This is a genomic window from Microbacterium sp. H83, assembly GCF_001650405.1.
Classification (GTDB): Bacteria; Actinomycetota; Actinomycetes; order Actinomycetales; family Microbacteriaceae; genus Microbacterium.
The window spans coordinates 1-54,577 of sequence record NZ_LWCU01000020.1 but is presented as its reverse complement, the minus strand read 5'-3'; the positions used below and the strand labels follow the sequence as shown (position 1 = coordinate 54,577).

49 protein-coding genes, 1 tRNA gene and 1 pseudogene are annotated in these 54,577 nt (G+C 70.8%); 16 read left to right on the top strand and 35 right to left on the bottom strand.

Translation table 11 applies throughout. The features are described 5' to 3' along the window. The 6 genes from A4X16_RS09745 to A4X16_RS09720 all read right to left on the bottom strand — a co-directional run. The coding region (locus A4X16_RS09745; protein ID WP_157560093.1) for an RNA polymerase sigma factor at positions 1-1,102 on the bottom strand (1,102 nt) is incomplete at its 3' end. Beyond that, positions 1,099-1,497: a cupin domain-containing protein gene (locus A4X16_RS09740; protein WP_197491814.1), complete on the bottom strand. Its 399-nt coding sequence runs from the start codon at positions 1,495-1,497 to the stop codon at positions 1,099-1,101. The genes A4X16_RS09740 and A4X16_RS09745, both read right to left, overlap by 4 nt. Further along, a complete protein-coding gene (locus A4X16_RS09735; RefSeq protein ID WP_067119971.1) occupies positions 1,494-2,696 on the bottom strand; it encodes an alpha-hydroxy acid oxidase in 1,203 nt (400 codons plus the stop codon). The genes A4X16_RS09740 and A4X16_RS09735 overlap by 4 nt, the downstream gene beginning before the upstream one ends. Beyond that, entirely contained in the window at positions 2,693-3,460 is a 768-nt protein-coding gene (locus A4X16_RS09730) for an amino acid ABC transporter ATP-binding protein (protein WP_269454902.1), read from the bottom strand. The genes A4X16_RS09735 and A4X16_RS09730 overlap by 4 nt, the downstream gene beginning before the upstream one ends. Next, positions 3,457-4,398: an amino acid ABC transporter permease gene (locus tag A4X16_RS09725; RefSeq protein WP_082914395.1), complete on the bottom strand. Its 942-nt coding sequence runs from the start codon at positions 4,396-4,398 to the stop codon at positions 3,457-3,459. Before A4X16_RS09725 ends, A4X16_RS09730 begins: the two co-directional genes overlap by 4 nt. A gap of 5 nt (positions 4,399-4,403) precedes the next feature. Continuing rightward, on the bottom strand, positions 4,404-5,312 hold the full coding sequence (locus tag A4X16_RS09720) for a transporter substrate-binding domain-containing protein (RefSeq protein WP_067119967.1): 909 nt from the start codon (positions 5,310-5,312) through the stop codon (positions 4,404-4,406). Between the two features lie 205 nt (positions 5,313-5,517). On the opposite strand from A4X16_RS09720, the gene A4X16_RS09715 reads away from it, so the two are divergent. Next, complete coding sequence (locus tag A4X16_RS09715) at positions 5,518-7,086, top strand: PucR family transcriptional regulator (protein ID WP_157560091.1); 1,569 nt, start codon at positions 5,518-5,520, stop codon at positions 7,084-7,086. A gap of 56 nt (positions 7,087-7,142) precedes the next feature. On the opposite strand, the gene A4X16_RS09710 is transcribed toward A4X16_RS09715, so the two are convergent. From A4X16_RS09710 to A4X16_RS09690, 5 genes are all read right to left on the bottom strand, one after another. Next, a complete protein-coding gene (locus A4X16_RS09710; RefSeq protein WP_197491813.1) occupies positions 7,143-8,750 on the bottom strand; it encodes an RNA polymerase sigma factor in 1,608 nt (535 codons plus the stop codon). 263 nt (positions 8,751-9,013) lie between these two features. After that, a complete protein-coding gene (locus tag A4X16_RS09705; protein ID WP_067119958.1) occupies positions 9,014-9,628 on the bottom strand; it encodes a hypothetical protein in 615 nt (204 codons plus the stop codon). Further along, positions 9,625-10,566, bottom strand: a complete 942-nt coding sequence (locus tag A4X16_RS09700; protein WP_082914392.1) for a class C sortase — start codon at positions 10,564-10,566, stop codon at positions 9,625-9,627. The genes A4X16_RS09705 and A4X16_RS09700 overlap by 4 nt, the downstream gene beginning before the upstream one ends. 90 nt (positions 10,567-10,656) lie before the next feature. Then, the gene (locus tag A4X16_RS09695) at positions 10,657-12,138 is read right to left on the bottom strand and encodes a SpaH/EbpB family LPXTG-anchored major pilin (protein WP_067119955.1); all 1,482 of its coding nucleotides are present in this window, start codon (positions 12,136-12,138) and stop codon (positions 10,657-10,659) included. Between the two features lie 66 nt (positions 12,139-12,204). Next, the gene (locus A4X16_RS09690; RefSeq protein WP_067119952.1) at positions 12,205-14,727 is read right to left on the bottom strand and encodes a prealbumin-like fold domain-containing protein; all 2,523 of its coding nucleotides are present in this window, start codon (positions 14,725-14,727) and stop codon (positions 12,205-12,207) included. A 229-nt stretch (positions 14,728-14,956) separates the two neighbouring features. On the opposite strand from A4X16_RS09690, the gene A4X16_RS09685 reads away from it, so the two are divergent. Continuing rightward, positions 14,957-15,604, top strand: coding sequence for a LysE family translocator (locus A4X16_RS09685; protein ID WP_067119949.1), 648 nt, complete (start codon positions 14,957-14,959; stop codon positions 15,602-15,604). A gap of 9 nt (positions 15,605-15,613) precedes the next feature. On the opposite strand, the gene A4X16_RS09680 is transcribed toward A4X16_RS09685, so the two are convergent. The 4 genes and pseudogenes from A4X16_RS09680 to A4X16_RS09665 all read right to left on the bottom strand — a co-directional run bounded on the left by A4X16_RS09680 (position 15,614) and on the right by A4X16_RS09665 (position 19,345). Beyond that, positions 15,614-16,414 (bottom strand): DUF1206 domain-containing protein, encoded by an 801-nt coding sequence (locus A4X16_RS09680; RefSeq protein WP_067119947.1) that lies wholly within the window; start codon positions 16,412-16,414, stop codon positions 15,614-15,616. Positions 16,415-16,484: 70 nt separating this feature from the next. Next, the gene (locus A4X16_RS09675) at positions 16,485-17,135 is read right to left on the bottom strand and encodes a GyrI-like domain-containing protein (protein ID WP_067119944.1); all 651 of its coding nucleotides are present in this window, start codon (positions 17,133-17,135) and stop codon (positions 16,485-16,487) included. An 83-nt stretch (positions 17,136-17,218) separates the two neighbouring features. Then, positions 17,219-18,083: pseudogene (locus A4X16_RS09670) on the bottom strand (AraC family transcriptional regulator). Positions 18,084-18,175: 92 nt separating this feature from the next. Beyond that, on the bottom strand, positions 18,176-19,345 hold the full coding sequence (locus A4X16_RS09665; RefSeq protein WP_067119941.1) for an ROK family transcriptional regulator: 1,170 nt from the start codon (positions 19,343-19,345) through the stop codon (positions 18,176-18,178). Between the two features lie 86 nt (positions 19,346-19,431). Between A4X16_RS09665 and xylA the strand changes: the two genes are divergently transcribed. The 5 genes from xylA to A4X16_RS09640 all read left to right on the top strand — a co-directional run bounded on the left by xylA (position 19,432) and on the right by A4X16_RS09640 (position 25,082). After that, on the top strand, positions 19,432-20,619 hold the full coding sequence (xylA, locus tag A4X16_RS09660; protein WP_067119938.1) for a xylose isomerase: 1,188 nt from the start codon (positions 19,432-19,434) through the stop codon (positions 20,617-20,619). Between the two features lie 5 nt (positions 20,620-20,624). After that, complete coding sequence (xylB, locus tag A4X16_RS09655) at positions 20,625-21,917, top strand: xylulokinase (RefSeq protein ID WP_067119936.1); 1,293 nt, start codon at positions 20,625-20,627, stop codon at positions 21,915-21,917. A gap of 19 nt (positions 21,918-21,936) precedes the next feature. Further along, complete coding sequence (locus tag A4X16_RS09650) at positions 21,937-22,899, top strand: NAD(P)-dependent oxidoreductase (protein ID WP_331709750.1); 963 nt, start codon at positions 21,937-21,939, stop codon at positions 22,897-22,899. 66 nt (positions 22,900-22,965) lie between these two features. Continuing rightward, on the top strand, positions 22,966-23,586 hold the full coding sequence (locus A4X16_RS09645; protein ID WP_067119990.1) for a TetR/AcrR family transcriptional regulator: 621 nt from the start codon (positions 22,966-22,968) through the stop codon (positions 23,584-23,586). A 128-nt stretch (positions 23,587-23,714) separates the two neighbouring features. Beyond that, a complete protein-coding gene (locus A4X16_RS09640; RefSeq protein WP_067119987.1) occupies positions 23,715-25,082 on the top strand; it encodes a D-alanyl-D-alanine carboxypeptidase family protein in 1,368 nt (455 codons plus the stop codon). Positions 25,083-25,095: 13 nt separating this feature from the next. Here the strand turns inward: A4X16_RS09640 and A4X16_RS09635 are convergent, their stop codons facing one another. The 3 genes from A4X16_RS09635 to A4X16_RS09625 all read right to left on the bottom strand — a co-directional run bounded on the left by A4X16_RS09635 (position 25,096) and on the right by A4X16_RS09625 (position 28,273). After that, complete coding sequence (locus tag A4X16_RS09635) at positions 25,096-26,142, bottom strand: NAD(P)-dependent alcohol dehydrogenase (RefSeq protein ID WP_067119933.1); 1,047 nt, start codon at positions 26,140-26,142, stop codon at positions 25,096-25,098. A 185-nt stretch (positions 26,143-26,327) separates the two neighbouring features. Further along, positions 26,328-27,452 carry a Gfo/Idh/MocA family protein gene (locus A4X16_RS09630; RefSeq protein WP_067119930.1) on the bottom strand — a complete coding sequence of 375 codons (1,125 nt, stop codon included), beginning with the start codon at positions 27,450-27,452 and terminating at the stop codon, positions 26,328-26,330. Then, positions 27,449-28,273, bottom strand: coding sequence for a sugar phosphate isomerase/epimerase family protein (locus A4X16_RS09625; protein ID WP_067119927.1), 825 nt, complete (start codon positions 28,271-28,273; stop codon positions 27,449-27,451). Before A4X16_RS09625 ends, A4X16_RS09630 begins: the two co-directional genes overlap by 4 nt. A gap of 164 nt (positions 28,274-28,437) precedes the next feature. On the opposite strand from A4X16_RS09625, the gene A4X16_RS09620 reads away from it, so the two are divergent. Then, on the top strand, positions 28,438-28,833 hold the full coding sequence (locus A4X16_RS09620; RefSeq protein ID WP_067119984.1) for a VOC family protein: 396 nt from the start codon (positions 28,438-28,440) through the stop codon (positions 28,831-28,833). Positions 28,834-28,979: 146 nt separating this feature from the next. Here the strand turns inward: A4X16_RS09620 and A4X16_RS09615 are convergent, their stop codons facing one another. Both A4X16_RS09615 and A4X16_RS09610 read right to left on the bottom strand, forming a co-directional pair. After that, positions 28,980-29,954, bottom strand: a complete 975-nt coding sequence (locus A4X16_RS09615) for an NAD-dependent epimerase/dehydratase family protein (protein ID WP_067119923.1) — start codon at positions 29,952-29,954, stop codon at positions 28,980-28,982. A gap of 10 nt (positions 29,955-29,964) precedes the next feature. Further along, positions 29,965-30,243 carry an AAA family ATPase gene (locus tag A4X16_RS09610; RefSeq protein ID WP_067119920.1) on the bottom strand — a complete coding sequence of 93 codons (279 nt, stop codon included), beginning with the start codon at positions 30,241-30,243 and terminating at the stop codon, positions 29,965-29,967. A 68-nt stretch (positions 30,244-30,311) separates the two neighbouring features. Between A4X16_RS09610 and A4X16_RS09605 the strand changes: the two genes are divergently transcribed. Further along, positions 30,312-30,770: a metal ABC transporter solute-binding protein, Zn/Mn family gene (locus tag A4X16_RS09605; RefSeq protein WP_231880323.1), complete on the top strand. Its 459-nt coding sequence runs from the start codon at positions 30,312-30,314 to the stop codon at positions 30,768-30,770. Positions 30,771-30,848: 78 nt separating this feature from the next. Here the strand turns inward: A4X16_RS09605 and A4X16_RS09600 are convergent, their stop codons facing one another. The 4 genes from A4X16_RS09600 to A4X16_RS17815 all read right to left on the bottom strand — a co-directional run bounded on the left by A4X16_RS09600 (position 30,849) and on the right by A4X16_RS17815 (position 33,718). Then, entirely contained in the window at positions 30,849-31,922 is a 1,074-nt protein-coding gene (locus tag A4X16_RS09600; RefSeq protein WP_067119916.1) for a YihY/virulence factor BrkB family protein, read from the bottom strand. A gap of 74 nt (positions 31,923-31,996) precedes the next feature. Continuing rightward, the gene (locus A4X16_RS09595; protein WP_067119913.1) at positions 31,997-32,560 is read right to left on the bottom strand and encodes a DUF3618 domain-containing protein; all 564 of its coding nucleotides are present in this window, start codon (positions 32,558-32,560) and stop codon (positions 31,997-31,999) included. Next, on the bottom strand, positions 32,557-32,970 hold the full coding sequence (locus A4X16_RS09590) for a phage holin family protein (protein WP_067119912.1): 414 nt from the start codon (positions 32,968-32,970) through the stop codon (positions 32,557-32,559). Before A4X16_RS09590 ends, A4X16_RS09595 begins: the two co-directional genes overlap by 4 nt. Then, on the bottom strand, positions 32,948-33,718 hold the full coding sequence (locus A4X16_RS17815) for a hypothetical protein (protein ID WP_067119911.1): 771 nt from the start codon (positions 33,716-33,718) through the stop codon (positions 32,948-32,950). Before A4X16_RS17815 ends, A4X16_RS09590 begins: the two co-directional genes overlap by 23 nt. 201 nt (positions 33,719-33,919) lie before the next feature. Between A4X16_RS17815 and A4X16_RS09580 the strand changes: the two genes are divergently transcribed. Then, positions 33,920-34,681 (top strand): MBL fold metallo-hydrolase, encoded by a 762-nt coding sequence (locus A4X16_RS09580; protein ID WP_067119910.1) that lies wholly within the window; start codon positions 33,920-33,922, stop codon positions 34,679-34,681. Beyond that, positions 34,678-35,289, top strand: a complete 612-nt coding sequence (locus A4X16_RS09575; RefSeq protein ID WP_231880322.1) for a DUF2238 domain-containing protein — start codon at positions 34,678-34,680, stop codon at positions 35,287-35,289. The genes A4X16_RS09580 and A4X16_RS09575 overlap by 4 nt, the downstream gene beginning before the upstream one ends. A 153-nt stretch (positions 35,290-35,442) precedes the next feature. Here the strand turns inward: A4X16_RS09575 and A4X16_RS09570 are convergent, their stop codons facing one another. The 3 genes from A4X16_RS09570 to A4X16_RS09560 all read right to left on the bottom strand — a co-directional run bounded on the left by A4X16_RS09570 (position 35,443) and on the right by A4X16_RS09560 (position 38,345). Beyond that, positions 35,443-35,820 carry a type II toxin-antitoxin system VapC family toxin gene (locus tag A4X16_RS09570; RefSeq protein ID WP_067119909.1) on the bottom strand — a complete coding sequence of 126 codons (378 nt, stop codon included), beginning with the start codon at positions 35,818-35,820 and terminating at the stop codon, positions 35,443-35,445. Then, complete coding sequence (locus A4X16_RS09565; protein WP_067119906.1) at positions 35,817-36,083, bottom strand: hypothetical protein; 267 nt, start codon at positions 36,081-36,083, stop codon at positions 35,817-35,819. The genes A4X16_RS09570 and A4X16_RS09565 overlap by 4 nt, the downstream gene beginning before the upstream one ends. Before the next feature lie 93 nt (positions 36,084-36,176). Beyond that, complete coding sequence (locus tag A4X16_RS09560) at positions 36,177-38,345, bottom strand: alpha-galactosidase (protein ID WP_067119904.1); 2,169 nt, start codon at positions 38,343-38,345, stop codon at positions 36,177-36,179. A gap of 102 nt (positions 38,346-38,447) precedes the next feature. Here A4X16_RS09560 and A4X16_RS09555 point away from each other — a divergent pair, with 102 nt between their 5' ends. Beyond that, entirely contained in the window at positions 38,448-39,557 is a 1,110-nt protein-coding gene (locus tag A4X16_RS09555) for an ROK family protein (protein ID WP_067119903.1), read from the top strand. 81 nt (positions 39,558-39,638) lie between these two features. Here A4X16_RS09555 and A4X16_RS09550 read toward each other — a convergent pair whose 3' ends face one another. The 8 genes from A4X16_RS09550 to A4X16_RS09515 form a co-directional block, all read right to left on the bottom strand. Next, positions 39,639-41,396 carry a dipeptide ABC transporter ATP-binding protein gene (locus A4X16_RS09550; protein WP_067119901.1) on the bottom strand — a complete coding sequence of 586 codons (1,758 nt, stop codon included), beginning with the start codon at positions 41,394-41,396 and terminating at the stop codon, positions 39,639-39,641. After that, entirely contained in the window at positions 41,393-42,271 is an 879-nt protein-coding gene (locus tag A4X16_RS09545; protein ID WP_067119899.1) for an ABC transporter permease, read from the bottom strand. The genes A4X16_RS09550 and A4X16_RS09545 overlap by 4 nt, the downstream gene beginning before the upstream one ends. Then, positions 42,268-43,314, bottom strand: coding sequence for an ABC transporter permease (locus A4X16_RS09540; protein ID WP_067119895.1), 1,047 nt, complete (start codon positions 43,312-43,314; stop codon positions 42,268-42,270). Before A4X16_RS09540 ends, A4X16_RS09545 begins: the two co-directional genes overlap by 4 nt. 70 nt (positions 43,315-43,384) lie before the next feature. Beyond that, positions 43,385-45,007 (bottom strand): ABC transporter substrate-binding protein, encoded by a 1,623-nt coding sequence (locus A4X16_RS09535; protein WP_082914388.1) that lies wholly within the window; start codon positions 45,005-45,007, stop codon positions 43,385-43,387. Positions 45,008-45,107: 100 nt separating this feature from the next. After that, positions 45,108-46,475: an acyl-CoA dehydrogenase family protein gene (locus tag A4X16_RS09530; RefSeq protein WP_067119892.1), complete on the bottom strand. Its 1,368-nt coding sequence runs from the start codon at positions 46,473-46,475 to the stop codon at positions 45,108-45,110. After that, a complete protein-coding gene (locus A4X16_RS09525; protein ID WP_269454903.1) occupies positions 46,472-47,863 on the bottom strand; it encodes an LLM class flavin-dependent oxidoreductase in 1,392 nt (463 codons plus the stop codon). The genes A4X16_RS09530 and A4X16_RS09525 overlap by 4 nt, the downstream gene beginning before the upstream one ends. Before the next feature lie 223 nt (positions 47,864-48,086). Then, a tRNA-Ser gene (locus A4X16_RS09520) sits at positions 48,087-48,175 on the bottom strand. Positions 48,176-48,279: 104 nt separating this feature from the next. Further along, positions 48,280-49,287, bottom strand: a complete 1,008-nt coding sequence (locus A4X16_RS09515) for a LacI family DNA-binding transcriptional regulator (protein WP_067119889.1) — start codon at positions 49,285-49,287, stop codon at positions 48,280-48,282. Between the two features lie 197 nt (positions 49,288-49,484). Here A4X16_RS09515 and A4X16_RS09510 point away from each other — a divergent pair, with 197 nt between their 5' ends. The 4 genes from A4X16_RS09510 to A4X16_RS09495 all read left to right on the top strand — a co-directional run. Continuing rightward, positions 49,485-49,871, top strand: a complete 387-nt coding sequence (locus A4X16_RS09510) for an L-rhamnose mutarotase (protein WP_067119886.1) — start codon at positions 49,485-49,487, stop codon at positions 49,869-49,871. Continuing rightward, positions 49,868-51,034, top strand: a complete 1,167-nt coding sequence (gene rhaI / locus A4X16_RS09505) for an L-rhamnose isomerase (protein ID WP_067119883.1) — start codon at positions 49,868-49,870, stop codon at positions 51,032-51,034. The genes A4X16_RS09510 and rhaI overlap by 4 nt, the downstream gene beginning before the upstream one ends. Positions 51,035-51,103: 69 nt before the next feature. Continuing rightward, positions 51,104-53,140: a bifunctional rhamnulose-1-phosphate aldolase/short-chain dehydrogenase gene (locus tag A4X16_RS09500; protein WP_067119880.1), complete on the top strand. Its 2,037-nt coding sequence runs from the start codon at positions 51,104-51,106 to the stop codon at positions 53,138-53,140. Beyond that, a partial coding sequence (locus A4X16_RS09495) for a rhamnulokinase (RefSeq protein WP_157560071.1) occupies positions 53,137-54,577 on the top strand: 1,441 nt, incomplete at its 3' end. The genes A4X16_RS09500 and A4X16_RS09495, both read left to right, overlap by 4 nt.

The following is a 54,577-nucleotide window of genomic DNA, read 5'->3' as shown; positions in this document are numbered from 1 at the left end:
CCGGCACGACCGCGGCGGGAGGGGCCGTGTCCTCGACTTCCGGTACGACGATCGGCACCGGCGTGGGGACGACCACCGACTCCGACGAGCCGATGCCGCCGGCACCGGGCGTCTCGGTCGGCGCCCACTGCCCCACGACGGCCACCGCGGTCGCCGCCACGGCCACGGCCACGACCGCGCCCGATGCGATGAGCCACGGCGCCGCGGCCCTCGACGTCGATCCGACGGAATGCGCGGCTCCGGCGGCTCCGGCGGCTCCGGCCGCTCCGGCCCCGACGGCGGCCGAGGCGGGGGCCGCCTGGGACGCGGAGTACGCGGCCGCTGCGGGCCCGCCGAGGATCAGGGGCAGCAGCACGGCGCGCAGCTTCGACGATGCCTCCGAGACCTCCGTGCTCGCCATGGTGCACCGTCGGCACCGTTCGAGGTGCGCGTCGAACCGGGCCCGATCCGCGCGGGGAACGTGTCGCCGTCGCCCCTGAGCGACGATCCGCTCGCAGGTCCATCGGCACTCGGCATCGCGCCCGGGTTCCCGGATGTGCGCCTGCAGCCACGCCGTCTTGAATCCTTCGCGCGCTCGAGAGGCGAGGACCGAGACGGCGTTGGGGCTCAGGCCCATGAGCGGGGCGATCTCCCGCGGCTTCATCCCCTCGACCTCGAGATACCAGAGCAGCGTGCGCCAGCGCTCCGGCAGCTCCTTGAACGCGGTCGCCAGGAGGGCTTTGTCCGACAGCACGTCGAGCGAGTCGTCCGAGTCCTCCACCGGCAGCTCGTCGATGTAGTCGAGCGCGATGTCCTTCTGCTTGCCGCCCCATGTCGCCGCGGCGCTGCGCACCGCGGCGAAGAGATAGGGACGGAACGCGTCGGTCGGGCCTCCGCCGTTGCGGATCGCGCTCAGCGTCTTCGCGAAGGCCTCGCTGACGAGATCCTCCGGATCGATCGAGCTCGTGATCGAGCGCGCCGCACGCAGTGCCGCCGGGGAGTGCCGGTTCCACAGCACGCCGTAGGCGCGAGCATCGCCGGCCCTCGTCGCCGTGACGAGGTCGTCGTCGCTCGCGTCGGCGTCGATGCGCGCTCCCGTGGTCGTTCCGGTCAGCGTCGTCATGGCACCTCACTGCTCTCGCCGCGCGGGGATCGGCGGTCATGGACGATCACGTAGAGCTTCCGCAGCGGCTCATGGAGCTCCCATCGACCGGACCAGCCCGTCGGCATGACGATGGTGTCGCCGGCGCGCAGCTCCACGGGCTCTCCGCCGTCGGTGTGCAGCGTGGCCCGACCGCCGAGGATCTGGCACACCTCGCTGTACCCGTCCCGACGGGCAGGGAAGCGTCCTGCGGTCCCCTCCCACACCCCCACCTCGAGCCCGTTGAGGAGGTCGAGGTGGTCCTCGCGCTCCGCCTCGCGGAATCCCTCGGTGAGCGCATCCGCGCGCACCGTCGCCGGTCCGAGCGGCAGGGCAGCGGGCCCGGGGAGGTGCACGGGACGCACGGGAGCGGTCACGGCACGACCTCCGCCTCGGCCTCGTCGAACGCATCGACCGCACCGCAGTCCGCGGCGGCGAGCTCCTCCACCCTGGTCGCGCCGAGGAAGCCCATGACCGTGAGCAGCTCGTCATGCAGCACTTCGAAGGCGCGGGTCGCCCCGGCCTGGGCTGCAGCGGCCAGTCCGAGGGCGAAGGGACGGCCCGCTGCCGCGACGTCGGCGCCGAGGGACAGCGCCTTGGCGATGTCCGCCCCGCGCCGGATGCCGCCGTCCATGATGACGGCCGCGCGCCCGTCGACGGCGTCGACCACGGCGGGCAGCGCCTCGATCGTGGCGAGCTGCCCGTCGAACTGTCGTCCGCCGTGGTTCGAGACGAAGACCCCGTCGGCGCCGTGCTCGATCGCGAGCCGGGCATCCGCCTGGGTCATGATGCCCTTGACGACGATGTTGCCCTTCCACCTGCTGCGGAGCCGGGCGATGTCGTCCCAGCTCGCTGTCTGGTTCTCGTTGCGCTCCATCCACGCCTCCATCTCGCGCATGCGGATGGCGCGCCCGTCGAGGCTGTAGTTGCCCCAGGTCATCGAGCGGCCCAGCAGCCACCGCATGACCCAGCCGGGATGCAGCGCGGTGTCCACCACATCCCGCAGCGGCGGACGCGGGGGCATGCCCGTGCCGTGCCGGAGATCACGGTCGCGCTTGCTCGAGACGGCGACGTCCCCGGCGATCACGAGGGTGTCCACGCCCAGCGCGTGCGCGCGGTCGATGTGCCGCTGGGTCTCGGCGTCGTCCGTCCAGAAGGCGATCTGCGCCCAGACCCGCCCCGGGGCGGCGTCGGACACCTCCTCGAGCGAGCAGCCGGACCAGGGACTGTGCACGAAGACACTTCCTGCGGTCGCGGCTGCCCGCGCGATGGCCACGTCGGCGTCGGGGTGGCATACCGTGAGGAGACCCATGGGGGAGACGACCAGGGGAAGGTCGAGTCGGGTTCCGAGGATGCTTGCCGTCGCGTGGCGCTGTGAGGTGTCGACGAGGACCCGCTGAGGGAGCAGCTGGGCGTCGAGCGCCTCACGGTTGCGGCGAAGGGTCAGCTCGTCGAGAGCGCCCCCTTCGATGAAGTCGTACACCATGGCCGGCAGCCGGCGCTTCGCGCGCCGCCTGAGGTCGTCGATGCTGTGGATGTCGCGCACGGCGTACTCTCCTGTGGGGATGGCGGTCATGGGAGGATCCGCGAGAGGAATGCCTGGGTGCGCTCGTGCCGGGGACGGCCGAGCACGTCGTCGGGGGCGCCGCTCTCGACGACCACTCCCCCGGCCATGAAGACCACCTGATCGCTCACCTCGCGGGCGAAGCCGAGCTCGTGGGTGACGACCATCATGGTCATGCCCTCGGCGGCGAGATCCTTCATCACGGCCAGCACCTCGCCGACCAGCTCCGGATCGAGCGCCGAGGTCGGCTCGTCGAAGAGCATGAGCTTCGGCTTCATCGCGAGCGCCCGGGCGATGGCGATGCGCTGCTGCTGTCCGCCGGACAGCTCCTGCGGGTAGGACGGAGCCTTGTCGGCGAGTCCCACCCGGTCGAGGAGGACCATCGCCTCGTCCACGACCTGGGCGCGGGGCCGTCCGAGCACCTGCGTCGGGCCTTCGATCACGTTCTCCAGCACCGTCCGATGCGGGAAGAGGTTGAACCGCTGGAACACCATGCCGGTGTGGCGGCGCGTCCTCGCGATCGCGGATTCCCTCGCCTCGACGAGTCGTCCGCTGTGCCGTGTGGCTCCGACGAGCTCGCCGTCGATCAGGATGATCCCCGCGTCGACGGTCTCGAGACGGTTCACGCAGCGGAGCAGGGTCGTCTTGCCCGAGCCGCTGGGACCGATGAGACACGTCACGGAGCCCGTCGGGATCTCGAGGGAGACGTCCTCGAGCACCGTGTTGGAGCCGAACGCCTTCCGCACGCCGCGGATCTCGACCATGCTCGCGCTCATGAGACCGGCTCCTTCGACTTCTTCAGGCGCGACGTCCGTCGCGGGGAGAATCCGCGACCGTACCGCTCCTCCAGGCGCGACTGCACGGCGCTCAGCACCGTGGTCATGACGAGATACCAGATGCACGCCACGAGCAGGAGCGGGATGACCTCGTAGTTCAGCGAGTAGATCGACTGCACGGCGTAGAGGAGGTCGGAGATGGCGAGCACGCTCACGAGCGAGGTGCCCTTGAGCATCGAGATCACCTGGTTGCCCGTCGGCGGGATGACGACCCGCATCGCCTGCGGCAGGATGACCCGGCGGAGCAGCTTCGACCGCGTCATCCCGAGCGCCCGACCGGCGTCGAGCTGTCCCTCGTCGACGGACGAGATGCCGCTGCGGATGATCTCCGCCATGTACGCGGCCTCGTTGAGGGACAGCCCGAGGAGGGCGGCTCCGAGCGGGGTGATCAGCACGTTCGCGGATCCGAGGACGATGCTCGGTCCGCCGAACGGCAGGCCCAGGGCGATCACCGGGTAGAGCGCGGCGATGTTGTACCAGAAGATGAGCTGGACCAGCAGCGGGGTGCCGCGGAAGAACCAGACGTAGAGGCTGCTCACCGACGCGAGGACCGGATTGCCCGACACCCTCATGATCGCGAGGACGACGCCGAGGATGATGCCGGCGGTCATCGAGACGACCGTGAGCAGGAGCGTGAGGAGCATGCCCTGCAGCACCTGCGGGTCGAAGAGGTACGCCCCCACGACCGGCCAGCCGAAGCGCGGATTCGTCGCGACGTCGATGAGGAGGAACACGACGAGCACGCTCACCAGGACGCCGCCGACGAGGATGCCGATGCGGCGGCGCTTGTGCACCTCGAGCGAGCTGAGGGTCTGCTGCAGACCGGTGACGCTGCCGGCGGTGCCGGGCGTCGCGGTGCCGATGTCGAGGCGGTCCATGTCGGTCATCCCTGCGGCACGTTCACGCGGGCGTCGGTGATGGCCATCGACTCGAGTCCGTAGTCGGCGAGGAGCTCCGCGTACTCCGGCGAGGCGACGATCGCCTCGAGGGCCGCGGCCACCGCGTCGAGCGTGCCCGACTCGCGCGGGATGCCCACCGCGACCGGCGCGAAGTCGTTCTCGTCGCCCACCTCGAGATCCGGGTCCTGCTTCACGGCGTACCCGAGGATCGGCGAGTCGGCGTACACGACGTCGGCCCGGTCGCTGAGCAGCGCGGAGATGGCCTGCCTGGTGTCCTGGAACTGCAGGAGGTCGAGCGGATCCGCTCCCGCCTCCTCGCATGCGGCCTGGAGGTCGGGCACGTTCACGGTGAGCTGGTACGAGCCCTTGAGCACGGCGATCCGCTTCCCGCACAGCGTGTCGAAGCCGATTCCCTGCGGGTTCCCGACCGGCACGGCCAGCGCGCTGCCCATCTGCACGTAGTCGACGAAGTCCAGCTGCTCCATCCGCTCCTCGGTGGGGGTCATGGAGGACACGGTGAGGTCGTAGCGGCCGGCGCTCATGCCGGGGATGATCGTGTCGAACGTGGTCACCTCGATGTCGAGGTCGAGTCCGAGGGCTCCGGCGATGAGTCGGGCGATGTCCGGGTTGATGCCGGTCATGTCCTGCGTGCCCTCTCGGTAGAACTGCGTCGGGGGCTCGTTGGTGGGGATCGCCACGCGCAGCGTGCCGCCCTGCTGCATCCCCTCGGGGAGCAGCGCGACCGCGTCGGCGACCGGTCGCATCGTGGGCCCGTCGTCCGAGGTGCCGCCGTCGGCGCCGGATGCCGCGCATCCGGCGAGTGTGACCGCGATGCCGGCGGCGGCGATCAGTGCCGTCGATCGGCGTCGAAGTGAGTGTCTGGTGGTGTTCATGTGAGTGTCCCGTCGAGGCTGCGATGCCTGATTCCATCGAGGCGGAATGCGGCGGATGGTCGGATCCTCACGAGATGCCCCGTCGCCCTCGTTCTTCCAGTCTTGCGGGACACCGGTATAACCGATATGTACATTCCTATGGCAGTAGACGACTCTAGATGGAGAAATATCCATGACCTCGGCGGATGACTACCTAGATTCCGATATGCCGACATTGCACGATGCGGTGAGCGTCGCGGACGGTCTGCTGTCCGCCCACAGCGCGGACTCACGAGCTCACGCCGTCCGGTTCGAGGGCGTCGAGTTCTTCGATCCCGCGGTGCCCCTCGCCGAGTACCGGGGCCGCATCGTGCTCGCCGCCGGGATGGCGTACGCCGACACCCGCGACCTCGCCGTCGCCCTCGGACCCGCCGGCGCCGCCGCCCTGGTGATCCGTGGACTCGACGGGCAGCGCCCCGCCGTCGATGCGGACGACGCGAGCTTCGCGGTCCCCGTGCTCCGCCATGAGGACGCGGACTGGGCGCACATCGCCACGGTGCTGCGATCGCTCCTCACCGCCCATTCGGTGGGCCACGTCACCGGCGTGCGCCTCGGTGATCTCTTCGGTCTCGCGAACGCGCTGGCCACCCTCGCCGAGGGGGCCGTGAGCATCGTCGACTCCAGCGGCCAGGTCGTGGGCTACTCGACGCACGGCGATCAGCCGATCGACGACATCCGCCGCCGCACGACCCTGATGCTCCAGGAGGAGGTTCCCATCGCGGGCGACCCCGACTACCGCACGCTCGTGCGCTCCCCGTCGTCGCTGCACTTCCCGGCCGAGGCGGGGACCGAGCAGTTCGGTCGGGTCGGAATGGCGGTGCGGGCCTCGGGCGAGCTGCTGGGATCGACCTGGGTCATCCAGGTGGATCCGGCCCTGGCTGCGCGGACGCAGCTGCTGCTCGCCGAGATGGAGCCGATCGTCGCGCAGCATCTGCTGCGCGCGAGAGAGGATGCGGCCGACCGGGCTCAGCGGAACTCGGGTCTCCTGCGCACACTGCTCGAAGACGAACGGCACGCGCGCAGCGCCGCGTCGCAGCTCCTCCTCCGCCCGGAGGCGGGGTGCACGGTCGTGTGCTTCCGCGTCGACACCTTCGACGAGGTCGAGGCGGTGCGCGGTCTCCATCGTCTGCTGCATCTGGCGATCAGCGTCTCCAGCGCGGCCTTCCCCGGTTCGCACAGCGCCGTGATCGGCCCTCAGGTCGTGACGGTCATCCCGGGATCCATCGCCGCGCGGGCCCAGACCTTCGCGCAGTCGGTGGTGCGCACCGACGCCGCGCTGATCGCGGGCATCGGCAGCCGCGCCTACGACGTGACAGGCATCGCCCGATCGCATCGCGAGGCCGCGGCGACGACAGGGGTGCTCATGGGCTCGCCCCTCGAGGGGCACACACGACGCGCGACGCGGATCGCGACGTTCGACGAGATCCGCGACCGACTCGCCATCCTGCAGGTGTCCGACCTGATCGAGGGACTCGACGCGGCGGTCGGGGATGCCGCGAGCGTGCTCGCCGAGCACGACGCCGCGCAGGGCACCGACCTCGCGCGGACGATCCGCACCTATCTCGACCACCTCGGCAGCGTCAGGGCGACAGCCGACGCTCTGCACGTGCATCAGAACACCGTCCGCTATCGGCTGGACGTCGTGCGCAACGAGCTCCGGATCGATCTCGACTCGCCGGATACGCGGCTCTGGCTCTGGTTGCGACTCGCGGTGAGCGCGCGCAGCCTTCCCTGAGGCCGTCGCCGTCGAGAAGCCGTCCGCGGTCAAGCGCCGTGCGGATCGACGGCGCCTCACGGCGCTCCCCCGCTCTCGGCGGCATCGGGGACGACGCAGGGCGAAGGCACGGACGGCGCGGACGGAGACGGCGGACCGTCGGACGGGGCACCACCGGACCAGCCCCACGCGAGGCCGTGCGGCACCTCCCCCGAACGACCTGCGGATCCGGATGGGGGCGTCCCGTCGCTCTCGGCGGGACCGTCGCCGCACGCGGGGTCGCCTGCCGCCTCGAGCGCGTCGGTCGTCCCGGGCGCCTCCGCCGCCGACGGCTCCTCGGCGTCCGGCTGGAGGACATCCAGGGCGTCGCCCGGCGGTGCCGGCACAGGCACCGGCACCGGCATCGGCACTGGCATCGGCACCGGCAGAGTGGAGACAGCCTCGACCGGCTGCTGCTCGGAGGCCGGAACGGCATCCGGCGAACGTCCGTCGTCGCGCACCGCCGTGCCCGGGTCCTGCGCCTCCGGCGGAAAGGAGTCGGGTGCAGGCCGTTCGAGGCCGATCTCCGGCGGCTCCGCCGCGTCGCTCTCGATGCCGCCTGTCGAGCCGTCGGCCGGGGCGTCCTTCGCCGCGACCGACAGGACGTCGCTGCTGCGCGCCTCGACCGTCGGCGGTCGGACGATGCCCGAGACGAACACCGCTCCGGTGACCATCGCCGCGGAGGCGGCGACGAGCGCCAAGGCTGTCACGCCTGCCGGGATCGACGGCAGCCGCGCACTCCCCGAGCCCGCCGAGGCGTCCGAAGACGAGGCTCGCCCGGCGAAGACGGCGCGATATCCGCGACGCCACGGGTCGCCGGCGAGTGCGAGTCCCGTGGCCGACGGTTCGTCGCCGAGGTAGATCGCGGCCGCCGCCCCGCCGATCAGGGCGGCGGGGAGGATCGATCGCAGCCGTTGCGAGACCGTGTCGATCTCCGCCGCCACGAGCCGGCAGCCCTGGCATCCGTCTGCGTGCTCCCCGAAGCGCTGGGCCTCGGCGCTGCGGACGGATCTCTCCCGCCGAGCGACGACGCGTTCGCAGAACCACCGGCAGTCCTCGGGGCGGGAGGGGTCGCGGATGTGCGCTTCGAGCCACGCCCGCCGGAAGCCGTCCCTGGCGCGGACAGCGAGCGCCGACACCGCGTTCGGCGTCATGCCGAGGATCGGCGCGATCTCCCGCGGCCGCATCCCCTCGACCTCGAGATACCAGAGCAGCGTGCGATGCCGCGCGGAGAGCGTCGTGAAGACCGCGGCGATGCTCGATCGCTCCGATATCCGCTCGAGAGGGTCGTCGGCGGGCGCGAGCTCCCGCTCCGCCACCACGTCGATCGACACCGTCCCGCTCGTGCGCGCCCAGCGCGCCGCCGTGTTGCGCAGCGTCGCGAGCAGATAGGGGCGGAAGGCGTCGACCGGCCCGCCACCGGCCTTCATGACGCGCAGGATGGAGGCGAACGCCTCGCTCACGAGGTCGTCGGCATCGGACGAGGGGGAGATCGCGCGGGCCGCTCGACGGGCGGATTCCGCGTGTCGGCGCCAGAGGAGGGCGAAGTCGCCGATATCGCCCGCTCGCACCGCCTCGATGACTTCCGCATCCGACGGATCGAGGGCCTGCACGTCATCGTCCGGCACTGGTGTCGTGGGGGTCATGATTCTCCGAGCGGGGGCTTCCGTACCGGGCACCTCATGAGTCGTCTGAGATCGCTCCGGAACAGGGACGAGGCGTTGGGGGCGCCTCGTCCCTCCGACTCTCATGAGGGTCGATTCCGCCCACGATGTCGGCCGGGGAGGGGTCGAGCACGCGGAGCGGGGCGTCGGCGGGGAACCGACGCTCAGGCCTGGGGCCATACTTACAAGACCCTTACGGGGTCGAATCGTGACGCTCACGTCGCAGCCGGGCCGGGGAGTCGCCGTCATCCCGAGCTGCCCTGGCCGTCGACGGACACGGGGTCCGCGGGCGCGAGGGCGAGGAACCGCATCCTGTTCTCCCCGTAGAAGCAGGTCTGCACCATGAACTCGCCGGACATCCCGACGAGCTCCTCGATGTTCGACCACTTCGGCGTATGCCGCTCCTCGACCACCTCGTACACGATGTCGGAGCCCTCGACCGTGACGCGCTGCCCGATCTCCCAGCCGAGGATGACGTCGCCTCCGCAGTTGTTGTGCGCGGCGAACAGCGGCGGCACGCCGTCGATCCGGTAGCTGGTCATCTCGGTGAAGGTGCCGTCGCAGCGATCCAGCTCGCGCATGCCGCCCTCGCCGCCGAGCCGGATCTCGGGGAGCTGACCCGGCGCGAGGATCTCGCGCAGCTGCTGAGCCGCCGCCACCTTGATGCCGCCGGTGATCCGGTCGACGGCATCCGGCGCGACGATGGATGCCACCAGGAACGACGCCCCCACGCCGACGAGGGTCAGGCTCACGACGAGCAGGCCCGGCAGGCGGCGCCAGCGCGAGGTCCGCGATGCCGACGGCGCCGCGAGCTCGCCCCGGGCTCCCGCCGGCGGTGCACCGCGCAGGTCGGCGGTCATGCCCTGCGCGCCCGCGACCGCCGCCTGCGACGCCGACGGCGCCGCGGCGTGATGAGCACGGCGGTGAGCGCAGGGACCCCGACCACGAGCAGCGCCCACCAGGGGAACCCGGCGGGGTTCTCCGCGTCGGCGATCGCCGTGACCGTGGCCTCGTCGGTCGGCGCCTCGATGCGCTCGGCGCGGACGAGCAGCCTGTGCGTGTTCACTCCCGTCGGCGTGCAGGTGACCAGGGTGACGTAGTCCTTGCCGGGTTCCGGCCGAAGCATCTCGGTCTCATCCGGCAGCACCGTCTGGATCTGATCGACTTCGTAGTAGAGGTCCTCACCCAGAGTCGTGACGATGATCACGTCGCCCTCGACGAGCTCGTCGATGTCGTCGAACAGCGTGGCCTGGACGAAGCCGTTGTGCCCGGTGAGCACGGTATGGGTCCCCGGTCCGCCGATCGGCAGCGAGGATCCGTAGAGGTGGCCGATGCCCTTCGCGAGGGTGTCTTCGCTCGTGCCGTGGTAGATCGGGAGGTCGACGCCGATCCGAGGGATGCGGACACGCGCCATCGCATCGGTGCCCTCGGTGACGAGGGTGTCGAAGTAGGCCGCGGCGCCGTCGCCGACCGCGGTCTGCTGTCCGTCGGCTCCGAGCGCGTAGGGATCGCGGAGGGGTCCGGTCGGAAGATTCTCGTTGTACCCCCGGGCCTCGGCCAGAAGGGCATCCCGCTCGTCATCCGGCGTGTTCTCGACCGCCTGCACGTATCCGTCGACCTCGGTGTCATGACTCCGCGCCGAGAACCACGACGCCGCCGTGGGGTACACGAGGACGAGGATGCCGACGGTCGCGATGATCATGATCGTCGCCTGGCTCCAGCCCCAGCGGGGTCGCGTTCCGCGCGAGCGCGTGCTGCGCCGGACGGCGGCGCGAACGGGGACGTCGGTGAGGGTCATTCCGGAGGCCTTCTCATGCGGGGATGGAGCGGATGTACCACGCGACCGTGCGGGGAAGGGAACGTCCCTCCCCCGCACGGTCGGTTCGGATCACGCCTCCGCGGCGGCCTTGCGGCGACTGCGGACGGCGAGCAGGAGCGCTCCGGCGAGCAGCAGGACGCCGCCGGCGAGGAACAGGGTCGTGCCTGTGCCACCGGTCAGCGGCAGCGTGAAGCCCGCGTTCGACGGCACGTTGACCACCTGGAGGTCGACGCCGACGGCGGTGGAGGCGGCCGTCACGGTGAACTCGATCGGCGCGGCGAGCAGCTCGAATCCGTCGGGCGCGACGGTCTCGGCGAGCCAGTACGACTGGTAGCCGTCCTCGCCCGGTGCGACAGCCGCGTTGTCGGCCCAGTCGGAGTAGCGCAGGCCGGAGATGGTGACGGTGCCGTCGGCCGCGACCGCGAAGTCGGTGGTGCCGGCGAGGGAGATCGCATTGGTGCCGTCGATCGCGTCCTGCTGGGTCGGGTAGACGGAGAACACCGCGCCGGTGAGCGGCGTGCCGGCCTTGTCGGTCTTCTGGATCGTGATGTCGCCCCACTTGGTGACGACCTCGGGCGTGACCGTCGGACCGCCGGGCTGGCCCGGAGTGACCGTGTACGAGCCCAGGTTCGGGTAGAGCACGGCGGTGTTGGCGATCTCCCCGACGGCGTTGACCTGGGCCGTGAGGACGACCTGCACCTCGGTGCCGTTGTGCGCGGCGAGCACGGCGAGTCCGGCCGCGGTGAACTCCACGGTCACGGCGTTCGTCGCGGCGTCCTGCACGACCGTGTAGTCGGTAGCGGCGAGCGGGGTACCGTCGACGAGGCTGACAGCGGCACTGACGTAGTCGAGCTTGGCGTCGAGCGTGTCGACGACCTTGTAGCCGTCGATGACCGCGACGTTGGGGATGTCGGACGTGATCGTGAAGTCGATCTCGTCGCCGATCTTCACGTCCTCGGAGTCCTCGACCGTCTTGGTCGCGCCGGTGAGGGCGTTCTTCGGGTAGACATTCACGTCGTACAGCCAGTTGTCGTCGTTCGCCGGGTCGGTGAGCGGCACGGTCACCAGGAACGGAGCGACGCCGGTCGAACCGGGCAGCGGCGCGGTCTCGACCACGAAGTAGAGCCCGAGGTCGAGGTTCGCGAGTTCGATCTCGCCGTTCGCATCGGTCAGCGTCTGCCCGCCGACGGCGCTGGCCGTGTAGCCGGCGGCCGTGATGTCGGCGATGCTGTCGGGCGCGCTGTCGGCGAGATCATTGGCCTCGACCCACCCCTGGTTGGAGGTGAGATCGATGGTGTCGACCTTGTAGACCGTGAAGCCGACGCCGGGCAGCGGCGTCAGGGCGACGTTCTGCTCGGTGCCGTCGTTCGGCAGGGCGGTCGGCGTCTCGGGGGCCTCGAACTTGTGGATCGTGAGCGATCCGACGGCATCGGGGTCGACGAGATTGGGCGTGGCCGCGCTCGCGGGCGCCGCCAGGGTCAGTGCGGCGATGCCCGCGACGAGCAGGCCGGCCGCAGCGCGGGAGCCGCGCGGAGTGGTGGGAGTGTTCACTGTGTCTCTTTCTCGGTGGCCAGGTTCCCCTGGCGGTTTCAGGTGATGTGGGTCGATGGGTTCAGGTCAGACCTGCGGGTCGTCGGCGTCGGCCGCAGAATGCCGACGACGGCTCCGGACGGCGAGTCCGACCGCGAGGAGCACGGTCAGCGATCCGCCGAGGACGTAGGGCAGGGCTCCGGTGCCTCCCGTGGTCGGCAGCAGCATCGCGGGCACGTCCCGCACCGTGATGAGCTGTCCGGTCGCGGTGACGGCGGCGTCGCCGCCCGCCACGACGCTGACGGTCCGGTCGGGGTTGATCGTGAACCGCACGGGCGCGGCGAGGAGGCTGAAGCCGTCCGGCGCCGTCAGCTCGCTCAACCAGTAGGTCCCCGCCGGGATGCTGTCGATCTGGAACAGCCCGGTCTCGACGCCGCGGACTGCGAACGGCAGCGCGCTCGTGCCCGGCGCGCCGTCGACGTCGGCGAGCACGGCGAACGACGATCCGTCCATGCGCACCCAGGAGCCGGTCTCGGACTCGCCGATCTTCTCGATCCTCAGCGGGATGCGGAAGGGCTCGATGGGCGTGGACGTGCTGTCGTCGTTCGACCGGACCGGCACACCGCGCGGCGCAGTTCCGGTCGAGAACGCCGTGTTCACGACCTCTTTCGCGTCGACGTCCGGCTGCGTGATCACGTACGGGGCCGTCGCCGCGCACTGCGCGACCTGGCCGGGCGCGAGGGTGGTCGGCGTGCAGGACACCGCGATGCCCCGCTGTGTCAGCTTGTCGTCGGTCACCGCGACGTTCGCGACCGTGACGTTCCCGGTGTTCGTGACGTCGAAGGCATACATGATGTGGTCCCCGAGTCCCGTGACGCCGTCGTGGTCCACGTCGACGACCGAGGCGGTCTTGTCGAGCAGCAGCTTCGGCGTCAGCACGGCAGGGATGATCTCGTCGTCGGTGTCCGTGACCTGGGGGCCGACCACGGGGGTTCCCGTGGCGCGGGCGACGTTGGTCAGCTGAGCGCTGTCGAGGTCGGCCTGCTGCACCACATAGACGGCCGCGCACGTCATCCTCGCGCCGCTCGCGAGCGAGGAGCCCTGCGTCGGCGTGCACGTCAGCCCCGTCATGTCGCCGATGCCCGAGAAGGCGTCCTCCGTGATGCGCACGTTCGTGAGGGTGGTGTTGGTCGTCGTGTTGGTCGGCGCCTTGGGCGTCGTGTTCGTCGCCACGAAGGAGTAGCTGACGACGTCGCCGACCTTGGTGAAGACCTTGTCCGGGTCGGTGTCGCTGTCCACCGCGACCCCGTTGACGGCCGTGATGCGCTTGACGATGTCGATCGACGGCTGGATCACCTCGAGCGACGCGTCGGCCGGCGGGTTGAGGTTGGTCGTGATGTTCGCGGGACCGTTGACGTAGGTGCCGTTCACCGTCGAGGTCACGTCGACCGTGACGGTGCACGAGGCCTGGTTCAGCGCCAGGTCGCCCCCGGTCACGGACACCGAGGTGCCGCCGGCCGGAGCGGTCACGGCATAGGCCGCGCCGGTGCGCTGGATGCAGGTCCCGCCGATGTTCGGGACGGCGGCGATCCTGAGGTTCGCCGGCAGGGCGTCGGTGATGAACCAGTCGTTCTTGGCCATGAGATCGGTGGTGTTGGTCACGGTGAGCGTCATCTTGGACACGCCGCCGTTGGTGATGACCGTCGGGCTGAACGCCTTGTCGAGCTGCGGGGTGACGTCGACGATCTGCGGGAGGTCGAAGGCGGCGTCGTTGCCCGATCCGCTGGCGGTGGCGTTGTACAGGGAGAGGCCGAGATTCGCCGTCGTCCCGACGGGGACCTGGTATGCCGCGGACTGCAGCTTCTTCACCTGCGGGGCCCAGTCGGTGTTGTTGGAGCAGGGGTTGAGTCCCGTGCTGAGCACGACCGGAGAGCCGTTGACGATGAGCGAGAACGTCTCCTTCGGCTGGTTCGCTCCGCCCGCTGCCGGACAGCTCGCCGCCGCGAAGTAGGCGGACACGGCGTAGTAGTGTCCGGCGACCGCAGGGATCGTGTTCACCGTGCGGAACTGGGTGCCCGCCGAGATCGTTCCGCCCGCACGGTTCGTGTACTCCGACAGCACCTGGTTCGTCAGCGCCTGCGACGCGGTCTGCCCCTGGGCGACGCCGAGAGCGGTCGCCATGTCGCGCAGCTGATTCCAACCGTCCGGCTGGTTGTTCAGGCAGCCGGTGTCTGTCGCGGGGATCGGAGTCGAGGAGTTGAGGATCCACCCGTTGCACTGGCCGCCCAGCGGCGTCCACTGCGAGTCCGCGGTGTAGGTCGAGTTCGCCGCCGCTGCGGCGCCGACATACGTCAGGATGCTGATCGGCAGCACCGTCGCGTTCAGGTTCGAGAAGTTCTCCGTGTAGATGGGCGTGCCCGCCTGCGGGGTGCCCGGCGTCCCCGGCACCGTCGCGGCGGCGGTGAGTCCGGCGCCCGGCGCGACGGATGCCGCCGCGACGAGGAGGCCGACGACGGCGAGCGAGCCGAGCAGTCGTGTCCGTGCCCTGCGGCGCGGTGCGGCGTCGGCGCGCGCGGTGCGCGCCGGCGCGCGGCGTGAGCGCATGCTCATGTGTGTGTCCCATTCCGGCATCGCCGGACACGCGCTCGACGCGCTGTCACGGTGATCGCCTGTTCCCCAGTGCGGTCAGTCCCCCAGTGGACGGAGCCCGAGGGCATCCGTCTCTTACCCAGACCGGGGTGGGCGCGTTTTATGACGGCGCCGGGAGAAAACTCTCCGTTCGATCGATCCGCGGGTGGGATCCCGCCGTGCGATCGCACTCCTCCCCTAGGCTCACAGCATGTTCAGCGCCGAGACACTCCTCGCCTTCGTCGTCGCGGCGTTCATCATGGTCGCGATCCCCGGCCCGACGGTGCTGTTCACGATCGGACGCGCGATGGCTCTGGGACGGACCGGCGGCTTCCTCAGCATCCTCGGCACCGCGTTCGGCTCGGTGGTGCTCGTGATCGCGGTGGCGTTCGGAGTGGGGACCGTCATCGCGCAGTCCGCCGTGCTCTTCACGATCGTGAAGGTGCTGGGAGCGGGCTACCTCGTGTTTCTGGGCATCCATGCGATCCGCCACCGCAAGGATGCGGCGACGGCGATCGGCGGCACCACCCGCGCGCGCTCCCCGCTCCGGCTGCTCGGCGAGGGATTCGTCGTGGGCGCCACGAACCCGAAGTCCATCGCGTTCTTCCTCGCGATCCTGCCGCAGTTCGTCGATCTCCATGCGGGATCCGTCGCCGCGCAGCTCGTCGTCCTGGGTCTGGTGGTCGTCGCGATCGGCGTCGCGTGCGACGCCGTGTGGGTGCTGCTGGCGAGCGCCGCCCGCGACTGGTTCGCCCGCTCGCCGCGCCGGCTCGAGGCGATGGGGGCGACCGGGGGCGCGCTCATGATCGCCCTCGGCGGGTTCCTGTTCGTGTGGAGCGAGAGGCCCGTCAGCGCCTGATCCGACGCGTCACATGCGCGCGTAGCGCGCGCGGACGATGCTGAACAGTCCGTAGACGACGAGCCCGGCCCCGACGAGCCAGAGGATCAGTCGCCCGAAGGGCAGGTCCGCGAGGCTGCGCAGCGCCGCATCCAGTCCGGCGGCCTTGTCGGGGTCATGGGTCCACGCGGCGACCACGAACAGCAGCCCGGTCACGCCCACGGCGATCCCCTTCGCGAGGTATCCCGCCACTCCGAGCGCGACGAACGGCACCCGCGCCGGACCCGACGGCAGATCCATGGTCTTCTCGAACCCGCGGGTGAATCCTCCGATGAAGAAGCCCGCGCCCACGGCGATCACCGCGAGGCCGACCACGATCAGGGCGACGACGCCGCCCGGGGCCGACAGCACGACGGCGCTGAACGTCTGCGAGGTCTTCTCCGATTCGGCGGTGCCGCCGAACGCGAAGATGAGAGCGAGCCCGGCGATGACGAGATAGGCCGCGGCGATGCCGAGGAGCTTGATCCGCTGCCCCCATCTGCGAGCGTCGTCCTTGCCCGTCGCGATGAAGGCCGTGAGGATCTGCCAGACGGCGAGCGCGATCAGGGCCACCGCGATCGCCCCGAGGATCAGGCCTCCGACGGGTGTCGAGCGGATCTGCTGCATCGCTCCGTCCTGGTCGGCATCGCCCCCGCCGCCGGAGGCGATCGAGACGGCGAGCGCTCCGATCATGATGTGGACCAGGCCGATGACGACGAACCCGATGCGTGCGACGACGCGGAACGCGTCCGACCGCCTCGCCGTGCGCGCGGCCTTCTTCGGGGTGCCCATCCGAGCAGGATATCGGGCCGGACGGAAACGTCCCGGGGGGGTTGATTCCCGGCGGATCCTGCGGTCCACGTCAGCCGATGCGCTCGACCGGCTGGCGCAGGATGGTCCGCAGTCGCTCGGGAGCGACGCGTCGGACATCGCTCAGGTATACCTCATGGTGCCGCCCCGTCATGCGCAGCCCGTTCTCGGGCACGACCCGCTCGTGCAGCTCCTCGAGCACGGGCGCCTCATCGTCGTACGAGCCCACGTGCAGGGTCTGCACGCACAGTCCCTCCGTCAGCGTCTCGAGACGCACGGAGCGCAGCGACGGCACCGACTGCTTCTTCTTCGCGAGCCTGACCTCGACCCGGTCGACGCACTCGGCGAACAGCTCGGCCGTGACATGGTCGGGCACCATGATCATCAGCGTCCAGCGCCAGGCGGATTTGTCGCGACGGGTCGTGAACGACGCCATGTCGTCCGCGTCCCAGAGTCCCTCCAGCGGCATCACGACGGAGTCCACGCCGAACTGCGCACGACTCGCGAACTTCACCGCGTACGCGAGGGGGAACAGCGCCTCGACGGCATCCGTGTAGGCCGGGGCCGCATTGGGGTCGCCGGCCCCGTCGACCATCAGATACCGCATCGGCGGCACCTCGAGGACGCGGAACTCGCCGCGCGCGGCCCGGTAGGCGTCGAGCGTCTTCTTCGGGTCGAGGGTCTTCTTCGGGTCGGTCGCCACGGGATCCTCCGTCCGTTCCCGCCAGTGTGCCACGGGGTTCCCGCGGACGGGGAGGGCGGTCGCGCGCCCGCCCGTGCGCGGACTCACTGCTTCTCGACGGCCATCCAGAGCTCGCACGTCGCCGTGGCGCCGGTGAAGTCGAGATACCGGACGATGGACGGACCCGGACGGAGCCGCCATGGGTTCGACGGGAACCATTCGGTCGCGGTCGCGGCCCACAGGGTCTGCAGGGTCTCCGGGAACGGCCCTCCGGCGACGAACACCGCCCAGCTCCCGGCCTCGACGCGGAGCGATCGCAGATCGTCCGGGATCGGTGTGCCCGCGCCGATGGAGACGCCGTGCAGATAGGTGAGGGAGGTCCCTTCCGGCGCGTCAGGAGCGACATCCGCCGTGACGGCGAGGATGCCGCCCGGTTCGGCATCGCCGAGGGCCTTCAGCCGCGCGTGCTCCTCGGGAGCGATCGCGGCGATATGCGCCTGGATGTGCGGATTGACACCTCGATGGACGAGGGGCACCTCGGCGGCGTGGCCGACGAGGATCAGTTCGGGCATGGTGCGGACGGTGACGTCCATCTGACTGCTCCCTTCGACGCTCAGGCGGAACCGGAGCGTGGACTGTGTGCGGAGAGGCCCCCCCGTCTCGGCGCGCTTCGGCCGGCGCGATCCCGTGCACCGACCGGAAGGCACGGCCGAAGGCCTCGACCGATCCGTATCCGTGCCGGACAGCCACGTCGAGCAGATCCGGCGCGCCGGCTGCGAGTTCCGCGCCGGCGAGCGTCATCCGCCGCCTCCTCACGTATTCCGACAGCGGCATCCCGGCGAGGGCCGAGAACATCCGACGGAGGTGGTACTCGGTCGTCCCGTGCGCGCGAGCGAAGGCCGCGACGTCGAGGTCCTCCTGCGTCGCACCGTCGACCGCGTCGACGAGGGCGTTCAGCGTTCCGATCATGGGTCCTCCTTTCCCCCTCAGGATGCTCCCGAGCGATCCGGCCGCGCCCGATCGTCCGTGCCGCATCCGGTCGGGCTGCAGGCAGACCGCGGTCAGGTGCGGTCTGCCGGATCCGCGAGCAGGTCGGCGAAGGCGAGTTCCGCCGCCCCGATCAGGAGCCTGTCGGGGCCGAGCGCGGCGGGGCGGATCTCCAGGCCGTCCGCGCTCTCGGCCATCGCGAGCGCGTCGACATCGCCGCGGATCCCGTCGGCGCGCATCTCGGCGAGTGTCGCCAGGAACCCTCCGACGACGATGACGGCCGGATTGAGGACGTTGATCGCGTTCGCCAGCGCGCTCGCGAGCACACGGGCCTGGCGGGTGACCTCGTCGTCGACGGCGGTCGACCCCGCGCCGCGCAGCTCGGTGTCGAGGGTCTCGTCGTCAGCCGTGTCGAGCCCCACGACGTCGAGAAGACGACGTCGGCTGACCTCCGCCTCCAGGACGCCGTCGACGGTCCGCCGATCGGCGTCGGACGAGATGCGCGGTCTGTTCTGTCCGAACTCCCCGGCGTAGCCGCCTGCTCCGGCCACCGCCGTGCCATGGATGATGAGGCCGCCGCCGATGCCCGAGGCTCCGCCGTTGAGATAGACAATGTGGTCGATGCCGCGTCCGGCGCCGTAGCGGTGCTCGGCGATCGCGCCCAGGGTCGCGTCGTTGTCGACGACGACGGGGAGGTCCGTCGCCGAGCGGACCAGCGACGCGAACGGCACGTCGCGCCATTCGAGATGCGGCGCATTGCGGACCACGCCGTCGGCCGCGCGGACCAGTCCGGGCACGGCGACGCCGATCGCGTGCACACGCGATGCGGCGAGGACCCCGTCGCGCCAGGCGGCGATGCGCGCGGCGACGACCTCGGCCACAGCCTCCGGCGTCGGCAGCGCGGAGTTCGGCAGCCGCTCGCGAGCGCGGATGCTGCGGTCGAGTCCGACGGCGGCGATCTCGATCGCGTCCACCTCGGGGTTCACCGCGATCGCGACGACCTCAGGGGATGCCGACACGACCGGGGAGGGGCGGCCGACCCGGCCGGGCACGTCGGGCACCTTCTCATCGACCAGTCCCAGGCGCACGAGCTCGGCGACGAGATCGGCGATGGTCGACCTGTTCAGCCCGGTGGTCTCGGTGAGCGCCGCGCGTGACTGCGCCCCGTCCTCGTGCACGAGCCGGAGGATGCGTGCGAGGTTGTGCGGGCGCGTGCCCGGCGCGGGACTCGTCGGTGACGGCATCCCTTCACTGTAGGGGGTGGACGACCGCCCTGTCGTGCTATATGTTGTGAATCGCAACATATTCGTCGACCTGCATCGGAGCAGACATGCCCACCCCCACCCGTGACGACAAGTTCTCCTTCGGCCTCTGGACCGTGGGCTACAACGGAGCCGATCCGTTCGGCGGCCCCACGCGCCCCGCGCTCGACGTGGTGCACGCGGTCGAGAAGCTCGCCGAGCTCGGCGCCTACGGGCTCACGTTCCACGACGACGACCTCTTCTCCTTCGGCTCGACCGACGCCGAGCGCCAGACGCAGATCGACCGTCTGAAGGGCGCGCTCTCCGACACCGGCCTCGTCGTGCCGATGGTGACGACGAACCTCTTCAGCGCGCCGATCTTCAAGGACGGTGGCTTCACCTCGAACGACCGCGACGTGCGACGCTACGCGCTGCGCAAGGTGTTCCGCCAGCTCGACCTGGGCGCCGAGCTGGGAGCGCAGACGTTCGTCATGTGGGGCGGCCGCGAAGGCGCCGAGTACGACTCCGCGAAGGACATTCGCGCGGCCCTCGAGCGCTACCGCGAGGCCGTGAACCTGCTCGGCGACTACGTCACGGACAAGGGATACGACATCCGCTTCGCGATCGAGCCCAAGCCCAACGAGCCGCGCGGCGACATCCTGCTGCCGACGCTCGGCCACGCGATCGCCTTCATCGACTCGCTCGAGCGCCCGGAGCTGGTCGGCCTCAACCCCGAGGTCGGGCACGAGCAGATGGCCGGACTCAACTTCGCCGCGGGCATCGCCCAGGCGCTGTTCCACGGCAAGCTCTTCCACATCGACCTCAACGGCCAGCGCGGCATCAAGTACGACCAGGACCTCGTGTTCGGACACGGTGATCTGCACAACGCGTTCGCCCTCGTCGACCTGCTCGAGAACGGCGGCCCCGGCGGCGTGCCCGCCTACGACGGCCCCCGTCACTTCGACTACAAGCCGAGCCGCACCGAGGACGAGACCGGCGTATGGGACTCCGCGGCCGCCAACATGCGCACCTACCTCCTGCTGAAGGAGCGCGCCGCGGCCTTCCGCGCCGACCCCGAGGTGCAGGAGGCGCTCGCCGCATCGCGCGTCGACGAGCTGTCGACCCCGACGCTGGCCGAGGGCGAGTCGTACGACGACTTCCTCGCCGACCGCTCCGCCTACGAGGACTTCGATCCCTCGCAGTACTTCGGGGGCAAGGGGTTCGGCTTCGTCCGCCTGCAGCAGCTCGCGACCGAGCACCTGCTCGGCGCTCGCTGATCGCCGTGCCGCTGGTTCTCGGGGTCGACTCGTCGACCCAGTCCTGCAAGGTCGTCGTGGTCGACGCGTCGACCGGCGCGGTCGTACGCGCCGGTCGGGCGACGCATCCCGAGGGGACGTCGGTCGACCCCGAGGCCTGGTGGCACGCCCTGCAGACCGCGATCGCCGACGCGGGCGGCCTGGACGACGTCGCCGCGTGGGCGATCGGCGGGCAGCAGCACGGCATGGTCGCGCTCGACGCGTCGGGCGCCGTGATCCGCGACGCGCTGCTGTGGAACGACACCCGATCGGCGGATGCCGCGGCCGATCTGATCGACGAGTTCGGCGCTCCTGCGCTCGCCGAGCGCACCGGACTGGTCCCCGTGGCGTCGTTCACGATCACGAAGCTGCGCTGGCTGCGCGACCACGAGCCGGAGAACGCGGCGCGGGTCGCCGCGGTGGCCCTCCCCCACGACTGGCTCACCTGGCGGCTGCGCGGCTTCGGCCCGGAGAACCCCGCGCTCGACGAGCTCGTCACCGACCGCTCCGATGCGTCGGGCACCGGCTACTGGAATCCCACGACCGGTGCGTACGACCGCGAGCTGCTGGCGGCGGCCCTCGGGCACGACGCCGTCCTGCCCCGCGTGCTCGCACCCGGCGAGTCGGCGACCGACGCCGGGGGCCGCCGTGTCGGCGCCGGGGCCGGGGACAATGCGGCGGCCGCGCTCGGTCTCGGCGCAGTGCCGGGCGACGCGGTCGTGTCGATCGGTACCTCGGGCACGGTGTGCGCCGTCAGCGCCGCGCCGTTGCGCGACACGACCGGCACCGTGGCGGGCTTCGCCGATGCATCCGGGAACTTCCTGCCGCTGGTCGCCACTCTCAACGCCGCCCGCGTCATCGATGTCGCCGCCGCGCTGCTGGGCGTCACGCATGACGAGTTCAGCGACCTGGCACTGCGGGCGGACGCCGGCGCGGGCGGGTTGACTCTGCTCCCCTACTTCGAGGGCGAGCGCACCCCCAACCTCCCGGATGCCACGGCGTCGCTGTCCGGCATGACGCTCGCGTCGACGACGCGGGAGAACCTCGCCCGCGCCGCGGTCGAGGGGATGCTGCGCGGACTCGGCGCCGGCCTGGACGCGCTGCGCGATCTGGGCGTGCCGCTCGAGCGCGTCCTCCTCATCGGCGGAGGCGCCCAGTCCGAGGCCGTGCGCCGCATCGCTCCCGGCATCCTCGGACTGCCCGTCGTGGTGCCCGAGCCCGGCGAGTACGTGGCGCTCGGCGCCGCCCGTCAGGCAGCCGCACTCGTCGTCGGAGCCTGACGATGACTACGGTGGAGGGGTGCCGAGAATCAAGATCCTGATCCCGAACAGCATCGACCTGCACCTCACCGCGGATGCCGACGTGGTCGTCTACGACATCGACGACGCCATCCCCGCCGAGCATCGGGACGCGGACATGCTCGTGGTCTGGCACAACTCCGCCGAGCGGCTGCGCGACGCGGCGCGCCACCTCCCGCGTCTGCGGGTCGTGCAGGCTCTCGCCTCGGGCACGGATGCCGTGCTCGCGGCCGGCTTCGCCGACGACGTGCGCATCTGCTCGGGGCGCTCGCTGCATGACGGACCGGTCGCCGAGCACGCGCTCGCCCTGATCCTCAGCACGATCCGACGACTCGACACGCTGCACGACGCCCAGCACGACCACCGCTGGGACGAGGATTTCATCGAGGCGCAGGGCGCAGCAGCCAGCCAGGCTCTGTACACGCTCGCCGGCAGCCGCGTGACGATCTGGGGATTCGGCTCGATCGCCTCGACGCTCGCCCCGATCCTCCAGCTCCTCGGCGCACACGTCGAGGGCATCGCCCGCAGCGCCGGCGACCGCGCGGGGTTCACGGTGCACGCCGACACCGACGCCGCGGCGGTCCTCGCGGACACCGACGTGCTCGTCGCGATCCTGCCGGCCACGCCCGAGACGACCGGCCTCCTGGACGCGTCGACCTTTGGCTCTCTGAAGCGCGGCGCCGTGTTCGTCAACGTGGGCCGCGGCGCGACCGTCGACGAGGACGCACTGCGCGAGGCTCTCGAGTCGGGCCGGCTCCGCGCCGCGGCGATCGATGTCACGAGGACCGAGCCCCTTCCCGCCGACGATCCGCTGTGGGACGCCCCCGGTCTCGTCATCACGCCGCACGTCGCGGGCAACCGCCCGGTGGGCTCGAGCGCGCTCATCGACGACAACCTGCGACGGCTCGCCGCGGGCGACGAGCTGCGGAACCAGGTGCACCCCTCGTCAGCCGCTCGGGCGTAGTCAGCCGCTCGAGCTCGATACTTCCAATCGGAGGTATTCGTGGTGCGCGCTCGCTATCATCGGATCATGACCGATGCCTCCGCCGACGAGCCCCGCACGCGGGGTCGCTACGCGAAGGGCATCGCCCGCAGACAGGAGATCCTCGACAAGGCCATCGAGGTGTTCGCGGAGCGCGGCTCGAAGAAGACGAGCCTGCGGGCGATCGCCCAGGAGGTCGGGGTCACCCACGCCGCGCTGACGCACTACTTCGGCTCGCTCGAGGAGCTGCTCGTGGCGGTGTACCGCGAGTCGGAGCGTCGCTCGGACACCGAGAATCCCGACCCGCCGGCCGGGATCAGCCCCGCCATGATGATGCGCGTGTCGGCCGAGGAGAACCGCAGCATCCCCGGACTCGTGCAGCTGTACTCGATCCTCGTCGCGACCGCCCTCGAGGAGGACCACCCTGCCGCGCACGAGTTCGCGACGCAGCGCTTCGAGCGGCTCCGTCAGGACATGGCCGATCGTGTGCGCGATCTGCAGAGGACGGGCGACCTGCGCCCCGACCTCGACGCCGCTCTGGTCTCGGCACTCGTCATCGCGGCATCCGACGGCCTGCAGACGCAGTGGCTGCTCGACCCCTCCGTGGATCACGAGGCCGCGCTGGAGATGCTCGACCGCCTGCTCGCCGGAGACCGCCCCGCTCGCTGACGGGACCGGCGCGCCCCGCGGTCGCCCCTTTTGTCCCCCGAACAGCCGATACCGGAGGCGGCGGAGATACGGGAGGATGACCTCTTGTGCGGATGACGAGCGACGGTGGGCGCGATGAGGGGTTCTCGATGACGGCACCCGATCAGTCGGCGGACGGGCTCTCCGATTTCGCAGAGCTCATGGCCCGCGAGCAGGAGTTCGGCGGCGACGCCATCGATCCCGCGGTGCGCAGAAGGCGCCGACGACGAGGGCTCGTCGTCAGCGCGGTCTGCGTCCTCCTGCTCCTGGTCGTGACCGGAGGCTACATCGGGTGGGCTCTCACGGCGCCGGTGGATCCCCCTGCGGTGGCCACGCGCGCACCCCAGGCTCCGGTCGGCGCGGCGGTCTCCCTCGCCACACCTCCGGTCGCGGCCTCGGCGATCAGCATCGCCGGCGCCGACGCCTACCTGGGCGAGGCGGCGAGCGGGACGTGGTCGGCGACGGGGACGGGCGAGCCGCTCCCCATGGCGAGCATCACCAAGCTCATCACCGCCCTCGTCATCCTCGATGCGGCTCCGCTCGCGTCCGCGGACGACCCCGGGCCGACCATCACGTTCGGCAAGGCCGATCACGATCTGTACGACGAGTACTACGTGCGGGGCGCCACCATCGCTCCGATGCCCACCGGCACCTCGATGTCGCTGCACGACGCCCTGGCCGCCATGCTCATCCCCTCCGCGAGCAACTACGCCGACGCGCTGTCGACGCGGATCTTCGGATCGCAGAGCGCGTTCCTCGGGGCGACGCGCGACTGGCTCGCGGCCCACGGACTCTCCGGGACGACGGTCACGGAGCCCACGGGGATCAGCCCGCGCAACACGAGCACGCCCGCCGACCTGCTGGCCATCGCGAAGCTCGCCGCCGCGCACCCGGCGATCGCTCGGATCGTCGCGACGCCGTCGGTCTCGATCCCCGGGGCCGGCGCGCTCCACACCACGAACGGCCTCCTCGGCACTGCGGGCATCACGGGACTGAAGACGGGGAACCTGGGCGAGGGCACGCACAACCTGCTGTACACGGCGACGCTCGACGTGGGCGCGACCGATCGGCTCGCGATCACCGGGGTCGTCCTCGGAGGAGCATCGCGCGAGTCGGTCAACGCCACCGTGCTCGCCGCGCTCGAGAGCATCCGCTCCGGATTCCACCAGGTGCCGCTCGCGACCGAGGGTCAGGAGGTCGGAACCGTCTCGACCCCCTGGGGGTCCGACGCCACCCTCGTCATCGGCGAGAGCGCCTCGATCCTCACCTGGTCGGACACGCCGATCGAGCTGACGATGGATGTCGAGATGCCGTCCGCCTACCGCGACGGCACCGTGGTGGGACGCATCACCTGGACGGCAGGCCCGAACACCGTCACCGCTCCCGTGGAGGTCTCAGGGGCCATCGACCCGCCCACCGAGTGGTGGCGGCTCACGCACCCGTCGGAGCTGGGCTCCCCGTGGGATGCGGGCCCCTGAGACCACCTCCCGCTCAGGGGACGATGACGGCGCGGCCCCGGATGCTGTTCGCCGCGAGGTCCTCGTACGCCTTCGGGCCGTCGTCGAGCGAGTAGCTCTCGGTCTGGACGTGGATCTTCCCGGCGCGGGCGAGATCCAGCACCTCGATGAGCTCGGAGCGGGATCCCCAGTACGGGATGCGCACGGCCGCGTCGTAGGCGATCGAGCCGAACCCGAGGGTCATGCTGCCTCCGCCGATGCCGACGATCGTGACGTCGGCGTCCAGCGCCGCCACGCTCTGCGCCAGCGCCATCGTCGGGTTCGCGCCGACGAAGTCGAAGACCGCGTTCGCGCCGAGGCCGCCGGTGATCTCGCGGATCTTCTCGGCTGCGGACGCGTCGCTGATCAGCACGTGGTCAGCGCCCACCTCGGTGGCGAGTCGGAGCTTCTCGTCGTTCACATCGAGCGCGATGACGGTGGCGCCCGAGATCGCCTTGAGGATCTGGATGCCGACGTGGCCGAGTCCGCCCGTGCCGATGACGACCCCGACCGTGCCGGCGCCGAGCTTCGGGAGCGAGTTCTTTATCGCGTGGTACGGCGTGAGGCCCGCATCGGTGAGCGAGACGTTCTGCACGGGGTCCAGGTCGCCGAGCGGCACGAGGTGGCGGGCGTCGTCCACGATCATGTACTCGGCCATCGAGCCCTGGCTGCCGAGTCCGGGGGGACGGATGCCCTCGGCGGCGGCATTGGTGCAGTAGTTCTCCTTGCCCATCGAGCAGTTGTGGCAGCGGCCGCATCCCCACGGACCGTAGACCGCGACGGCATCCCCGACCTTGAGCGTCGAGTCGACGCCCTCGCCGATCTCGTGCACGACGCCGGCGCCCTCGTGACCGAGCGTCAGCGGCAGCGGGTACCCCTGCTCGAGGTAGTCCTTCTCGGGGAGACCCATGACGTAGTCGTCGGAGTGGCAGACGCCGCCCGCGGTGATCTTGAGCAGGACCTGACCGGGACCCGGCTTCGGGATCGGGATATCGACGACGACGGGGGGCTTGCCGATCTCGACGTAACGGAGAGCTTTCATGAATCACTTCTTTCTGATGGACGGAGCGGTCTGCCGCGCGGTGCGGAAGGCGGGAGCGCTCGAAGGCATCTCTTCCAGTATCCGCCTGCCTTCGCATCTCCCGGCCCGCACGGACGAACGACGGAGCCGCGGGCACCGACGGAGTCCGTCGACGCCCGCGGCTGGGGGTGCCGCCTGGATGTGGCTCACAGGGTCGCGGCGAAGGGGTCGAAGCCCTCGGGGAGCAGCGGCACCGGGGCGACCGTGCTCTCGACGACGACGGTCCGACCGCTCGCTGCCGACTCCTGGGCGGAGAGCAGGATGTCGAGCACGTGGTATCCGAGCTCGCCCGAGGCCACGTGCGGCCGATCCTCGGCGATCGCCCGCACCATGTCGAGGGCGCCGATGCCGCGTCCGACCTCCAGGTCGTCGTGCTCGATCTCGATCCACTCCTGCTCGAACGACATGCCGTCGCGGATCACGCCGAGCGGCTTGACGTAGGCGATCCGGCCCGCGAACGTGTTCGGGTCCGGGAGCACGATCGTGCCCTCGGTGCCGTGGATCTCCACGATACCGTGCCGCTCGAGCGCGGAGTCGAAGCTCAGCAGGCTCTGCGCCTGCGCACCGGCCTCGAACGCGGTGACGATCTGGATCGTCGAGGGCACCTCGACGGGGAAGGTCGTCCCCGCGTTCGGTCCGGTGTGGATCTCCCGCTCCTCGCGGGCCTTCGACCCGACGGCCGCGACCCGATCGACCGGACCCAGCAGGCTGACCAGCGCCGAGAAGTAGTACGGCCCCATGTCGAGCAGCGGTCCCGCGCCCTCCGCGAAGAGGAACGCCGGGCTCGGGTGCCACAGGTCGGGGCCCTGCGTCTGGAACGTCGTCTGCGCGAACAGCGGACGACCGATCACGCCGCTCTCGATCGCCCGTCGGGCGGCCTGGAAGCCGGGCCCGAGCAGCGTGTCGGGAGCCGATCCGATGCGCAGACCCGCCTCGGCGGCCTCACGCAGCAGCAGCGCGGCTCCGTCACGGTCGAGACCGAGGGGCTTCTCGGTCCAGACGTGCTTGCCGGCGGCGATCGCGGCTCGCGAGACCTCGATGTGGACGGCGGGGATCGTCAGGTTCACGACGAGATCGACGCCCGGGTGGGCGAGCACGTCCTCTGCGGATCCGAAGGCCGGCACCCCGTGCTTGGCGGCCTGGGCCTCCGCGCGGTCGAGCAGGAGATCGCCGACGATGAGCACGTCGACGTCGGGGAACGACGAGAGGTTCTCGAGGTAGGTGTCGCTGATGACGCCGACGCCGATGATGCCGACTCCGACCGCGCTCATCGGGCGAACCCGCCCTCGACGAGGAACGAGTAGCTGGCGGCGATGTCGGCGAACACGTCGCCGGGAGCGTTGTCGTACTCGATGATCGCGTACTGCAGGGCGGATGCCGCGCGCAGCGAGTCCGCGAGCGGGACGTCTCCGGTGCCGGCGTGGCGCTGATCGAGACTCGCGGACCCGAAGTCCTCGGCTCCGGGGGCGAACGGGTTCCTCTCGGGCGCGACGCCGTCCTTGACGTGTGCGGCGACGAGTCTGTCGCCCAGGCGGGAGACGAGGGCCGTGACGTCCTGGCCGCCGACGAGTGCCCAGTACAGGTCGAGCTCGAGCGCGACGCGCTCGTCCGTCAGGGCGACGAAGCGCTCGTACGCGGTCTGACCGTCGAATTCCTCGACGAACTCCTGCGCGTGGTTGTGATAGCCGACCTTCAGTCCGAACCCGGCCGCGGTCTCCACGAGAGCGTTCAGGCGGTCGGCGATGTCGGTGACGCCCTCGAGGGTGAACCAGCGCTCCGGAGCGACGAACGGGTCGATGACCGTGGTCAGGCCGACCTTCGCGGCGGCCTCGAAGACCACCTCCGGCGCGGGGCTGGGGATCGAGCCGTCCGGGGTCCACAGCTCGTCGGAGAGCAGCGGGGCGTGCCCCGTGGGCGACGCGAGCCCGGAGGCGTCGAGCGCGGCCCGGATCTCGTCGGGGCGGCGGACGAAGTCGAACGCCTCGACATTGCGGAGGCCGATCGCGGCGAGCTTGTCGAGCGAGCCCTCCATGTCGGCGGAGAACTCCGCGGCGAGTGTGTACAGCTGGACCGAGGCTTCTGGCAGGGCCACGTTGACCTTCCTTCGTTGTCGAGACGGGGACGGATGCTGCCGTCCGCGGCCAGACTAGCAGAAACCTCCACATGGAAGTAATGAGGGATCCGGCCGTCGTCCAGCAGGACTCGGCGGACCCGCACACCCTGGACAGTCGCGCCCCGCGGGCGCATCATGAACACATGACCGCTTTCCAGACCACCCATGCGTTCAGCGGATTCAGCGTCGACGACATCGATGCCGCCCGCTCCTTCTACGGCGACACCCTCGGCATGGACGTCTCGACGAACGCCATGGGATTCCTCGACATCCGGCTCTCCGACGGCGGTGCGATCCTGGCGTACGCGAAGCCGAATCACGAGCCCGCGAGCTTCACGATCCTGAACTTCCCGGTCGACGACATCGACGCCGCGGTCGACGAGCTCAACGCGAAGGGGGTCGTGACGAAGATCTACGACGACTCGGAGTTCGCCACCGACGACAAGGGGATCCTGCGCGGCGGACCCGAGACCGGTCCGGACATCGCCTGGTTCCGCGACCCCGCAGGCAACGTCCTGGCAGTCATGGCCGCCGGCTGACCGGCCGCACGGCATCCGAGAACTCCGAGGGGTCGACCGAGATGGCGCCTCCCCCCACCAGCCGTCGATGCCCATGACAGCCGCCGTAGGCAGGGCATCCGACACAGCGAGCTCCGGTCATGACTCCCGGCCGACCGGCGGTGAGCTCAGGCGAGCAGCCGGTCGAAGAGGGCGTTCATGGCGGGGTCGACCTGCTGCAGCTCGGGGTGAGCGTCGTGGTGCTCGATGATCTCGCGCGCCGCGATGTGCAGTGGCACGACCGGAGCGAAGTCCGGCACGAGGCGCCGGATCTTCGTGTTGTCGAACACCACTGAGTGCGCCATGTCGCCGGTGAGCTGACCGGCATGATCCGGCGCCAGCGCCTCGATCGCGGCGCTCGTCGCGTAGCGGATACGAGGCTCCGCTCCCGCCGCCCGACCGAGGATGCCGTAGATCTCGTTCCAGGTGTAGACGAAGTCGCCGGTGATCTGGAAGGTGTCGCCGACGGCGAGCGGGTTCCCGAGGAGACCGACGAAGCCGACGGCGAAGTCGCGGGAGTGCGTGAGGGTCCACAGCGACGTGCCGTCGCCGTGCACCACGATCTCCTGACCACGGCGGATGCGGTCGATCGCCGTCCACCCGCCGAAGGCCGGGATCGTCCACTCGTCGTACGTGTGCGACGGCCGGAGCACGGTGACGGGGAAGCCGCGTTCGCGGTAGGCCGCCGCGAGCAGGTCCTCACACGCGATCTTGTCGCGCGAGTACTGCCAGAACGGGTTGCGCAGCGGCGTCGACTCGGTGATCGGCAGGCGGGACACCGGCTTCTGGTAGGCGGACGCCGAGCTGATGAACACGTACTGCCCGGTGCGGCCCTCGAAGCGATCGATGTCGCGCTGCACCTGGTCGGGGGTGAACGCGATCATGTCGGCGACGACGTCGAACTCGCGTCCGGCGAGCGCCGCGTCGACCGCCGCGGCATCCGAGACGTCTGCGGTGAGCACCTCGACGCCCTCGGCGGGCGCTCGGCGCGACTGCCCTCGATTCAGGAGCGTCACCTCCATGCCCCGCTCGGCGGCGAGCGCACTCGCCGCCGAGGAGATGATTCCGGTTCCACCGATGAACAGCACCGTCGTCGCAGCCATGCTCCGAACTCTACCGAGGCGCGACCTGCTCGGCGGCGACCCGGCCCTCCTCGAGCCGGATGACGTGATCGGCGGCGGCGATCACGTCGTCGTCATGCGAGACGCAGACGACGGCGGCGCCTCGCGCAGCCTCCTCGCGCATGATCTGGCGGATGCGGTGCCGGCTCCCCGCATCGAGGCCCGTCGTCGGCTCATCGAGCAGCACCAGGTCGGCCTCGCGCACCAGGCCCTGCGCGAGCAGCGTGCGCTGCTGCTGCCCGCGCTCGACGGACGCTCGCCGCCCTCGCACTCTGCACGATCGCCGCGAGCGGCCTCGCCGCCTGCACGGCTCCGACCGACGATCGACCGCTCGTCGTCGTGTCGACGAACATCCTCGGCGACGTCGTCGGCGAGCTCGTCGGCGAGCAGGCGCGGGTGGTGACGCTGATGAAGCCGAACGCCGACCCCCACTCGTTCGAGATCTCGGCGCAGGAGGCCGCGACGCTGCGCACCGCCGACCTCCTCGTCTCGAACGGACTCGGACTCGAGGAGGGGCTGCAGCAGCACCTCGACGCGGCGAGCGCGACGGAGGTCCCGACGTTCGTGGCCGGCGACGCGATCGACGTGCGCGAGTACGGGGAGGGCGACGCCGTCGGCATGCCCGACTCGCACTTCTGGACGGATCCGGCGCGGATGATCGTCGTCGCGGGCGACATCGCGTACGTCACCGAGCCCGCGGCGAACAGCGTGCACGCGGTCGACCTCACGACCGGAGAGGTCGTGAGGAGCGTCGAGCTCGACGTCACTCCGAACGAGATCGCTCCGGCCGTCGGCTGATCGGGCGGCCCGGACGCCGGAGGGCGGTGTGCACGCGCGTGCACACCGCCCTCCGCGGCGTCGACCCGGCATCCGCCGTCAGGAGTCGCTCCGCTGCTGATCGGGAGAATCCTGATCCTGGCGGATCCGTCGACCTTCCGCGATGTCCTTCTCCTCCTTCTCGGCCCGCTTGTCGCTCTGACGGGTGTCGCGGGGCGGCAGCTGGATGTCCTCCTCCGCCGCGATCCCGGCCTGCAGCTGCCGACCGCGCTCGAGCTCCGCATCGAACTCCGCGCCGAAGAGCAGCGCGAGGTTCGCGATCCAGAGCCAGAGGAGGAAGACGATCACGCCCGCGAGCGAGCCGTAGGTGCGCTCGTAGTTCGAGAAGTTGGTCACGTACAGCACGAATCCGACCGTCGCGATCGCGAGGACGACGATCGCGATCACGGCGCCCAGGCTGATCCACCGGAACTTCGGCTGCTTCGCGTTCGGCGTGGCGTAGTACAGCACCGCGACGAGGAAGATGACGAGGAAGACCAGGAGCGGCCAGCGCACGATGCTCCACACCACGGCGACCGACTCGCCGACGCCGATCGCGTCGCCGATCGACCGGGCGATGTCACCGGAGAGCACGAGCGCGACGGCGGCGACGGTCAGGGCCACCACGGTGATGATGGTGACGAGGAGCTGCATCGGACGCAGCTTCCAGAACGGCCGCCCCTCCTCGATCTCGTAGATGCGGTTCATCGCGCGGCTGAACGCGCCCACGTAGCCCGAGGCCGACCAGAGCGCGAGCAGGATTCCGGACACGAGAGCGAAGCCCGCCCCGGGAGCGTTCGAGAGCTGCTCGAGCGGTCCGCGAAGGGCCTCGACGGTATCCGCCGGGGCGACGTCCGCGAGGATGCCGATCACCGCATCGGAAGCGGCCCCCTCCTGGCCGAACAGGCCGAGCAGGGAGAAGATCGCGATGAGGGCGGGGAACAGCGACAGCACCGCGTAGTAGGTGAGCCCGGCCGCGGCGTCCACGCACTGGTCAGCCGTGAACTCGCGGACGGTCTTGACGAGGATGTACTTCCACGACCGCCTCTCGAGCTGAGCCGGGGTGTCCGGCTTGTGGTCGTCCTCAGGGTGCGGAGCATCGTGCTCCGAGGGGGATGTCGCCTGCTGCGGCATGGGATCGCTCCTTCGCGCGGGCCGTCGGTCGGGGTGGGTGGGATGGGGCGGGATCCCTCCCGCCCCCATCGACGTCAGCTGCCGCTGACGTTCTCCCTGGCCTGCTGGGCCTGATCCTTGACGGTGTCGGCGGCGCCGGACGCCTCCTCCTTCACCGTGCCCACAGCCTCGGCGGCCCGATCCTGCACGGCGGCGACCGCCTCCTGCGCGGGTTCCTTCAGGTCGCCGGCGACCTCCTTCGCGACGTCGGACACCTGGTCCACCAGCGGCTGCGCGGCATCCCTCACCGACTCGGCCAGCTCCTTCTCCTTGCGCGACGCGGGGATGAGCGCCGAGATGAGCAGCCCCGCCCCGAACGCGATGAGACCGACCGCGAGGGGCGCGCCCTCCGCCTTGGCCTTCACCTGGTGGGCTGCGTCTCCGGCGCTGTGCGCGAGCCCGGAGGCCGAGGACGAGGCGTCGTCCGCCGCCCCCATCACCCGTTCGCGGACGGAGCCGAAGACTCCGCGCACCTTGTCCGCCTGACGCTGGGCGATCTTCGACGGCGTGACCTTGTCGGCGAGCGCGTCGACGTCGAGACCGAGCTCCCCTCTCGTCCGCTCGATGTCGGCCCGGATCGCATCTGCTGAATCACTCATCGGTTCTCCTCATTTCGCTTGAATGCCGAGGGGATCTCCTGCAGCGTCTCCACGGTCTGCGGAGCCCCCTTCACCTTCTTCGTCTGGTTCCTGCCGACCACGAACAGGATGGCCGCGATGATCAGCCAGATGATCGCGACGATCACGCCGGACCAGCCCCCGCCGACGAGCGTGGCGAGCACGGCCCACAGGGCGATGGACAGGAAGAGCACGGCCATGGATGCGGCGTAGCCGGCTCCACCCAGCATCCCCACGCCCTTGGCGGATGTCGTCGCCGACTCCTTGAGCTCGGCTTTGGCCAGGGCGATCTCCTGGCGCATCAGCGTCGAGAGATCGCGAGTGACCTCGCCGAGCAGCTCACCCAGGGAGGTCGACGCGGCGCGCTCCTCAGAGGGTGTCTGGTCGCTCATCTGCCACCCCCTGTCCGGGGCTGCCCAGGCGGGAAGCCGACTCCGTGAACACCGGCGTCTCGTACGGCGCCGGGGGCGGCGGCGTGACGGTGCTCACCGGCACGGCTCCGCCGACAGGAGCAGAGGCTCCCTGAGACGATGCACCGCTGGTGAGGGCCGGAGTGGAACCCGACGATCCCGAGGACTCCTTGGCGTTGGCGGCGAGCGCGCGCGTGAGCCGACCCGCCGCGATGCCGGCGAGCAGAGCCGCCCCGATGAAGGCGCCAGGGCGTCGCCGGGCGAACGCCTTCACGTCCTGGAGGACGCCGGACGGCTCCCGGCTGCCGAGCCACGAGGCCGCTCCGGCGATGCGGTCGGACGCCTTCTGCACGAGGTCGCTCGCGATGCCGGAGCCGTCCGAGGACCGTGCCATCGTGCTCAGCTCGCTCCCCAGGGAGTCGAGGCCCGCGGCGAGGCGCTGCTGCTGCTTCGACGCCTGGTCGCTGAACTCCTGTCTGCCCTGCTCGAAGAGGTCCTGGGCCTGGGCCTTGGTCTCGCGGGCGACGGACGCGGCCTCGTCCTTCGCGGTGCCTGCGACGTCCTTCGCCGCGCCGGTCGCCGTGTCCGTGAGCTCGGCCGCCTCGTGCTTCGCATCCTCCATCGTGGGGGACGCTCCACCCGCATCCGTCGAGCCGGCGCTCGCGTCATAGGAGCCGCCGGTGGCGTCGTGGGGTGAGCCGCCGCTTGCGGCGATGTTGCCGTCTGACATGGTCTCTCCTTCGGTCGGAACCGAGCGTCTCGCTCGGTGGGATTACCGGTGTACTGCGAGAGTGCGGATGAGAAGTGGGGCTTGCGCGAGGTGGACTTCTGTGGGAGAACGCGCCCGTCGCGAACGGCGCCGCGGCTCGCATCCGCCGCGCCCGTTGTCAATCCCCTCTCCGTTCCCCGCAGCCGTTCCTAGCGTCGGAGCATGACCCCCTCAGCCACGACCCGCGCATGGTCGGAGGTCGACGCGGATCTCTTCCGCATCTGCGTCGCGGATGTGAACTGCTACCTGTGGCGCACTCCCGACGGACTCACGCTGTTCGACGCCGGACTGCCCGGCATGAGGCGTCCGCTCGACGACCTCCTGGCGCACCTGGGGGCGACCACGTCCGACATCGACGCGCTGGTCCTGACCCACGGCCACTTCGACCACGTCGGGATGGCGCGACGGGTGCGCGGGGCCGGCGCATCCGTGCTGGTGCACGCCGGCGACGCGACACTCGCGCGGCATCCGTATCGATACCGCCCGGCCTCGCCGCGCCTGCCGTACGTGCTGGGTCATCCCCGCGGCATCCCCGTCATCACGCGGATGGCCGCGGACGGCGCTCTGACGGTGAAGGGCGTCGAGGCGTCGGCGCGGGTCTCGCACGGGCGGCCCGTCGACGCCCCCGGCTCACCGCTCGCGCTCTGGACTCCGGGTCACACCGACGGACACTGCGCGTATCTGCTGGAGGACCGAGGGGTGCTGATCTCCGGGGACGCGCTGGTCACGCTCGATCCGTACACGGGCAGATCCGGGGCGCAGATCGTCGCGCGCGCCGCCACCGCCGACAGCGACGAGGCCATGCACTCGCTCGACGTGCTGGCGCAGACCGACGCGAACCTGGTGCTCTCCGGGCACGGCGAGCCCTCGCGAGAGGGCATCCGCGCGGACGTCGCCGAGGCGCGCAGGATCGGTCCGCATTGACATCCACCGACGAGATCGCCCGCCCCTCCCCGCCAGCCCGCGCGAAGGCGGACTTCCTGCGGCCGCCGCGGTCTGCCGGGGAGTGGGCGGCGGATGCCGTGCGCGTGCTCGGCGTGATCGGCGTGGCCGTGGCGGCGATCGCGTTCCGGCCCACCGACGCCGGGATCGCCGCGCTGGCCCTGCCCGCGGTCGTCGCGCCGCGGATCCTCGGTCTGCGTGCCTGGTTCGACGTGTCGCTGGGCATCACCGTGCTCGCCGCGGCCTGGAGCAACGTCCTGGGCCTCTACACCGCGATCCCGGGCTGGGATCTGCTGCTGCACTTCGCCTGCACGGGTGTGCTCGCGATCCTCGTCGCGACGATGCTGACCCGCTCCCGGGTCGTGGCGATCACCCGCGACGGACCGAGACGGACGCCGCTCGTCCTGCTGCCGCTCATCGCTCTCGCGATCAGCGCCGTCTGGGAGATGATCGAGTGGCTGGGCTGGGCCTTCGTCAGCGACGAGATCTTCGTCGCCTACGAGGACACGATCGGCGACATGGCGTTCGGCGGCATCGGCGGCATCGTCGCGGGACTGGTCCTGGCCCGCACGGCCGTCGAGCGGGACTGAGCCGCGTCCGTCGTCCAGCGCAGCAGCGCCACCGAACGTGCCGATCCATCTCGCGCAGCGACTCTCGGATCCCGAGCCGGCGGTTCCAGATCCGCCCCTCACGGCAGCCGGGTATCGCGTGATCGAGGTGATCGTGATCGAGCGCCCCGCCGCTCAGTCGACGAGGAGCTCGAGCTCCCCGGCGACCCTCGCGAGGCGGTGATCGAACGTGGCGAGCGCCACGCGATGGTGTCCGGCCGTCGCGAGGACGCACGTGTCGGGCATCTTGAGCCGGTGGGCAGCGCGAAGTCTCGCGAGGTCGAGGGCCTCGTCGCCTCCGAGATCCGCCTGTTCGATCCCGAGGGCCCGCAGATCGTCCAGCACGGCGCCCTCCTGACCGGCGATGGCCGGTCCGACCAGAACCTCGGCGAGCGTGAGCGGATGCATGAGGTATGTCGGCGGATGCTTCTCGAGCAACGCCACGGCAGCGGCATGGTGCTCATCCCGACCGTTGAGCACGGCGATCACGACACCGGCGTCGAGGACGATCACTCGTCCCACTCGCTGCGGAGGTCGTCGAGATAGCCGACGGGGTACAGCGCGCTGCGTCGCCCCGCGATGCGATGCAGTCGCGCCAGCCTCTCCACCTCGGCGTCGGCCGTCCTGGCCTCGACGACCCTGGCGCCCTCGTCGAGCAGATGCAGGATGAGGGCGCTGTCACGAGGTTCATCCGGCCATCCGCGGCGGGCCACATCGAGCGCGCGCACCACCTGGGGGGTGTGCGTGATGTTGGTGCGCTGGTGTGCGGTGGGCATGCTCCAGTGTAACACTCAACCGTTTGGTGTAACACCGAAGAGCCGAGGCTGCGCCTCCTTGCGCGTCGCCCTGCCGGTGGGACCGGCGCCGGGTCAGTCTGCGGTGACGATCTCCACCACGGTCGCGCGACCGGGGTGCTGGACGGGTGGGCGGATGCCGGTCACCGCGAGCTGGCGGCCGGTGAGGACGATCCCGTGCTGCGCCCAGAGCAGCTCGGACTGTGCGGCGTCGGGACGAGCGCCCGCGGGGGCGACGACCTGGACCGCGTAGGCTCGGGCCGGCTCCAGCCCGGGGAACCGCACGCGACCGGCGGGATAGGCGATCGACGTCGCCTCCTGCGTGATCGTGAAGACGGCCTCCGACGCGTCGGCGGCGACGATCCCGCGCACGTCGATCCCGTCGTCCGTGCCATCCACGTGCACGACGCGACCGGTCGCCACGAGAGGACGCACACGCTTCGCGAAGGCGACCCATGCGGCGATCCGGCGGCGGTCGTCGGCGTCCGCGACGGAGATGTCCCGCTCGATGCCATAGTGGCCGATCAGGGCGACCGCGGCGCTGAGGTCGAGGTCGGTGACGCGCCCCGTGGAGTGCACGGTCTCACTGGTGATGTGAGCGCCCATCAGCTCCGGCGGGACGAGCAGACCCGTGTGGCGCTGGATCGAGAGACGCTCGAGCGGATCGAGGCAGTCGCTGGTCCAGATGCGGTCGGTGCGGTCGAGGATGCCGAGGTCGACACGGGCGCCGCCCGACGCGCAGCTCTCGATCTCGAGCCCGGGGTGCTGCGCCTCGAGCTCGTCGAGCAGTCGGTATGCGGCGAGCGTGTGCTCGTGCACGAGCGCACCGGCGCCCGGCCCGCGTCCGGCGTCGACGAGGTCGCGGTTGTGGTCCCACTTCAGGTACGCGATCGGGTACTCGTCGAGCAGCGCATGGAGCCTGGCGGCGATGTACGCGTACGCGTCGGGGTGGGCGAGATTGAGCACCTGCTGCTGGCGGGCCGACGGCGGGAGCTCGACGCGGGTCCGCAGGATCCAGTCCGGATGCTCGCGCGCGACGTCGCTGTCGGGATTGACCATCTCGGGCTCGACCCACAGGCCGAACTCCATGCCCCGTGCGCGCACGTGGTCGACGAGGGGGTGCAGTCCCTCCGGCCACACCGTCTCGTCCACGTGCCAGTCGCCGAGACCCGACGTGTCGTCGCGGCGTCCGCGGAACCAGCCGTCGTCGAGCACGAAGCGCTCGATCCCGACCTCCGCCGCGGCGTCGGCGAGATCGGTGAGGCGGGTGAGGTCGTGATCGAAGTACACGGCCTCCCAGGTGTTGAGGGTCACCGGGCGCGGACGTGCGGGGTGCTGCGGTCGCGCACGCAGCTCGTCGTGGAACCGCCAGGACAGCTCGTTCAGGCCGTCGCCCCAGGATCCGATGACCCACGGGGTGGTCAGCGCGGATCCGGGCTCGATCGTGATCTCTCCCGCGCCGTAGAGCTCGCCGCCGGCCAGGAACGCCTCGCCCGTGACGACGCGCTCGGCGAGCATCGTGTGGTTCCCGCTCCAGGCGACGTGGATGCCGTGGACGCGTCCGGTCTCGAAGCCGAAGCCGGGTCGGCCGGCGCACAGCAGCAGGGTCGCGTCGGCGCCGGGGCGGCCGCGGCGGCTGTCGCGGCTGTAGCTGCCGAACGTGAAGTCGTGGCGCTGCGGCGAGCGCTCGCGCAGGTGGCGCCCGGTGGTGTCGAGCACCTCGGTGGCGTCCCAGGGCACGGGGAACGCGGCGGTGAGACGCTGCACGGTGTAGGCGCTCCGGCCGCTGTTGCGCAGCGTGACGCGCTGATGGAAGAGTCCCCCGGCGCCCACCCGCAGCTCCAGGGTCGCGGCGAGGCGGCCTTCGTCATCGGTCAGCGAGATGCGAGCGGAGTCCGCGGTGGCGTCGACGCCGGAGACCGTCCAGCGGATGCTCACTCCGTTGCCGTCGCGGTGCCCCTCGATGCCGGGGGTTCCCAGCCATCCGTGGGCGGGCGTCGGGAGAACGGAGAGCACCGGCGTGACGTCGAGGCCTCCGGACACGCGCTGCGGCATCGCGGCGAGCGCGAGTCCGTGCAGAGCGGCGGAGTCGGTCTCGCCGAGGTCCTCTCCCCAGTGCACGATCGAGGGCGGGGAGGTCATCGACACGACGACGCTGGTGCCGCCGGCGCGGAGGTGCAGCACCTCGGCGGACCGGGCGTCCTGGTCGACCGCCGACTCGAAGCTCACGTCATTGGAATTCATGGATTGTTTTTATCATGGAATTAATTAGGGAGTCAAGACGGAGAACCCGCCCCGATCTCGCGCCCATATATGCCATGATGAAAGAAACCGAAGGGTGGCAGGATGTCCGACAGCGAAGTCGCCGTCGCGAAGACCGTGCTCATCCACGGACCGATCTCGCGCACCGCGCTGGCCGGCCGTCTCGGCCTCTCCCCCGCGAGCCTCACGCGACTGACGCGCCCCTTCGTCGACCGCGGCATCCTCGTCGAGCTCGACGATGTCGCCGAGGGCGTGGGCCGACCGTCGCGTCCACTCGAGATCTCACCCGACCTGGGTACCTTCGTCGGCGTGAAGATCACGGGCGAGCACGTGTACGCGGTCGCGACGGATGTGCGCGCCCGTCTGCTCGACGAGCACGTGACCGCGCTGGACTCTCACGATCCCGCCCTCGTGCTGACCGCCGTCGAGCGGGCGATCGACCGGGTCGTGGCGACGGGCGCTCCTGCAGTCGGCATCGGCGTGAGCCTCGGCGGCATCAGCGACGGCTCGGTCGTCGAGTGGGCATCCTTCCTGGGGTGGACCGACGTCCCGTTCGGCGACATGCTGCACCGGTCGACCGGGCTGCCCGTGCGCGTCGAGAACGACCTGATCGCGCTCACCGAGGCGGAGCGATGGTTCGGCGCAGGTCGGGGCATCGACGGCTTCGCGGTCATCACGATCGGCGCCGGCGTCGGATACGGCGTGGTCGCCGGCGGCGCCGTCGTGCGCACTCCCGACGCCGGCATCGGGCTCGGCGGCCACATCCCCCTCGATCCGCACGGACCCATCTGCCAGGAGGGGCATCGCGGCTGCTCCCAGGCGATGCTCACCTCGGGCTCGATCGCCGCGCAGGCGAGCATGGCCCTCGGCCGCCCCCTCACGTACGACGAGGTGCTCGACCTCGCCCGATCGGGCGACCCGGCGGCGAGCTCGATCATCGACTCCAGCGCACGAGCCCTCGGCCGTCTCATCGCCCTCGCGGCGAACCTCACCCTCTACTCCGATGTCGTGCTGGCCGGCGAGGGGATGCGACTCTTCGACGTCGCCGAGCAGACCGTGCGGGCGACGGTGGTGGAATCGCGCGACCCCCGCGCCTCCGAGGTGCGCCTGCACATCGACGACAGCGGCTTCACCGGCTGGGCGCGAGGCGCGGCGGCCGTCGCCATCCAGGACGCGTTCGACCGATTGAGCTGACGCGCGTTCGACCGATCGGGCTGACGCGCGTTCGACCGGTCGGGCTGACGCGCCGTCGCGGAGCCGCGCGTCTCACCGCGCTCACCCGACCCGCTCGAGCCTCTCCGCGCCGAGCCGTGTCGTGTCGAATCGCGTCGTGTCGAACCGGGGCACGGCGTCGAGGAGCTCTCGCGTGTACTCGTGCCGCGGGTGCTCGAGCACCTCGGCCGCGGAGCCGGTCTCGACCGTCCGACCGTGGGAGAGCACCGTCACCTCGTCGGCGATCTGGCGGATGAGGCCGAGGTCGTGGGAGATGAACAGGTAGCTCAGACCGTGCTCGTCGCGGAGGTCGAGCAGCAGCTCGATCACCTGCGCCTGCACCGACACGTCGAGAGCGGAGGTCGGCTCGTCGAGCACGAGCACGGACGGCGCGAGCACGAGCGTCCGCGCGAGCGCCACACGCTGACGCTGTCCCCCCGACACCTCCCGCGCCCGTCGTCCGAGCGAGCTCGCCGGCAGCGCCACCTGGCCGATGATCTCGCCCACCCGCCGTCGCCTCTCCGCCGCCGAGCGCACGCCGTGGATGCGCAGCGGCTCCTCGATGATCTGGCGGATCGTCGACCGGGGATCCACGGCCGAGAGCGGGTTCTGGTAGACGAGCTGCAGCTGGCGGGCGTAGGGGTTCGCGACCGGCGGCGTGCGCGGCAGATCGCGGCCCGCGACGGTCACGGTGCCGTCGTCGAACGACGCGAGCCCGGCGGCGATGCGCGCGAGCGTCGACTTGCCCGAGCCGGACTCGCCGACCAGGGCGTGGATGCTGCCGCGGCGCAGCGTGAGCGAGGCGTCGTCCAGCGCCTTCGGCGCCTCCGGGTCGCGCCCGTACCGCTTGGAGACTCGCGCGATCTCGACCACGGCGGTCCGCGCCCCGCCGTCTCCGGACGACTCGGCGCGTGCGGCGCTGCGCGCGATGCGCTCCCGATACCGCAGCGGCGAGGATGCGGGCGAGTCCGAGAGGAGGCGCACCGTGTACGGATGCCGCGGGTCGTGCAGCACGTCCTCCGCCCTCCCCTGCTCGCGGATCTCGCCGTCCTGCAGCACGACGATCGCGTCGCTGCGCTCCTGGGCGAGGGCGAGATCGTGCGTGATGAACAGGATCCCGAGCCCCAGCTCGTCGCGCAGCCCGTCGAGCAGATCGAGGATGCGGCGCTGCACGGTCACGTCGAGGGCCGATGTGGGCTCGTCGGCGATGAGCAGCTGCGGCCGCGCGGCGATGGCGATCGCGATGAGCACGCGCTGCAGCTGGCCGCCGGAGAGCTGGTGGGGATACGCGCGGACGCGCGAGGCGGCGTCGCGGATGCCGACGTGCTCGAGCAGCTCGACGACTCTCGCCGGAACGTCGGCCTTCGCGACGTCTCCGGACACGGCCACGGCCTGTGCGATCTGGGTCCCGATGCGCTGCAGCGGGTCCAGCGAGCTGAGTGGATCCTGCGGCACGAATCCCAGAGTCGTTCCGCGCAGCGGGAGCCACTGACGGCTCGACCTCCGCGCCACGTCGTGTCCCGCGACCTCGATGCGGCCGGCCGTGACGCGACCGTTGACCGGCAGCAGGCCCGCGACCGCACGCGCGATCGTGCTCTTGCCCGAACCGGACTGGCCGACGAGCGCGACCGTCTCGCCGCGGCCCACCTCGAAGGAGATCTCGTGCACGCTCGCGCGCGGCCTCCGCGAGCCGGGCACCGTGTACCCGACCGCGAGGGAGTCGACGACCAGGGGCAGCGGTCTGTCCGAGACGGCGTGGAGCCCCTGTGCCGCCTGCCGGCCGTGTGCCTGGATGAGGTGGGGGTAGGCGGTGGCGGTCATGCGGCGGTCCTTCCACGGGAGAGCTGGCTGAGGCGGCTGATCGCGAGGACCGTGACGCCGATCACGAGTCCCGGCACGATGACGAGCCAGGGAGAGGAGACCACGTACTGGCGTCCCTCCGAGACGAGGAGCCCCCACTCGGGCTCGGGCGGCGGGGCGCCGTATCCGAGGAAGCTGAGGCCCGAGATCCAGATGATGGCCAGTCCGAACTGCAGCGCGGTCAGCGAGAGCACCGCGGAGTAGGAGTTCGGGAGCACGTGCCGCACGAGGACGTGAAGGCGGGAGCCGCCGAGATGATGACTCGCCTCGACGAACGGCAGGTCCTTCACGGTCAGCACCTCGGAGCGCATGATGCGAGTGAAGGCCGCGATCGAGGAGATGCCGACCGCGACGGCGGCGTTCAGGGTGCCGAAGCCCAGCGCGACGATGACGACCATCGCGAGCAGGAGCCCGGGGATCGACAGGAGGACGTCGACGATCCGGCTGATCACCGCATCGACGACGCCGCCGAACGACGCGGCGATCAGACCGAGGAACGTCCCCACTCCGAGTCCGATGAGCACGGCGACGGCCGAGCCGAGGAGCGTGCGGCCGGTGCCGTGCACGATCCGCGACAGCAGGTCGCGGCCCAGGTAGTCGGTGCCGAACCAGTGCGCGGCCGACGGCGTGGCAAGGGGGTTCGCATCGTCCGGTGCGAGCGGGTCGTACGGCGCGAGCAGCCCCGGCGCGACGACCGAGAGCACGACGAGCGCGAGGACGAGGATCGCCAGCACGTCGCCGACGCCGAGGCGGGCGAGGAGGCGGCGGACGGCGCCCGGTTCGGCGAACCCGGGGTCGTGGACGGAGGCACGGGGCCGGTCGAGTGCGACGGTCATGCGAGGACGCTCGCCTTCGTGACGGAGGGGGTGGGCGACGGGTCGAGCGGACGTCCGCGGCGGCGCGACGATGCGGTCCGCCGACGCCGGGTCGCGGTCGTCGAGCGACCGGGGCCGACGATGCGGGGGTCGAGGATCGGGTAGAGCAGATCGGTGAGGAGGTTGATGCCGACGTAGATGCCGGAGATGAGGATCACGACCGCGAGCACGACCGGGGTGTCCTGATCGCGGACGCTCTCGTAGGTGATGAACCCCAGGCCCGTGCGGGTGAACACCGCCTCCACGATGACCGCTCCGGCCAGCAGCTCGCCGACGATGAGCGCGAGCATCGTGATCGAGGGGATCGCGCCGTTCTTGAGCACGTGCCCGAGCGCGATCCGGGTCTCGCTGCGCCCCTTGGCGCGGAGCACGGTCACGAACGGCTCGTCCGCCGCCTTGCGCAGACCCTGGATGAGGACCTGGGACAGCGGTCCGTTGACGGCGAGGGCGAGCGTGAGCGCCGGGAGGACGTAGGACACGAACCCCTCGTCGCGCACGGACGAGACCCAGCCGAGCTGGAACGAGAAGATCGTGAGCAGGACGAATCCGATGAGGAAGCTCGGGGCGGAGATCGATGCGATGGGGAGCGCGCTCGCGAAGCTGCGCACCGGCTTCCACGGCGCATAGACGGCGATGAGCGCCGTGCCCAGCGCGATCACGATCGTGAAGACGAAGGCGATGGCCGCGAGCACGATCGTGTCGGACAGCCCCTGCGCGACGAGGTCGGTCACGGGCCGATTGCTGACGAGCGAGAACCCGAGATCGCCCTGGAACAGCCGGCCGACCGCGAGCACGAACTGCTCGATCGGCGAGAGATCGAAGTGGTAGTAGGCGCGCAGCGCCTCGGCCGCGGAGGGCGGCAGCGGGTTGAGCGGGCTGATGAGCTTGTTCTCGATCGGATCGCCGGGGAGGACGAACAGCGCGAAGAACACGAGCGTGTAAACGAGCGCGATCACGAGCAGCGCCTGGGCGACGCGTCGGACGACGTAGGTGCGGTACTGCATGCGGGCCTCCTTGCGGCCGTCGGGGATCCGCCGGGGAGGACGTCGCGCGGGGCGACGCCCTCCCGGTCGATCAGTCCTCGATCGAGGCGTTGTAGAACTCCGGAAGCGCGCCGTCGGTCAGGCGGAAGCCCTTCACGCGCTCCTGGGTGACGTAGACCTGGCTGTCGTTCAGGATCGGCACGACGTAGGCCTGGTCGATCAGGTGATCCTGGATCTGTCCGAGGATCTGCGCGCGCGCGGCATCATCGGTCGCGGCGTACTGGGAGTCGAGCAGCGACTGCAGCGTCTGGTCCGACCCGGCGAGGCCGAGGAGGTCCGAGCCGGCCGAGCCGTAGTACTCGCTGAGGCCCTTCGACGCGTCCGGGTGGGGCCAGCCGACCCGGAGCGGTCCGACCTCGGGGTCGGCGAACGCCGTCGCCCAGTAGCTCGAGTAGTCGAGCTCGTTGAGCGCCAGCTCGATCCCGACGTCCTTGAACTGGTTCTGGATCTGCTGGAACAGGCTCTTGGCGGTGTTGTCGTACACGTCGAGGTAGGTCTTGAGGGTCAAGCGCTCCCCGCCCTTCGTGCGATAGCCGTCATCGTCGCGCTCGGTCCAGCCGGCGGCGTCGAGCAGCCGGTTCGCCTCGTCGGGGTCGTAGGCGAACTTCGCCGATTCGTCGACGTAGCCGAAGGTGTCGGGGGCGAGCACGGAGGTCGCGGGCGTCCAGCTCTCGGTGTACTGCGTCTCGATGATCTGCTCGCGGTCGATGGCGTGCAGCAGCGCCTTCCGCACCTGGATGTCGTCGAAGTGCGGGGCGCCGGGGCGCAGGAACCACTGATTGCTGAGACCCACACCCGTCTTCGAGACGATGGTGTACCCGGCGTCCTCGAGGCCCTTCTCCTCGCTCGGCTGGACGTAGCGGATGACGTCCGCCTCGCCGGACTTCAGCGTGCCGAGCCGGACGCTGTCCTCCTGCACCGGGATCACGGTGATCGTCGCCAGGTGCGCCTCCCCCTGGTTCGGGGAGCTCTCCGGCGCCCAGGCGTAGCCGTCGCGGCGCTCGAGGACGATCTCCTTGCCGTAGGTCTCGGAGGTGACGACGAAGGGGCCGCTGCCGATCAGGTTCACGAACTCCGATTGGTCCTCCTTGCTGGCGTCGATCGTCGCGTCCGCGACGAGACCGGACCCCCATCCGGTGAGCACGTTGAGGAACGGGGCGTACGGCTCGGGAAGCGTCACGGTCACCGTCCGGGCGGCGTCGTCGGCTGCCGCGGCGAGCCCCGACGGGAACTGGGCGTTCGGCGTGGTGCCGGCCTCCTCGTCCCCGGAGGACTGCCATTCCAGGTTCTTGGCGACGCTCGAGGCGTCGAGAGCGGTCCCGTCGCTGTACGTCACGCCGTCGCGGATCACGAACGTGTACGTCCGTCCGTCGGGGCTGACCGTCCACGACTCCGCGATCCACGGCTCGAGCTCGTTCGTGTCGGGGTTGCGGTAGACCAGCCGGTCCGTGATGTTCTGCTGCAGGGCCCTGGTCTGCCAGGTGCCCGACTCCTGGACCTTCGCGGACGTGGGGATCTCCGCGTCGAGGTAGGTGAGCGATCCGCCCTCGGCATCCGTGGATGCCGGCTGGGCGGAGCAGCCGGCGAGCGCGATGCTGAGCGCGGCGACGGCTGCGGCGGCGAGTCTGACTCGTCGAGCGGTGTATCGGGACATGCGGCTACTCCTGATGCTGGTGTGTGCGGGTGACACGGCTCGTGCCGAGCCCGTGTGGTTGACCATCCTGCGGGTCGACGCGCCGACCGCGCGCATGCCGTTACAGGCGGAGTCGGGGATCGTCGATCGGTGACGTCACATGACGCTCCGTGTCGATCGCCGAGCCGGCGCTTGCATCCTCGGACGCGGCTGTGCCGTGCTCCGCGGGGTCGGGAAGGGGCTCGTGCCGTGCCGCCCACGGGTCGGGGTCGGCGCCGTTGACGTACCAGTCGCCGAGCAGGCGCGCCTTGTACCCGCGCGGGTTGTGCGAGATCAGGGTGCGCGCGTTCCGCCAGTGCCGATCGAGGCCGGCCGCCTGCTCGACGGCCGACGAGCCGAGGGCGTCGAACAGCTCGGTCGACGCGCGCAGCGCGGCGTCGGCGGTCACGATCTGAGCCTCGTACGTGGCGACGGCGGCCGGATGGAGCAGAGCGCTGCTCCGCTCGTCGCCGGGGCCGGCGTCCGCTCCGCCCGCGCGAAGCTCGCCGAGGGCGCGAAGGCCGGCGTCGAGCTCCCGCGCCGCATGCACGACGACCGCGCGTGCCGCAGCCGCCGCTGCCGCGACGCCCCCGATCGCCTCCTGCACGATCGCGTCCTCGCGCGGGAGTGGCGCGAGGCCCTGCGGGTAGTTGCGCACCCGTGCTCGCACCGCGGCCGCGCCGTCGTCACGCGCTCCGATGGCCACGCCCGCGACCGCGGCGACCAGCACCAGCTGGTAGATCGTCTCCTGATGCGGCGAGCGTCCGCCCTCCGGGAACACGGCCTCGTCGGCCACCGGGACGTCGTGCAGCTCGGTCGTGCCGCTGGCCGTGAATCGCTGTCCGATGCCGCCCCAGTCGTCGTGCCGCACCACCCCCGGCTCCGCCGCGTCGACGACGACGAGCACGTCGCCGCCGTCGGCCGTCTTGGCCGTGACCGTGATCCAGTCCGCGTAGAGGCTGCCGGTGCTGTAGTACTTGGTGCCGCGCACGGTCGACGGTCGGGTGGACTCGTCGAAGCGCGTGCCGCTCCGGGCTCCGGGGACCGTGGCCCGCTCCGACCACGCGCCGCCGATGACGGCACCGGCTCCGATCCGGTCGATCCAGATGTCGTCCTCGCCTCCTTCGCGATGCCAGAGGCGGTCCTCGACGAAGGCGATGTGGTTGCGCCAGAGCTGAGGGAGGTTGGCATCCGCGGCGCCGAGGTCGACGAGCAGCTCGACGAGCTCGCCGGCGGTCAGTCCGCTCCCGCCGTCGGCCTCGTCGAGGCGCACCGCACCGAAGCCTGCGGCGGCGAGCCGCCGGACCTCGTCGAACGGCAGCTCGCGCGCGGCCTCCCTCCTCGCCGCGCCGGCCGCGATCTCGGCGAAGAGCGGACCGAACCGCTCTCGCGCGACGGCGAGCCTGTCCGTCTGGTCCGTCGCCGTGAGGCCCTGCACCGCCGCGCTCATGCCGACGCCCCGATCAGACGGGCGTTCGCGGGCCGCGTGCCCCCGAGCCCGACTCCCCCGCGATAGCGCGCGGCGGGATGATCGTCGGGGAGTCGGGCCGCACCGCCGGTGAGTCGTTCGCGCAGCGTCTCGCCGGGGACGTACGCGGTGCGCAGTCGCCCGCGCCGCTGCAGCTCGGGCACGACGAGCTCGACGAAATCCTGCAGGGTGTCGTAGCTGTGGTACTGCCGGAGGTTGATCCCGTCGATGCCCACCTCGTCGAGCCAGCGCTCGATCTCGTCGACGACGACCGTGGGGGTGCCGACGGCGAAGAAGTCCTGCTCGAGCTCCGAGCCGGAGCGCTCGATGAAGTCGCCGATCGTGCCCGAGACGAGCTGCGGGGGCAGCGTGTCGGCGGGCAGACCCTCGGCGGCGAGCGCCTCGGCGATCGTGCGGTCGGTCGGGTGGGCGGTCGGATCGAAGGGCAGGCTCGCGTGCACGAACCGGCCGATGAGGCTCGCGTGCTCGCGGTACTCCTGCGCCTTGCGCTCGGCCTCCTCCTGCGTCCGCGCGACGATCACGGCGGCTTGCACGACGATCTTCAGTGCGCTGCCGTCGCGGCCGTTGTCCCTGGCCGCACCGCGGAAGCGATCGAGCAGGGGTCCTGCCCCCTCGGCACCCCGCACACCGGTGAACACGGCTTCGGCGTGCCGCCCGGCGAAGGCGATGCCGGCCGGTGAGGCGGTCGCCGTGAAGAGCACCGGGGTGCGCTGTGCGCTCGGCTCCGACAGGTGCGGCCCGGCGACCCGGAAGTACGGGCCCTCGTGGTCGATGTACCGCACCTTCTCGGGATCGGAGTACACCCCGGCCTCGCGGTCGCGGATCACGGCGTCGTCGTCCCACGACCCCTCCCAGAGCTTGTACACGACGTCGAGGTACTCCTCCGCGATCGCGAACCGCTCGTCGTGCGGGATCTCGTCGGCCAGGCCGAAGTTGCGCGCGGCGTTGGGCAGATACGAGGTCACGATGTTCCACGCCACGCGCCCCTTCGTCAGGTGGTCGAGGGTGCTCATGCGGCGGGCGAACGCGAACGGCGGCTCGTAGCTGGTCGAGAAGGTGATCCCGAAGCCGAGGTGCTCGGTCACCGCGGCCATGGCCGGGACCACGAGCGTCGGGTCGTTGTTGGGGATCTGGAGCCCCTCGCGCAGCGCGTCCGCGGGGCCTCCGCGGAACACGTCGTACGCGCCGACGACATCGGCGATGAAGATCGCGTCGAAGCCGCCGCGCTCCGCGGTGCGGGCGAGCTCGGTCCAGTATCCGATGTCGGTGTACCGGTCGCGGTTGTTGCGGGGCAGGCGCCACAGGCCGTGCGTGATGTGGCTCACGCAGTTCATCTCGAAGAGGTTCAGGATGAGCGGCTTCGGCGCGGACGTGTGTGCGGTGATGATCGGCTCCTCTGACAGCGGACGGCCGGGCCTCCTGGGGCCGGGCGCATCAGCACCATAGGTCGGCGCAGGAGGGCGATTCCGCTCGGTCGTCACGAGGGGTAACCCGGGGTCACACGCGCACTCGATGTTGCGGAGCACCTCGCCGGATACGCGAAAACCCCCGGATGAACCGGGGGTTTCTCTGCGGAGACGAGGGGATTTGAACCCCTGGTCCCCGTGAGGGGACTCCACCTTAGCAGGGTGGTGCACTCGGCCGGACTATGCGACGTCTCCAGGCATCCGCTCCGTGAAGACCAGATGCACCCTGCAATCATAACGGGTCGCGGCGGCAGGCACGAACCGGGCCGGTCCGCGATCTCGCGACGCGGCCCCGCAGGTCACTCCGCGACGGCGCTCGACTCGCGCACGACGAGCTCCGGCTGGAAGCGCACGCGTCGGTCGTGCTCCACCCCGTCGAGCTCCTTCAGCAGGAGGTCGACGCCGGTCCACCCGAGCAGCCGCGCGGGCTGGCGCACCGAGCTGAGCGGGACGATCGTGGCGGAGGCGAAGTCGATGTCGTCGTATCCGACCATCGCGATGTCCTGCGGCACGCGGATCCCCGAGACGAAGCTGAAGGCCTGCAGCAGCCCCACGGCGAGCAGGTCGTTGGCGGCGAAGACGGCATCCGGACGCTCGCCCTCGGCGCGCCGGGCGAGATCCTCCCCCGCCGCCCTCCCCTGGAGGACCGTGAGCGCCGGTCGCTCGATGATCTCGAGCGACGACTCCGGATGCGCGGCGACGGCGGCCTGCACGCCGCGCAGACGGTCAGCGACCTGCTGCACCGACGGCGGTCCTCCGACGAAGGCGAGGCGACGTCGACCGCCGGCGAGCAGATGCTCCGCGGCGAGGCGTCCGCCCTCCACATCGTCGACCGACACGGAGGGCAGCAGACCCTCCTCGATCTCGCGGTCGACGAGGACCACGGGCGTCCCGCCGGCCGCGAAACGATGCACGGCGGCGAGGTCGTCGGACGCCGGGGTGAGCAGCACGCCGTTGACCCGCTGCTCCTGGAAGAGCTCGAGGTGCGCCTGCTGGCGCTCGTCCCGCTCGTCGCTGTTGCCGAGCAGCACCGTCATCCCGGCATCCGCGGCCCGGTCCTCGGCGCCTCGCGCGACGTCCGCGAAGAAGGGGTTGCCGATGTCGGGCACCACGAGTCCGATGCTGCGGCTCCGACCTGCGCGCAGCTGTCGCGCCGCGTCGTTGCGCACGAAGCCGAGCTCCCTGATCGCCCGCTGCACGCGCTCGACCGTGCCGGCCGAGACGCGCTCCGGCTGATTGAGCACGTTCGAGACGGTGCCGACGGAGACGCCGGCCGCGGCCGCGACGTCCTTCACCCCTACCGCCATGACGCTCCTCCGCTCGTCCGCTCGTCCGCCACTGACAACCTTCTCATCCCCGGCGCCGATCCCCGCTCGCCATCCCCGACGGCGTCGCCGGCCCGCGGCGGGCGACTGCCGCGCTCGCTTGACAGAGCTCCGCCCTCTGCCTACTCTGAGAACATCGCTATGAAACGATTCAACTCGCTCGACGAAGAGAGATCCCGATGACCCGCGTCGCGTTCCAGCTGCAGGTGCGCCCCGAGCTGCTCGACGAGTACCTCACCCGCCACTCGCCCGTCCGATCCGACATGCTCGCCGAGATCGCGGCGGCGGGCCGACGCAACTACTCGCTCTTCCTCGGCCAGGGCGGCACGCTCATCGGCGTCTACGAGACCGATGACGACGCCGCCGCGCAGGCGTACCTCGCCGCATCTCCCGTCGCGGCCCGCTGGGAGGCCGAGATGAGCCGCTTCTTCGTGGGGCTCGACGGCCGCCCGGACCAGGCCGCCACCCCGCTCACCGAGGTCTTCCACCTCGAAGACCAGCTCGCCGCCGCCGACGAGCCCGCAGCATCCGTCACCACCACCACGACCGAAGGCAGTGCCTCATGAGCATCCTCTCCCCCGATCACCTCGCGACCCTCGAGAAGCAGGGCATCGAGCTCCCCAGCTGGGCGTTCGGCAACTCCGGCACGCGCTTCAAGGTCTTCGGCACCCCGGGAACCCCGCGCGACCCGTGGGAGAAGATCGCGGATGCCGCGCAGGTCCACACGTACACCGCGCTCGCTCCCTCGGTCGCGCTGCACATCCCGTGGGACCTCGTCGACTCGTTCTCCGATCTCCGCAAGCACGCCGAGGACCTGGGCGTCGAGCTCGGCACGATCAACTCGAACACCTTCCAGGACGACGACTACAAGTTCGGCGCGCTCACACACGAGGACGCCGCCATCCGCCGGAAGGCCATCGACCACCACCTCGCCTGCATCGACGTCATGGACGCCACGGGCAGCCGCGACCTCAAGATCTGGCTCGCCGAGGGCTCGAACTACCCCGGCCAGGCCGACCTCCGCGGCCGTCAGGACCGTCTGCAGGACTCGCTCCAGCAGATCTACGCGCGCCTCGGCGACGACCAGCGCCTCGTGCTGGAGTACAAGTTCTTCGAGCCGGCGTTCTACCACACCGATGTCCCGGACTGGGGAACGTCCTACGCCCAGGTCGCGTCTCTCGGAGACAAGGCGATGGTGTGCCTGGACACCGGGCACCACGCGCCCGGCACGAACATCGAGTTCATCGTCATGCAGCTCCTGCGCCTCGGGAAGCTCGGCTCGTTCGACTTCAACTCGCGCTTCTACGCCGACGACGACCTGATTGTGGGCGCGGCCGATCCGTTCCAGCTGTTCCGCATCCTCTTCGAGGTCATCCGCGGCGGCGGTCTCAACAACCCCGATGTGGCGTTCATGCTCGACCAGTGCCACAACGTCGAGGACAAGATTCCCGGCCAGATCCGCTCGGTGCTCAACGTGCAGGAGATGACGGCTCGCGCGCTGCTCGTCGACCGCGACGTGCTCACCGCCGCGCAGAAGTCGGGCGACGTCCTCGCCGCGAACGCGGTGTTCATGGATGCGTTCTACACCGACGTGCGTCCCGCCCTGGCCGAGTGGCGCGAATCGCGGGGCCTGGCTGCCGACCCGATGAAGGCGTTCGCCGAGTCGGGCTACCAGCAGAGGATCGCCGCCGACCGAGTGGGCGGCGTGCAGGCCGGCTGGGGCGCCTGACCTCGGCCCCGTCCGTCGCCCGCACTCCTCCTCGTCTTCCGACATCCGCCCCGATCGCAAGGATCCGCCATGACCAACCCCACCGCCGCCGCCCTCATCGAGCGGTCGAACCGCCTGGGCGCCGACCCCAAGAACACGAACTACGCGGGCGGCAACACGTCCGCCAAGGGCACCGAGACCGACCCGGTCACCGGTCAGCCCGTCGACCTGCTGTGGGTGAAGGGCTCCGGGGGCGACCTGGGCACGCTGACCGAGCAGGGTCTCGCGGTGCTGCGCCTCGACCGCATGCGCGCCCTCGTCGACGTCTACCCCGGCCTGGACCGCGAGGACGAGATGGTCGCCGCGTTCGACTACTGCCTGCACGGCAAGGGCGGCGCCGCCCCCTCGATCGACACCGCGATGCACGGCCTCGTCGATGCCGCGCACGTCGACCACCTCCACCCCGACTCCGGCATCGCGATCGCGACGGCCGCCGACGGCGAGGCACTCACCTCGACGATCTTCGGGGACAGGGTCGTGTGGGTGCCGTGGCGTCGCCCCGGCTTCCAGCTCGGGCTCGACATCGCCGAGATCAAGGCGAAGAACCCGCAGGCGATCGGATGCATCCTCGGCGGCCACGGCATCACCGCGTGGGGCGACACCTCGGAGGAGTCCGAGCAGAACTCGCTGTGGATCATCGACACCGCCGCCGCGTACATCGAGGCGAACGGAAAGGCCGACCCGTTCGGTGGAGTGCGTGCCGGATTCGAGGCGCTGCCCGAGGCAGAGCGCCGCGAGCGCGCGGCTGCCCTCGCCGGCACCATCCGCGGCATCGCGTCGACGGACAAGCCGATGGTCGGCCACTTCACCGACTCCGACGTCGTGCTCGACTTCCTCGCCTCCGAGCGCGCGCCCGAGCTCGCCGCGCTCGGCACGAGCTGCCCCGACCACTTCCTGCGCACCAAGGTCAAGCCGCTGATCCTCGACCTGCCGGTCACGGCATCCGCCTCGGAGCAGATCGCGCGCCTGCACGAGCTGCACGCCGCGTACCGCGACGACTACCAGGCGTACTACGACGCGCATGCGACCGCCGAGTCGCCGGCGATCCGCGGCGCCGACCCGCTCATCGTCCTCGTGCCGGGCGTCGGCATGTTCTCGTACGGCGCGAACAAGCAGACCGCACGCGTCGCCGGCGAGTTCTACGTCAACGCGATCAACGTCATGCGCGGCGCCGAGGCGCTGTCGACCTACTCCCCCATCTCCGACGCCGAGAAGTTCCGCATCGAGTACTGGGCGCTCGAGGAGGCGAAGCTGCAGCGGATGCCGAAGCCGAAGTCGCACCAGGGACGCATCGCGTTCGTGACCGGCGCCGCGTCCGGCATCGGCAAGGCGATCGCCACCCGTCTCGCCGCCGAGGGCGCGTGCGTCGTCATCGCCGACCTCGACCTCGAGAAGGCGCAGGCCGCCGCGGCCGAACTGGGGAACACCGACGTCGCGATCGGCGTTGCCGCGAACGTGGCGGATGCCGACGCCATCCAGGCCGCGCTGAACGATGCCGTACTGGCGTTCGGCGGCATCGACCTCGTCGTCAACAACGCCGGCCTCTCGCTGTCGAAGCCGCTGCTGGAGACCACAGAGAAGGACTGGGACCTGCAGCACGACGTCATGGCCAAGGGCTCGTTCCTCGTGTCGAAGGCCGCCGCCCGCGTGCTGATCGACCAGAAGCTCGGCGGCGACATCATCTACATCTCGTCGAAGAACTCCGTCTTCGCCGGGCCGAACAACATCGCGTACTCGGCGACGAAGGCCGATCAGGCTCACCAGGTGCGGCTGCTCGCGGTCGAGCTCGGCGAGTTCGGCATCCGCGTCAACGGGATCAACCCCGACGGCGTCGTGCGCGGCTCGGGCATCTTCGCGTCGGGCTGGGGCGCGAACCGCGCCGCGACCTACGGCGTCGCCGAGGAGGACCTGGGTCAGTTCTACGCGAACCGCACGATCCTCAAGCGCGAGGTCGTGCCCGAGAACGTCGCGGACGCTGTGTTCGTGCTCACCGGACCGGAGCTCAGCCGCACGACCGGGTTGCACATCCCCGTCGACTCCGGCGTCGCCGCCGCCTTCCTGCGATGACGATGCGCGCGGTCGCGGCGGTCGACCTCGGCGCCACGAGCGGGCGGGTCATGATCGGCCGCATCGACGAGGGCCTGCTCGACCTCGAGCTCGTCTCGCGATTCCCGAACGGGCCGATCGAGCGTGAGGACGGCCTGCACTGGGACTTCGGAGCGCTTTACGAGCATGTCGTCTTGGGTCTCGCCGAGGCCGTGCGCCGCGAGCCCTCGATCGAGAGCATCGGCATCGACTCCTGGGCGGTCGACTACGGCCTGCTGAAAGACGGCGAGCTCCTCGCCGAGCCGTTTCACTACCGCGACGGGCGCACCGAGCGCGGGGTCGCCGAGGTGCACGCGATCGCTCCCTTCGCGGAGCTGTACGCGCGCAACGGTCTGCAGTTCCTGCCGTTCAACACGCTCTACCAGTACCGAGTCGATCAGCGGACGGCCGACGCCGACGCGGCGCTGCTCATCCCCGATCTCATCGCCTACCTGCTGACCGGCACCGCGGTCGCCGAGCGCACGAACGCCTCGACGACGGGTCTCCTGGGCGTCGGATCGGGCGAGTGGGACACCGAGCTCGCCGACCGTCTCGGCATCCCCTCCCGCATCCTGCCGACTCTCGTCGACCCGGGCGCCACGATCGGACGCCTGCGTGCGGAGATCGCGTCGCGGATCGGCGCCGACCTCCCCGTGATCGCGGTCGGCTCGCATGACACGGCATCCGCTGTCGCCGCCGTGCCGCTGTCGTCGCCGGATTCGGCGTACATCTCGTGCGGCACCTGGGGGCTCGTGGGCGTCGAGCTCGTCGAGCCGGTGCTGACGGATGCCGCGCGCGAGGCGAACTTCACGCACGAGCTCGGCGTCGACGGGCGCTTCCGCTTCCTCCACAACGTCACGGGTCTCTGGCTGCTGAGCGAGACCGTGCGGGCGTGGGAAACGGACGACGGGGCCCCCATCGACCTGCCCGCCCTGCTCGCCGAGGCCTCGTCCGTCACCGGTGGTGTGCCCCTCTTCGACGCCAACGACCCGTCGCTGAGCGCCCCCGGCGACATGCCGTCACGGATCGCGGCGCTGCTCGGTGCCGACGCTCCCCCGTCGCGCGCCGCCTTCGCGCGCAGCATCGTCGAGTCGATCGCCGCCGTGTTCGCGGAGGCCGTGCAGACGGCATCCGATCTGTCCGGACGCGAGCTCGACAGCATCCATCTGGTCGGTGGCGGCTCGCTGAACCGTCTGCTCTGCCAGGCGACGGCCGACCGCACCGGCCTGCCGGTGCTCGCCGGCCCTGTCGAGGCGACCGCTCTCGGCAACGTGCTCGTGCAGGCGCGGGCCCTCGGTGCCGCCCCGGCGTCGCTCGAAGACCTGCGCTCCCTCGTGGCCGCGATCCGTGACGGCATGTCGCCGGGGGCGCTCAGCGACGGGTCGTTGGCGTCGAAGAGGGGCACACCACCGGTGACGG

Bases quoted from the DNA above. Each gene is read 5' to 3' on its own strand.
- A4X16_RS09705 (WP_067119958.1), bottom strand. From the start codon at position 9,628: ATGACCGCCGACCTGCGCGGTGCACCGCCGGCGGGAGCCCGGGGCGAG.
- A4X16_RS09600 (WP_067119916.1), bottom strand. From the start codon at position 31,922: ATGCCGCAGCAGGCGACATCCCCCTCGGAGCACGATGCTCCGCACCCT.
- A4X16_RS09530 (WP_067119892.1), bottom strand. From the start codon at position 46,475: ATGAGCGCGGCGGTGCAGGGCCTCACGGCGACGGACCAGACGGACAGG.
- A4X16_RS09715 (WP_157560091.1), top strand. From the start codon at position 5,518: ATGCCGACATTGCACGATGCGGTGAGCGTCGCGGACGGTCTGCTGTCC.
- A4X16_RS09645 (WP_067119990.1), top strand. From the start codon at position 22,966: ATGACCGATGCCTCCGCCGACGAGCCCCGCACGCGGGGTCGCTACGCG.
- A4X16_RS09685 (WP_067119949.1), top strand. From the start codon at position 14,957: ATGTTCAGCGCCGAGACACTCCTCGCCTTCGTCGTCGCGGCGTTCATC.
- A4X16_RS09500 (WP_067119880.1), top strand. From the start codon at position 51,104: ATGACCAACCCCACCGCCGCCGCCCTCATCGAGCGGTCGAACCGCCTG.
- xylA (WP_067119938.1), top strand. From the start codon at position 19,432: ATGCCCACCCCCACCCGTGACGACAAGTTCTCCTTCGGCCTCTGGACC.
- A4X16_RS09580 (WP_067119910.1), top strand. From the start codon at position 33,920: ATGACCCCCTCAGCCACGACCCGCGCATGGTCGGAGGTCGACGCGGAT.
- A4X16_RS09735 (WP_067119971.1), bottom strand. From the start codon at position 2,696: ATGACCGCCATCCCCACAGGAGAGTACGCCGTGCGCGACATCCACAGC.
- A4X16_RS09700 (WP_082914392.1), bottom strand. From the start codon at position 10,566: ATGACCCTCACCGACGTCCCCGTTCGCGCCGCCGTCCGGCGCAGCACG.
- rhaI (WP_067119883.1), top strand. From the start codon at position 49,868: ATGAGCATCCTCTCCCCCGATCACCTCGCGACCCTCGAGAAGCAGGGC.
- A4X16_RS09540 (WP_067119895.1), bottom strand. From the start codon at position 43,314: ATGCAGTACCGCACCTACGTCGTCCGACGCGTCGCCCAGGCGCTGCTC.
- A4X16_RS09510 (WP_067119886.1), top strand. From the start codon at position 49,485: ATGACCCGCGTCGCGTTCCAGCTGCAGGTGCGCCCCGAGCTGCTCGAC.
- A4X16_RS09690 (WP_067119952.1), bottom strand. From the start codon at position 14,727: ATGAGCATGCGCTCACGCCGCGCGCCGGCGCGCACCGCGCGCGCCGAC.
- A4X16_RS09725 (WP_082914395.1), bottom strand. From the start codon at position 4,398: ATGGACCGCCTCGACATCGGCACCGCGACGCCCGGCACCGCCGGCAGC.
- A4X16_RS09555 (WP_067119903.1), top strand. From the start codon at position 38,448: ATGTCCGACAGCGAAGTCGCCGTCGCGAAGACCGTGCTCATCCACGGA.
- A4X16_RS17815 (WP_067119911.1), bottom strand. From the start codon at position 33,718: ATGTCAGACGGCAACATCGCCGCAAGCGGCGGCTCACCCCACGACGCC.
- A4X16_RS09640 (WP_067119987.1), top strand. From the start codon at position 23,715: ATGACGGCACCCGATCAGTCGGCGGACGGGCTCTCCGATTTCGCAGAG.
- A4X16_RS09680 (WP_067119947.1), bottom strand. From the start codon at position 16,414: ATGGGCACCCCGAAGAAGGCCGCGCGCACGGCGAGGCGGTCGGACGCG.
- A4X16_RS09630 (WP_067119930.1), bottom strand. From the start codon at position 27,452: ATGAGCGCGGTCGGAGTCGGCATCATCGGCGTCGGCGTCATCAGCGAC.
- A4X16_RS09590 (WP_067119912.1), bottom strand. From the start codon at position 32,970: ATGAGCGACCAGACACCCTCTGAGGAGCGCGCCGCGTCGACCTCCCTG.
- A4X16_RS09710 (WP_197491813.1), bottom strand. From the start codon at position 8,750: ATGACCCCCACGACACCAGTGCCGGACGATGACGTGCAGGCCCTCGAT.
- A4X16_RS09560 (WP_067119904.1), bottom strand. From the start codon at position 38,345: ATGAATTCCAATGACGTGAGCTTCGAGTCGGCGGTCGACCAGGACGCC.
- A4X16_RS09550 (WP_067119901.1), bottom strand. From the start codon at position 41,396: ATGACCGCCACCGCCTACCCCCACCTCATCCAGGCACACGGCCGGCAG.
- A4X16_RS09620 (WP_067119984.1), top strand. From the start codon at position 28,438: ATGACCGCTTTCCAGACCACCCATGCGTTCAGCGGATTCAGCGTCGAC.
- A4X16_RS09730 (WP_269454902.1), bottom strand. From the start codon at position 3,460: ATGAGCGCGAGCATGGTCGAGATCCGCGGCGTGCGGAAGGCGTTCGGC.
- A4X16_RS09635 (WP_067119933.1), bottom strand. From the start codon at position 26,142: ATGAAAGCTCTCCGTTACGTCGAGATCGGCAAGCCCCCCGTCGTCGTC.
- A4X16_RS09595 (WP_067119913.1), bottom strand. From the start codon at position 32,560: ATGAGTGATTCAGCAGATGCGATCCGGGCCGACATCGAGCGGACGAGA.
- A4X16_RS09720 (WP_067119967.1), bottom strand. From the start codon at position 5,312: ATGAACACCACCAGACACTCACTTCGACGCCGATCGACGGCACTGATC.
- A4X16_RS09545 (WP_067119899.1), bottom strand. From the start codon at position 42,271: ATGACCGTCGCACTCGACCGGCCCCGTGCCTCCGTCCACGACCCCGGG.
- A4X16_RS09665 (WP_067119941.1), bottom strand. From the start codon at position 19,345: ATGCCGTCACCGACGAGTCCCGCGCCGGGCACGCGCCCGCACAACCTC.
- A4X16_RS09565 (WP_067119906.1), bottom strand. From the start codon at position 36,083: ATGCCCACCGCACACCAGCGCACCAACATCACGCACACCCCCCAGGTG.
- A4X16_RS09535 (WP_082914388.1), bottom strand. From the start codon at position 45,007: ATGTCCCGATACACCGCTCGACGAGTCAGACTCGCCGCCGCAGCCGTC.
- A4X16_RS09515 (WP_067119889.1), bottom strand. From the start codon at position 49,287: ATGGCGGTAGGGGTGAAGGACGTCGCGGCCGCGGCCGGCGTCTCCGTC.
- A4X16_RS09615 (WP_067119923.1), bottom strand. From the start codon at position 29,954: ATGGCTGCGACGACGGTGCTGTTCATCGGTGGAACCGGAATCATCTCC.